The sequence below is a fragment of the Pseudomonas sp. IT-P44 genome (assembly GCF_949768225.1).
GTDB classification, from domain to species: domain Bacteria; phylum Pseudomonadota; class Gammaproteobacteria; order Pseudomonadales; family Pseudomonadaceae; genus Aquipseudomonas; species Aquipseudomonas migulae.
The window spans coordinates 395,352-438,723 of sequence record NZ_CATKQM010000013.1; the positions used below are offsets into that span (position 1 = coordinate 395,352).

The window sequence follows — 43,372 nt, forward strand, 5'->3', positions numbered from 1 at the left end:
TCGAGGGCGACCAGTCACCTAAACAGGTGCTGGTCAAAATCGACCGGGTCACGAAGAAGTTCGACGAGACGATTGCCGTGGACGATGTGTCCCTGGAAATCAAGAAAGGCGAGATTTTCGCCCTGCTCGGCGGTTCGGGATCGGGCAAGTCCACGTTGCTGCGCATGCTCGCAGGCTTCGAACGGCCCACGGAGGGGCGCATTTTCCTCGATGGCGTAGACATCACCGACATGCCGCCCTACGAGCGGCCGATCAACATGATGTTCCAGTCGTACGCCCTGTTCCCGCACATGACCGTGGCGCAGAACATCGCCTTCGGCCTCAAGCAGGACAAACTGCCTGCGGCTGAAATCGATGCCCGCGTGGCCGACATGCTCAAGCTGGTTCAGATGACCCAGTACGCCAAGCGCAAACCGCATCAGTTGTCCGGTGGTCAGCGTCAGCGGGTGGCCCTGGCGCGTTCGCTGGCCAAGCGACCGAAGCTGTTGCTGCTCGACGAACCGATGGGGGCGCTGGATAAAAAACTGCGTTCGCAAATGCAGCTTGAGCTGGTCGAGATCATCGAGCGCGTCGGCGTAACCTGCGTCATGGTGACCCACGACCAGGAAGAGGCCATGACCATGGCCGAGCGCATCGCGATCATGCACCTGGGCTGGATCGCCCAGATCGGCAGCCCGATCGACATCTACGAAACCCCGACCAGCCGCCTGGTCTGCGAGTTCATCGGCAACGTCAACATCTTCGACGGTGAAGTGATCGACGACGCCGAAGGCCATGCGACCATCACCTGCAAAGACCTGGATCGCCAGATCTACGTGGGCCACGGCATCAGCACCTCGGTGCAGGACAAATCCGTGACCTACGCGATCCGTCCGGAAAAACTGCTGGTGACGCCGGACATGCCGACCTGCGAATACAACTGGTCCAGCGGCAAGGTGCACGACATCGCCTACCTCGGTGGCCACTCGGTGTTCTACGTCGAGCTGCCGAGCGGCAAGATCGTCCAGTCCTTCGTCGCCAACGCCGAACGCCGTGGTCAGCGCCCAACCTGGGGTGACCAGGTTTACGTGTGGTGGGAAGACGACAGCGGCGTGGTACTTCGCTCATGAACATGCGCAAATTCAAACGCCGCCTCAATCGAATAATTCCCGGTGGCCGTCAGCTGGTCATCGGGGTTCCGTTCCTCTGGCTGTTCATGTTCTTCATGCTGCCGTTCTTCATCGTCCTGAAGATCAGCTTCGCTGAAGCCGACGTGGCCATTCCGCCGTACACCGAAATCTATAACTTCGTAGACCAGAAGCTGCAGGTGCTGCTCAACCTCGGCAACTACGCGATGCTCGGCGACGATGAGTTGTACATCGCCGCTTACCTCGGTTCGTTGAAGATGGCGCTGATCAGCACCATCCTCTGCCTGCTGATCGGTTACCCGATGGCCTACGCCATTGCCAGTGCCCGCAAAGAGCTGCAAACGGTGCTGGTGCTGCTGATCATGATGCCGACCTGGACCGCGATCCTGATCCGCGTTTACGCGTGGATGGGCATTCTCAGCAACAACGGTCTGCTCAACGGTTTCCTGATGAGCATGGGCTGGATCGACGAACCGCTGCAGATCCTCAACACCAACCTGGCGGTGTACATCGGCGTGGTTTATTCGTACCTGCCGTTCATGATCCTGCCGCTCTACGCCAACCTGGTGAAGCACGACAACAGCCTGCTGGAAGCGGCGTCCGACCTCGGTTCGAGTACGTTCAACAGCTTCTGGAAGATCACCATTCCGCTGTCCAAGAACGGTATCGTCGCCGGTTGCATGCTGGTGTTCATTCCAGTGGTGGGCGAGTTCGTGATCCCGGAACTGCTGGGCGGTCCGGAAACCCTGATGATCGGTAAAGTGCTCTGGCAAGAGTTCTTCAACAACCGTGACTGGCCGGTGGCGTCTGCCCTGGCGGTGGTGATGCTGTTGATCCTGATTGTGCCGATCATCCTGTTCAACCGCAGTCAGGCCAAGGAAATGGAGGGTAAAGAATGAAGCGCTTCCGTTTCTCGAGTTTCATGCTGATCGCGGGTTTGCTGTTTATCTACGCGCCGATGCTGATCCTGGTGATCTACTCGTTCAACGCCTCGAAACTGGTGACAGTGTGGGGCGGCTGGTCGATCAAGTGGTACGTCGGCCTGATGGACAACACCCAACTGATGGGCTCGGTGGTGCGTTCGCTGGAAATCGCCTGCTACACGGCGATTGCCGCTGTGGCGCTGGGCACGTTGGCCGCCTTCGTCCTGACCCGCATTACCCGCTTCAAGGGCCGCACGCTGTTCGGTGGCCTGGTCACCGCGCCGCTGGTGATGCCCGAAGTGATCACCGGTCTGTCGCTGTTGCTGCTGTTCGTGGCCATGGCGCAGATGATCGGTTGGCCGCAAGAGCGTGGCATCGTCACCATCTGGATCGCCCACACCACGTTCTGTGCGGCGTATGTGGCGGTGGTGGTGTCGGCGCGCTTGCGTGAGCTGGACCTGTCCATCGAAGAGGCCGCCATGGATCTCGGGGCGAAGCCGTGGAAGGTGTTCTTCCTGATCACCATCCCGATGATCGCGCCATCCCTGGGTGCGGGCGGCATGATGTCGTTCGCGCTGTCGCTGGATGACCTGGTGTTGGCCAGCTTCGTGTCGGGGCCGGGGTCGACGACCTTGCCGATGGAAGTGTTCTCGGCGGTGCGTCTGGGCGTGAAGCCTGAGATCAACGCCGTGGCCAGCCTGATTCTGCTGGCGGTGTCGTTGATGACCTTCCTGGTCTGGTTCTTCAGCCGCCGTGCCGAAGAAAGCCGCAAGCGTGCGATTCAGCAGGCCATCGAAGAAAGCGCTGCCGATTCGTGGAAGCAACCGGACGTGCGTCGCGCGCAGCAGGCGCCGGAAGCGGCTTAAAGCGTTGGCCACAATTACGTGGCCAACCCAAACCCACTGTAGGAGCCGGCTTGCTGGCGATGGTGTGTCAGTCGACATCAATGTTGCTGACCCTCCATCGCCAGCAAGCCGGCTCCTACAGGTTTTATGCAATCCAGGGAGACTTGCGGATGATCTCGACGAAGTTCATCGGCTTGAACCCTGGCTCGCTGTCCACCAGCACATCCGCGTTCACCGTACCGAACGTGGTGTCCGGCTTGTGCTTGAAGCCGTTGGCGAACGCACACAGGATGCACTCCTTGAACCCCTCGCCCCGTGGATGCGCGTGCACCACCGCCTCACGCTGCGCCGTGGGAAATGCCGCGTAGTCGATCCCCAGCACATCCATTTCAACGCCCGCCGTCACCAATGCCACGTTGGGGCGCAGGTGATGCACTACGTTCGGCGTGGTGTGCAGGGCAATCGACAACCACACCTGCTCAATGTCGTCATCGCTCAGGCCATAAGGCTTGAGAAATGCTTTGGCGGCGTTGGCGCTATCGACTTCGAAGCGTTCATCGTCGCTGCGATGACCTTCCACCAGACCCAAGTCATGGAACATCGCGCCGACGTACAACAGCTCCGGGTTGTAGGCCAGTTGCTTGCGTTCACCGCTCAAAGCGCCGAACAGAAACACCCGGCGCGAGTGGTGATAAAGCAGGTCGGATTCGACGTCGCGAATGTATTCCGTGGTGGCCCGGGCCAATGCACTGTCGGGGATTTTGATGCCGGCGATGGTGCTGCTCATGGTGCTGTCCTCGTGGGGTACGCCGTGGCGGCGCTGATGGAACAAGTCTGTTCCCGGCCCCAAAACCGGACAATCGATCCATGGCTGCGATCCTTGCCAATGAGCATGCATATCGCGCCAACCTCGCTTGTTGGGCGCGGATTGGCTACGGTTGAGGTCCTGCGCATGGATTTACGTCATGCGCACACCTTGTAGGAGCCGGCTTGCTGGCGATGGTATGTCAGCAACATTGATGTCGACTGACCCTCCATCGCCAGCAAGCCGGCTCCTACAAAGTCTGCGTGCATTGAGGGTGTTCCTTGTTATGAGTAAAACCGTTGCCATCGTGGTGTTCGCCGGCGTTCAGTCCCTGGACGTCACCGGCCCCATGGATGTGTTTTCCGAGGCCAATCGTTTCCTCGCGCCGCAGGATCACTATCAACTGGAGGTGATTGGCGTCGAGCGCGGTGTGATGCCGTGCTCCAACGGTTTATCCCTTAATGCCCATCGGCATTTCAGCGAGGCGCTGGGGGCGTACGACTTGTTGCTGGTGGCCGGTGGGCCGCAGTTGCCGTTCATGGATTTCGGCGCGGCCTTCGATGCCTGGCTGCGCGATGCCAGCGCGCTGGCGCAACGGTTCGGCTCGATCTGCAACGGTGCATTCATGCTCGCCCGGGCAGGCTTGCTCGAAGGGCGGACGGTGACGACTCATTGGGGCGATGCCGCTGCACTTGCAGCGTTGTGCCCTTCGACGCAGGTCGAGGCTGATCGCTTGTACGTGCAGGACGGCGAGCTCTATACCTCGGCCGGGGTCACGGCGGGGATCGATCTGTCGTTGTACTTGTTGGCCCGGGATCATGGGCCGGAAGTGGCGCTCAGCGTGGCCAAGCGACTGGTGGTGTTCACGCAGCGCTCGGGCGGGCAATCGCAGTTCAGTCCATTCCTCACGCCCCACGCCGAGCCGACGTCGGCGGTGGCGATGGTTCAGCATTATGTGCTGGCCAACCTGACCGGCGATCTGACCATTGCTGACCTGGCCAACGCCGCCAACATGAGCGCCCGCAACTTTTCCAGGGTGTTTGCCAAAGAGGCGAAGGTCACCCCGGCGGAATTCGTCGAACGGGCGAGGGTGGATGCGGCGCGGGTGATGCTCGAAAGCACCGTCGCGCCGTTGAAGACGGTGGCGTATCAGTGCGGGTTTCGCGATGCCCAGCATATGCGCAGCGTGTTCAATCGCCGGTTGGGTGTGACGCCGCAGCAGTTCAGGTTGAATTTTGCGGCGATGGTTTGAGCTGACATTTGTGTGGTCAGTCAGGGCCTCTTCGCGGGCAAGCCTCGCTCCTACAAGTGACCTATTCCTGTAGGAGCGAGGCTTGCCCGCGAAGGCGTCAGCCCGGCCAACAAAAATCTAAGGCACAGCCCGCGCCGGCAACAGCTTCAACGTACTCCGCGTATTCGCCGTCACCTCTTCATCATTGAGATGCGCCTGGAAGTACACCCCTTCGACATACGCCTCAGCCTGATCATCAAAATGCCGGTCAAACGGCACGCCACTCTGGCCCACCGGGTTGACGGTCAGGCTGTGCGCCGGGTCGGCGAAGTCGATCAGGCGACGGGTCGACGGCCCATAAGTCACCGGCCACGGCGCCGGGCCGATCTTGGCCGAAAGGTTGTTCGGCACCTCGTGAGTGCCCGGTGCCGCGAACGGCCCGACATTGAAAATCCGGTCCAGCGGCTTCTGTTGCCCCAGCGGATGACCATGGGTCAGCGTGTGCGCCTTGCCCCACTGCCATTGCGTGAAATCCGCACCCAGCGTGCTCTTGAGGTGCGCGAGGCTCGCTTGCCACGCCACCTTGACCGTGTCGGCGCGGGTTTCCTTGCCGAGGGTGTTGCGGTTGTCCCACCACGGCGAGTCGGCGTTCGCGGCCAGGCGCGGCAGCGCAGCGTCGATCACCCGGGTCGAGAGCAGCGTCTCGAAGAAGTCGTTGCCCAGCTCATCGTGCATCGTCGCGTCAGCGAGGTTGAACAGAAACTGGTTGAACAGCGTGGCACTGGTGGAATCCAGCGGGTAGTCGCCTGTCCACTGGGCCAGTTGTTCCACCAATTTCAGTTCGGCGGGATCGCTCACCACCTCGCGCAGCACTGGTAACAACGGCGCGAGCAAACGCGGGCCGTAGGCGGTGGTGGTGCCCAGTTGCAGCTTCTGGCTGGCATCCAGATCCCACTTCACGGACTTGTCACCGAGCTGGCGATTGAGCTGCTGCCCGCGATCGGCGAGGTTGTAGTAACCGGGAATCTCCATGCCGGTCGGCGAAACGGGCTGGAAGTTGGCCGAGACAATGTAGCCCCGCGCCGGGTTCTCTTCCTGCGGGTTGGCGCTGAACGGGTAGAAGCCGTCCTTGTCCGCTTCGGCGCTGCTGCCGTCGAGGATGAACCACGGCCGCACACCCGCCGGACGCTTCGGCAGTTGCGCCGCTGCCCACCAGCCGATGTCGCCCTTGGCGTTGGCCCAGACGATGTTCAGGCCCGGCGCCTGGACCTTGGCGGCGGCACTGCGCGCCTTGGCCAGGGTGTCGGCACGGTTGAGCTGGTAGAAACCTTCGAGGATCGGGTTCTGGCTTTCGAGAAAACCCCACCACATGGCGATGGGCGTTTTGCCGACGCTGTTGCCCAGCGCATCGTTGACGATCGGCCCGTGTGGCGACTGGCGCAGCAGCAACTTCACCGGCGGCTGCCCCTTGACCGCGATTTGCTGTTCGCTGGTGACCATGTCCACCCACTTGCCGCGATACCAGACCTGGTTGGCGTTGTCCGGGTTGACCTTCTCGGCGATCAGATCGAGGTCGTCGTTCTGGAACATGGTGATGCTCCAGCCGAAGTCGCGGTTCATCCCCAGCGAGGCGAACGGCATCAACGCCTGATAATGACCGTAGAGCTCGAAGCCCGGCGCCGAGAGCTGCGCTTCGTACCACACCGACGGCGCGGAGAAGCGGATATGCGGATCACCCGCCAGCAGCGGCTTGCCGCTTTTGGTCCGATTGCCCGCGACGACCCAGGCGTTGCTGCCCTCGAACTGCGGCAAACCGTTGTCGGCCAGCGCCTGCTCGCTCAGGCGGGCGAGGGCGTTGAGGCCTTTCCAGTCGGCGCTGGCGAGAGGCGGCGGGGTGCTGCTGTGGTTGTTCGCCAGCACGCCTTTGGACTGCCAGTCGAGATCGAAGACGTTCAGGTACTCGGCGCCCAGTTGATCACGCACATAGGTCAGCAAGGGTTCGGTGCGAAACGCCGCGGCAAAACTGTAGGCCATGTAACCGGCGATGCTGATGGTGTCCTGCGCGGTGAACGGGCGTTTTGGAATGCCCAGTACATCGAACTCCGCAGGTTTTGCATGGCTGTCCTGATACTGGTTGATGCCGTCCAGATAGGCTTGCATGGCGATGAAGGCCGGCGACTGCTGATCCATGTTCGCCAGGTAGGTTTCGGCACGTTCGCGAATGCGCAGGCTGCGCATCAGCTTGTCGGTGTCGAGCAGTTTCGGGCCCAGCACTTCGGCCAGTTCACCACGGGCGAGGCGGCGCAGGACTTCCATCTGAAACAGCCGGTCCTGGGCGTGCACATAGCCGAGGGCGCGGTACAGGTCGGTTTCGTTTTCGGCGCGGATGTGCGGGATGCCGCGTTCGTCGTAACGGACGGTGACGGAGCCTTGCAAGTGTTGCAGCTCGACCATGCCCTGGCGCGTCGGTTGCTTGCTGTAGATGTACCCGCCGGCACCTGCGGCGAGCGCGACTATCAGCAGTGCGAGAACGGTCAGGCTACGTTTCATGGTGACTCCTTGTTGTTATTAGTGGCAGCAGTTCCCTGGCGCCACTGTTTAACACGGCTTGCCGAATCGGCCCATCGCCCTTAGGAGGGATTCGCGTCTGCGCGGTCTTACTGCTTTGTGTCGGCGGGCCACGGGCAGTAACACCCGACGGCCAGCGTGTGCGTGGCATTGACGGTGCGGCCCGCGTTTAACGCTTGTAGGATCGGCTCAATGAAGCTGTTGCTCGAATTACAGGTCAGGCCTTCGCTGTAAGGGCCGAAGTAGGCCAGTTTGCCGCTGCGGTCCCAGATCGCCACGGCCGGGCTGGCCGGGATCTGTTCGGAACCAGGGAGGACGGTGATGGTTTTCAGGCTGCTCAGCGTGCTCGGCAACTGGCCGTGGCTGCCGGGTTTTTGTACCGCATAAAACTCGACGCCTTGCGGCACATACTGCTCGACCAGTTCGCTCAGGTGTTGTTGATTGCCGACGTTGCACGGGCAGGCCGGGTCCCAGAAGTGCACCAAGCGAATGGCGCCGGGGCCGGCGAGGTTGTCGGGCAGGTGCAACGGGTCACCGGAAAACACCGCCGTGTGTTCGCTGAACGCCCGCAGGTAGCGTCCTTGAAACCAGTCGTACGCCGCCCATAAAACACCGGCGCACACGAGGGCGAGCAGGCAGGCAAGCAGTGGGGTGCGGTAGGGCGAACGCATGAGTGTCGATCCTCGAAGGTCGCCCAGCTTGCCATGCTTGCCGCGACAGATGAATATCGCAGGCTTATAAAGTCCGCTTCGTGCTCTGGAATCGCCCATGTCCGCCACTTTCGCCCCCGATCATTTGCGTGCCAGCCTGCGGCCCCTGGCCGAGTGGCAGCCGCTGTCCGAAGAGGCGCAGGCATACCAGCGGTTCTACGGGCTGGATTTTCCGGGGCGTCAGTTGCGCAGGGGCCTTGGGCGTTTTGAAGTGGACGCTTATGACGTGGTCGGCCAGGTGTGGTGGCCGGAGCGGGCGAAGGCGACGCTGTTTGTGTTCCACGGTTTCTATGATCACACCGGGCTCTACCGGCATGTGATCGAGTGGGCGCTGAATCAGGATTTCGCGGTGATTGCCTGCGACTTGCCGGGGCATGGCCTGTCCAGCGGCGAGCGTGCGAGCATCAACGATTTCGCCGAGTATCAGGACACGCTGCAAGGGCTGTTCGCCGAGGCGAAATCCCTCGATCTGCCGCAGCCGTGGCACCTGTGCGGTCAAAGCACCGGTGGCGCCATCGTGATCGACCATGTGCTCAACGAAGGGGCGGGCAGCCCGGCCCAGGGCCAGGTGATCCTGTTGTCGCCGCTGGTGAGGCCGCGCGCCTGGGGCTGGTCGCAGCTCAGTTATTACCTGCTCAAGCCGTTCGTCAAAGCCATCGCCCGACGCTTCAGCGAGAACTCCAACGACCCGGATTTCCTGCCGTTCCTGCAAGCCGACCCGCTGCAACCGCTGCGCTTGCCGACGGCCTGGGTTGGGGCGCTGGCGCGCTGGATCAAACGCATCGAAGCTGCGCCGGACAGCACTCGACGGCCGCTGATCGTGCAGGGGCAGGCGGACATGACGGTGGATTGGCAGCACAATCTTGAGGTGTTGAAAGCCAAGTTCGATCGGCCTCAGGTGTTGATGCTGCCTGAGGCGCGGCATCATTTGGCGAATGAGACGGTGGCGTTGCGCGGGGAGTATTTCGGGTTTTTGACGAAGCGGATCAAGGGCCGGAATTTGTAGTGCCTGTCAGGGCCTCTTCGCGAGCAAGCCCGCTCCCACAGTTGACCGAGTTGTTTGGGAAAACACGGTCAACTGTGGGAGCGGGCTTGCTCGCGAAGAGGCCCTTGCAGGCGCCGAGATTACTGACTGAGGTTCGAAGGGGTTTGCCCCACCGCCAACCCTGCCCGAATCGCCGCCAACGCCGCCTGGTAATACGCCTTGCCTTCCGCCGACTCGGCAAACGTGGCGAACTCTTCCAGCTCGTCATCCGACAGATCGCGATAGACATACAACAGCGTGTTGTTGAGGTCGCTGCCGATCTGGTCCATCAAGCGCTGACGCTGACCGTTCAACAGCCCCTGCGCCTGACCGCCACCGAGCAGGCCGGGGATCATCGAACTCAGGCTGTCGGCCGCGACGCCGGCAATCGCCAGGCTGACTTCCGCACCGGCCTCCCGCGCGGGCAAGGCCTGGGCGAGGTGACCGATGATCAGCGTGCGGCTGTCGCTGGCCTGAATCTTCGGCAGGCCTTTGGCGTTCTTCGCCAGTTGATCGCGACGGGTCGCCAGCAACTCGGCGGCGACGATCTTCTTGCCCAGCGGCGACTGGAAAAAAGCCAGTGCAGGTTTAGGATCGGCCAGGGTTTTGCGCAATTGCGCTTCGGCGCGCTGGTCCACGGCCTGCGGGGCAAAGCGCTGATTGCTGTTGTTCACCAGCGCCTGAAACACGGCGGGCGGCAGGCTGTTCTGGTAACGCTGCTGAGCGGCTGAAAGGGCATCACTGAAATGCGCGCGTTGTTCTGGCCAGCCGGCGACCTTGTACAACTGGTCGTGGCCGTCTGCCCAAGCGGGCAAAACGCAGAACATCATCAGTGAGAAAAGCAAACGGCGCATAGGGACTCCTGTCAGCAGGCGACTATTCTCCGTGTGGCATAGGGACTTGTCGAGAATTCGTATCAAGCCGCCGCGCGGCTCTGTCGGATTTTCCGGCACAGGAATACTATGCGCGCCATGCGAATACCCTCTGATCACCCGCTGCTGTTACGTATCGTCGACGACCTGGCCGAGCGCGGCTGGTCGCAGCAGAACATTTTCCTGCCTTTGGGTCTGACCCAAGAACTGGCGGCTGAGTGCCGTAAACGTGCCGCCGAGGGTGAATTGGCCCCGGCCGCCGTGGGCCGCGGGCCGACATCGGAGATTCGCGAGGGAATTCGCGGCGACCGAATCCAGTGGATCGAGCCGGGTCAGGCGCTGGCTTGCGACAGTTACCTGCAATTGATGGACAGCCTGCGCGAGGCATTGAATCGCGGGTTGTATCTGGGCCTCGAAGACTTTGAAAGCCATTTCGCGATGTACCCGCCCGGCGCTTTCTACCTCAAGCATGTCGACCGCTTCCGCGACGATGATCGGCGCATGGTCTCGGCGGTGGTCTACCTCAACGACGCCTGGCTGCCGGAGCACGGCGGTCAGTTGCGCATGTACCTCAAGGAAGGCGTCGAATACGATGTGGTGCCCACCGGCGGATGCCTGGTGGTGTTCCTGTCGGGCGAAGTGCCCCACGAAGTCCTGCCCGCGACCCGCGATCGCCTGTCGTTGACCGGCTGGTTCCGGCGTCGTGGCAACGAGCTGTTCTGATCATGCAGAAAATTCTGGTAAGTCGCTGTCTGCTCGGCCACCGCGTGCGTTACGACAGCGGTGCCAGCGGGCCGTTCGATCAGCTTCAACAGTGGGTCGACGAAGGTCGCGTCGTGCCGTTGTGTCCGGAAGTTGCCGGTGGCTTGCCGACGCCACGGGCGGCGGCGGAGATTCCGGGCGGGCAGGGCAGTGAAGTGCTGGAGGGGCAGGCGGCGGTGATGACCACCGAGGGCGAGGATGTCAGCGCGCAGTTTCTGAGCGGTGCCTACCAGGCGCTGGAGCTGGTACAGAAACACAACATCCGCATCGCTGTGCTCAAGGCCAACAGCCCATCCTGCGGCAACCTGTTGACCTATGACGGCACGTTCAGCGGCGTGAAAGTCAGCGGCGAAGGCGTGACGGCGGCGTTGCTCAAGCGCCATGGCGTGCAGGTCTTCAGCGAGCTGGAACTGGCTGAAGCCGCCGCCGCGCTGCAAATCTGATTCCGTACACGCATCCTGTAGGAGCCGGCTTGCTGGCGATAGCGGTGTATCAGTCAGCACATTTGTCGAATGTTAAACCGCTATCGCCAGCAAGCCGGCTCCTACAAGGGATTGCGGTGATTGTCCGTGGCCTTAGGGTTTCGGTATCTCGGCGGCATCCGCCCCAAACCATTTTTTCTCCAGTGCCTCCAGTCGCCCATCTGCCTTTATCCGCTGCAACGCGTTCTCCAGGCTGGCATGAAACGCCGGGTTCCCTTTCTGAAACGGAATGGCCAGGTTCTCGGCCGGGGCGGCTTTCGGCTTTTCTTGCGTCAGCGACTGCACCAACAGGATTGAACGCGGCTCTTCTTTCTGCGCGATCAGATGCGCATCGGTGTGAATGTAAGGTTCGCTGAAGTCGAAACGATCCTTGAGCGCCGGAGTCTCTGTTATGTGATTGATGGCGATGTCGTACTTGCCGCTTTCAACGCCGGTCAACAGATCGCTGGAGTCGGTGACGACGAAATCGGCCCTTACATCCAGTTCATTGGCCAGCAGTTGGCCCAGTTCGACTTCGAAGCCCGAGAGTTGGCCATCGTCCTTGAAATTGAAAGGTGGTGTATTAGCCTCAAGGGCAATTCGCAATTCACCGCGGTCGTTTACATCGTCAATCAGTTCGGCATGAGCCAAAGGGCTCAAAAGGGGTAGCAGGCAGATCAGGCCAGGCAAAAAGCGCATGGTCACTCCTTTGAATACATTTATCGCGATGCGCTGGTTCAGGCTCGCTTTGCTATGGTTGTCGAGTGCCTTCGACAACGAATGGCCATGAAGTTGTCATGGTCACATGGATTTTACGAAAAAACTGGAGAAGAGAATGAAAACCTTTATGTCACGTGCTGCGCTGGCTGGCCTGCTGATGGGTGTTTCGGTGCTGGCCAGTGCGGCTACGCCGGCACCCAAGGGTGCTGAAGTGTCCATCGTTTCTCCTGAAGACGGTGCGACGGTCCCGCAGACTGTCGTCGTCAAATTCGCTGTCGAGAACATTGCGCTGGCCCCGGCGGGTGATCCCACCAAGAACACCGGTCATCACCACTTGTTGATCGATGTCGATGAGTTGCCAGCCGCCGGTGCGCCGATCCCCAAAGATGCCAACCACCAGCATTTCGGCAACGCGCAGACTCAGGCTGAAGTAACGCTGACGCCCGGCAAGCACACCTTGCAACTCGAGCTTGGCGATAGCAACCACATGCCGTTCGATCCGCCGATCCTCTCCGAGAAAATCACCGTCAACGTTAAGTAACGTTAGTCGCGCCCAAGAAAAAGGAGACCCGAAGGTCTCCTTTTTTGTCGCTCAAGTCGCTATCAGAACAACACGCGGCTACGGATGGTGCCGTTGACGTGTTGCAGCTTCTGTTGCGCCAGGTCCGAGTACTCGGCGTCTACGTCGATCACCACGTAGCCGACTTTCTCGTTGGTCTGCAGGAACTGACCGGAGATGTTGATGCCGTTTTCGGCGAAGACCTTGTTGATCTCGCTCATCACACCCGGAATGTTCTCGTGGATGTGCAGCAGACGGTGCTTGCCAGGGTGAGCCGGCAGGGCCACTTCCGGGAAGTTCACGGACGATACCGACGTACCGTTGTCGCTGTACTTGACCAGTTTCTCGGCCACTTCCAGACCGATGTTGGCTTGCGCTTCAGCGGTGGAACCACCGATGTGCGGGGTCAGGATCACGTTGTCCAGGCCGCGCAGCGGGCTTTCGAACTCTTCGTCGTTGGAGCGTGGCTCCACCGGGAATACGTCGATGGCCGCGCCGATCAGGTGCTTGTCCTTGATCGCGTCCGCCAGGGCTTGCAGTTCGACCACGGTGCCGCGAGCGGCGTTGATCAGGATGCCGCCCTTCTTGATGGCGCGGATTTCCTGCTCGCCGATCATCCACTGGGTCGCAGCGGTTTCCGGAACGTGCAGGGTCACGATGTCGGACATGCCCAGCAGCTCGTGCAGGTTGCCGACCTGGGTCGCGTTACCCAGAGGCAGCTTGGTCACGGTGTCGTAGAAGTAAACCTGCATGCCCAGGCCTTCAGCCAGGACCGACAGTTGCGTACCGATCGAGCCATAACCGACGATGCCGAGCTTCTTGCCACGGATTTCGAAGGAGTTGGCCGCGCTCTTGATCCAGCCGCCACGGTGGCAGGAAGCGTTCTTCTCAGGGATGCCGCGCAGCAACAGGATCGCTTCGGCCAGCACCAGCTCGGCAACGGAGCGAGTGTTGGAGTACGGAGCGTTGAACACTGCGATGCCGCGCTCGCGGGCAGCGTTCAGGTCAACCTGGTTGGTGCCGATGCAGAAACAACCTACAGCGACGAGCTTCTTCGCGTGATCGAAGATCTCTTCGGTCAGTTGAGTGCGGGAGCGAATGCCGATGAAGTGAGCATCAGCGATCTTTTCCTTCAGCTGGGCTTCCGGCAGAGAACCCGTGAGGTACTCGATGCTGGTGTAGCCCGCCGACTTGAGAACGTCGACAGCCGATTGGTGGACGCCTTCGAGAAGAAGGAACTTGATCTTGCTCTTATCGAGAGAAGTCTTGCTCATCTGCGTAAACCTGTATCCCGGAGAAAAATGGCAGGAAATGGTCAACAGACGCTGACCCCGACGGCACGACAGCCGTCGCCGCAGAACAGCCGTTGGGCACTATCCTGCGGGGTCGGTATGCTAGCATAAGCGCCCCGCAAACACTCATTCCTGCGACGTGAAGCGTTCTCAGGATGACCATGAATTGTTCGAGAGTTCTGTCGATGACCAATCCTGCCCTGATTGATGAACTGAAGACCCTGGTCGAGCCTGGCAAGGTACTGACCGATGCCGACTCCCTGAACGCTTACGGCAAGGATTGGACCAAGCATTTCGCCCCGGCCCCGACCGCCATCGTGTTCCCGAAGACCACCGAGCAGGTCCAGGCCATCGTCTTGTGGGCCAATAAACACAAGGTGGCGCTGGTGCCGTCCGGCGGGCGCACCGGGCTTTCTGCCGCTGCGGTGGCCGCCAATGGCGAAGTGGTCGTGTCCTTCGACTATATGAACCAGATCCTCGACGTGAACCTCACCGACCGCACCGCCGTGTGCCAGCCGGGCGTCGTGACCGAGCATTTGCAGAACGTCGCCGAAGAAAAAGGCCTGTACTACCCGGTGGACTTCGCTTCCGCAGGATCGAGCCAGATTGGCGGCAATATCGGCACCAATGCCGGCGGGATCAAGGTGATTCGCTACGGCATGACCCGTAACTGGGTCGCCGGCATGAAAGTCGTCACCGGCAAGGGTGACGTGCTGGAACTGAACCGCGACCTGATCAAGAACGCCACCGGCTACGACATGCGTCAGCTGTTCATCGGCGCTGAAGGCACCCTCGGTTTTGTGGTCGAAGCGACCATGCGCCTGGACCGGGCGCCGAAAAACCTCACCGCGATGGTGCTTGGCACTGCCGATTTCGACTCGATCATGCCGGTATTGCACGCGTTCCAGAGCAAACTTGACCTGACCGCGTTCGAATTCTTCTCTGACAAAGCCCTGGCCAAGGTCATGGGGCGCGGTGACGTGCCGGCGCCATTTGAAACCGACTGCCCGTTCTACGCGCTGCTGGAATTCGAAGCGACCACTGAAGAAGTGGCCAACCACGCGCTGGAAACCTTCGAGCATTGCGTGGAGCAGGGCTGGGTGCTGGATGGCGTGATGAGCCAGAGCGAAACCCAGCTGCAAAACCTCTGGAAACTGCGCGAATACATTTCCGAAACCATCTCCCACTGGACGCCGTACAAGAACGACATTTCGGTCACTGTGTCGAAAGTCCCGGCGTTCCTTAAGGAAATCGATGCGATCGTCGGCGAACACTATCCGGACTTCGAAATCGTCTGGTTCGGCCACATCGGCGACGGCAACCTGCACTTGAACATCCTCAAGCCGGATGACCTGAGCAAGGACGAGTTTTTCGCCAAGTGCGCGACCGTGAACAAGTGGGTGTTCGAAACCGTCGAGAAGTACAACGGCTCGATTTCCGCCGAACACGGCGTGGGCATGACCAAGCGTGACTACTTGACCTACAGCCGCTCCCCGGTTGAGATCGAGTACATGAAAGCGGTCAAGGCGGTGTTCGATCCGAACGGCATCATGAACCCGGGCAAGATTTTCGCTGTTTGATTTTCGAACTTAAGCGCTACGAACCAGGAGTCGGTCAATGAGCTATCAGCACCAGTATGTCGACGGTACACGCATCCACTTCCCATTGGGCAAAGTGGTTTGCATCGGCCGCAACTATGCCGAACACGCCAAGGAACTGGACAACCCGGTGCCAACGGAGCCCCTGCTGTTTATCAAGCCAGGCAGCTGTGTCGTGCCGCTGGAAGGCGGTTTCAGCATTCCGACCGAGCGCGGTTCAGTGCACTACGAGGCCGAAATCGCGGTGTTGATCGGCAAGCCTTTGTCGACCAAACCAAGCCGTGAAGAAGTCCTTGATGCTATTTCCGGTTTTGCTCCAGCGCTGGACCTGACCCTGCGTGACAAGCAGGCAGAGCTGAAGTCCAAAGGCCTGCCGTGGGAAATCGCCAAGTCCTTCGACGGTGCGGCAGTGATTGCCCCGTTCGTATCCGGCAGCACATTTGCCGACCTGACCGACATCGGCATCCGCCTGACCATCAACGGCGAAGTGCGCCAGGATGGCAACAGCAGCGCGATGCTCAACCCGATCGTGCCAATGATCCAGCACATGGCCGGCTGCTTTTCGCTGCAGGCTGGCGACGTGATCCTGACTGGCACGCCGGTCGGTGTCGGCCCGCTGAATGTGGGTGACGAAATCGTTCTGGAACTGCCAGGCGCAAGCAGCTTCACCAGCAGCGTCCGCTGACACACCGCAAAACCTTGTAGGAGCCGGCTTGCTGGCGATAGCGGTGTAACATCGATAGAGATGTTGAATGTTAGGCCGCCATCGCCAGCAAGCCGGCTCCTACAGGGGATTGTGTTCCGATCTGAAGAAAGCGGCGCTCATGCAGGGCAATCCCGCCATTTCCCGTTTTTTTCACATCTTGTCTGGATAATTCCCGGGCTTCTGGCGTCTGAGCCGGTCCCAATTGTGCTATTACCCTTAGCCTGAATTTCTGGAACGCATCCCCTGATGGCCATCCAATCGCTGCCCACGCTTAAAACTGCCCGTCGCCCGCGCTTTTTCATGCGTTGGTATGCCTGGCTTTTGCTGGTCGCGGCCGCCGCGTATGGCCTCGCCTTTGCCATGCATTGGGATGACCGCGGTGTGCTCTGGGTGCTGGAGCGTTTCGAAAGCCCGGCTGAACGCCAGGAAAGTATCTGGCTCCCGGATTACCGGGCGGTGATCGATGCCAAGTCACTGCCGGGGATGGAAAAGGACGAAGCGTCCGACCTGGCCTACAACCCGCAAACCAAAACCCTGTTCTCGGTGATGGGCAAAAACCCGTTCCTGGTCGAGCTGGACCTGCAGGGTGAAGTGCTGCGCAAAATGCCACTGGTGGGCTGGAGCAACCCGGAAGGTGTGACGGTCATGGGCAACGGTCTGCTGGCCATTGTCGATGAGCGTGAGCATTTGCTGAGCATCGTCAAGGTCGACGCCGATACCCGCGAGCTGAACATCGCCAACTTCCCCAAGTACGACCTCGGTCCGTCGAAAGACCAGAACAAAGCGTTCGAAGCGGTCGTCTGGGATGCGCACAATCAACACATGCTGCTGGGTGAGGAGCGTCCACCAGCGCTGTTCACCTGGAAAAGCGCCGACGGCCTGACACTCACCGGCGACAAGCAGAAGCTGGCCAGTGACGCGCTGGACATCCGCAACCTGTCGGCCTTGGCCATCGACCCGCGTACTGGCCATACGCTGGTGTTGTCCGCCGATTCCCACTTGCTGCTGGAGCTGGACGAGAAGGGCGAGCAGGTCAGTTTCATGACCTTGCTGGGTGGTTTCAATGGCCTGAAGAAGACCATTCCCCGCGCCGAAGGCGTGACCATGGACGAGGCGGGCACGCTGTATATGGTGAGCGAGCCGAACCTGTTCTACCGATTCGAAAAGCAGCGCTGATTCGCGACCTTGATCTGCGAATGTGTAGGAAACACGACGCTCAGTTGTAGGGCCAACCCAACGGCCTTTAAGCTTCAATTCAGACTGCCGTGGTATTTCATCCGCCCGTCCTGATTCCGAGCTTGCCTGAATGCGCCGACTTGCCCGCCCCAAACCCCTGATCCTGATTCTCTCGGTGATCGCGCTGACCGTGCTGGTTGCGTTCGGCCAACACCTGCGTCTGTTTGAGCGGGCCTGGTTCAATCTGCATACGCTTTGGCAGGCAGAAAGCGCCCAGTCGATCGGACTGGATCACTATCAGGTTGTCATTGAGGGCCGGGTCATCGAAGGCCTGGACGACGATGTGTCAGCGCTGACCTTCGATCCGGTCCGCAAAAGCCTGTTCACCGTCACCAATAAAAACTCCGAGCTGATCGAGCTGTCGCTGGAAGGCCAGATCCTTCAGCGCATCGCGCTGGTCGGCTTCGGTGATCCGGAAGCGGTGGAATTCATCAGCGCCGACACTTACGTCATCACCGACGAGCGTCAGCAGCGGCTGATCAAGATTCATCTGGAGAAGGACACGACGTTCCTCGACGCGGCGGATGCCGAGCAGATAACCCTCGGCGTGCACATGAGCAGCAACAAGGGTTTTGAAGGCCTGGCCTACGATTCGGTGGGTAAGCGGCTGTTTGTCGCCAAGGAGCGCGACCCGATGCTGATCTATGAAGTGCAGGGCTTTCCGCATTACAACCCGGAAAAATCCTATGCGGTGCACGTGGTCAACAACCCCAAGCGCGATGCCGGGATGTTTGTGCGAGACCTGTCGAGCCTGCAATACGACGAGCGCAGCGGTCACCTGTTGGCGCTGTCCGACGAGTCGCGACTGATTCTGGAACTGGATGTGGACGGGCGTCCGCTGAGCACCATGTCACTGAACAAGGGGCGTCAGGGGTTGCAGAAGACGGTGCCGCAAGCGGAAGGGATCGCCATGGATGACGACGGCACGATGTACCTGGTGAGCGAGCCGAACCTGTTCTACGTCTTCAAGAAACCAGTGCAACCCTAACTAACACCCCGGAACCAATGTGGGAGCGAGCCTGCTCGCGATGAGGTCGTGTCAGTCGATAGAGATGTTGACTGAAAGACCGCTATCGCGAGCAGGCTCGCTCCCACAGGTTTATCGGCGTGTCTGATTATTGAGCGCGCAGGGTCTTCACGCCTTCGCTGGTGCCCAGCAACAGCAGATCCGCAGGACGCGCCGCGAACAAACCGTTGGTCACCACGCCGACGATCGCATTGATCTGCGTCTCCAGCTCGACCGGGTTGGTGATCTGCATGTTGAACACATCCAGAATGATGTTGCCGTTGTCAGTCAGCACGCCTTCACGGTAAACCGGGTCGCCGCCGAGCTTCACCAGCTCGCGGGCCACGTGGCTGCGGGCCATCGGGATCACTTCGACCGGCAGCGGGAACGCGCCGAGCACCGGCACCAGTTTGCTGCCATCGGCGATGCAGATGAAGGTCTTGGCCACGGCCGCAACGATCTTCTCGCGGGTCAGGGCTGCGCCGCCGCCCTTGATCAGGTTCAGGTGTTCGTCGCTTTCGTCGGCGCCGTCGACGTAGAACTCCAGGTCACTGACGGTATTCAGCTCATACACCGGAATACCGTGGCCCTTGAGGCGTGCGGCGGTGGCTTCGGAACTGGCGACTGCGCCGTCGAAGGCACCTTTGTGTTGCGCCAGTGCGTCGATGAAGCAGTTGGCGGTGGAGCCGGTGCCGACCCCGACGATGCTCTTGTCGTCGAGTTTCGGGAGGATGAAGTCGACGGCGGCCTGGGCTACTGCCTGTTTGAGTTGATCCTGGGTCATGCGGGCTCCGAAGTGCCGAAGAGGGGGAACGAAAGCCCGGCATTATAGGCCCCGGGACGGGGAAGGTCATTGCCCGATTGGCAGACCGCCACCGATCCCTGTAGGAGCGAGGCTTGCCCGCGAAAGCGTTCTTACTGCCAACATTTATTCTGGATGTGCCGGCCTCTTCGCGGGCAAGCCTCGCTCCTACAGGTTCATGATCCCTTCCGGGGAGGGTAAAACCACCTGTTTAGTGTGGTCGCACGCCCGAAAGCCGGGTTAGACTCCTTGGCCCTGCCCAACCCGCTCAGTGATGCTTTCCGATGCTCGAACAGTACGTCAAAAAGATCCTCACCTCGCGCGTTTATGACGTTGCCGTAGAAACCCCATTGCAGACTGCCCGCCAGCTCTCCGAGCGGCTGGGCAACAGTATTTTGCTCAAGCGTGAAGACTTGCAGCCGGTGTTCTCGTTCAAGATTCGCGGGGCCTACAACAAGCTCACGCAGTTGAGCGATGAAGAGCGCGCGCGCGGCGTCGTGACGGCTTCGGCCGGTAATCACGCGCAGGGCCTGGCCCTGGCGGCGAAAGTGCTCGGCGTGAAAGCCACCATCGTCATGCCCAAGACCACCCCGGAAATCAAAGTCGAAGGCGTGCGTTCCCGTGGTGGCAAAGTGGTGCTGCACGGGGATTCGTTCCCGGAAGCCCTGGCTTACTCGCTGAAACTGGTCGACGAAAAAGGCTACGTCTACATTCACCCGTACGACGATCCCCACACCATTGCCGGGCAGGGCACGGTGGCCATGGAGATTCTGCGCCAGCACCCTGGGCGTCTGGATGCGATCTTCGTTCCGGTCGGCGGCGGCGGGCTGATTGCCGGTATCGCGGCGTACGTGAAATACCTGCGCCCGGAAATCAAGATCATCGGCGTCGAGCCGGACGACTCCAATTGCCTGCAAGCTGCCATGGCCGCCGGCGAGCGCGTGGTGCTGCCGACCGTGGGCCTCTTCGCCGACGGCGTCGCGGTCGCTCAGATTGGTCAGTACACGTTCGACATCTGCAAAGACTATGTCGATGAAGTGATCACGGTCAGCACCGACGAGATCTGCGCGGCGATCAAGGATATCTACGACGATACCCGCTCGATCACTGAACCTGCCGGCGCCCTGGGCGTGGCCGGGATCAAGAAATACGTCGAGCAGCACGCTGTCACCGGGCACACCTTTGTGGCCATCGATTCCGGCGCCAACGTCAACTTCGACCGCTTGCGCCATGTGGCTGAACGCGCCGAGCTGGGCGAGGGCCGCGAAGCCATCATCGCCGTGACCATCCCCGAGAAGCCGGGCAGCTTCAAGGCGTTCTGCGAAGCCATCGGCAAGCGCCAGATCACCGAATTCAACTACCGCTACAACACCGGCAGCGAAGCGCACATCTTCGTTGGCGTGCAGACGCACCCGGAAAACGATCCACGCAGCGCGCTGCTTGCCAGCCTGACCGAGCAAGGTTTCCCGGTGCTGGACCTGACCGACAATGAACTGGCCAAGTTGCACATCCGGCACATGGTCGGTGGCCGCGCGGCCCAGGTGGTGGATGAAGTGGTGCTGCGCTTCGAATTTCCGGAGCGACCGGGCGCGCTGTTCAACTTCCTCAGCAAGCTCGGCGGGCGCTGGAACATCTCGATGTTCCACTACCGCAACCACGGCGCAGCGGACGGTCGTGTGGTCGCAGGGCTGCAAGTGCCTCACGAAGAGCGTCATCTGGTGCCGGCGGCGCTGGAAGAAATCGGCTACCCGTACTGGGACGAAAGCGACAATCCGGCCTATCAGCTGTTTCTTGGCTGAGCGGCTACGCTGATGGGCAGGTCATAAGGAAGTCGAACAATGGAAACGTTAACCGCCCTGAAAGTGGCGCACATGGTGGCGACGGTTGTGCTGCTGGTCTGTGCGCTGGGCCTGGGGATCTGGGTCTGGCGAACTCGGCGTAATGGCGACGCGACGGCGGGCAGCCGAACCTTGCAAAGGCCTCGGGTATTCATCTGGCTGTTGATGGGGCTGGCATTGCTGAGCATGCCGTTCACCGGCTGGTGGATGGTGCATCTGGTGGGCTGGCCGTTGGGGCAGACGTGGTTGCTGGCGTCGAGTGTGCTTTACACCGTTGCGGCGTTGGCGTGGTTCTGGTTGTTGGTGCGGCTTAACAAGTTGCGCAAGGCGCCGGCGGGGAACGGCAAGTTTACCTTCGCCCTGGCGTTGTTCAGCTTCGTCTGCTTTATCGCCATTGCCGGGTTGATGGGTGCCAAGCCTGTTTAACGCTTGAAACCGAGTTGACCCCTTCGCGGGCGAGCCTCGCTCCTACGGGATTTGCGTCATTTTCATAATTGACGCATGACCTGTAGGAGCGAGGCTTGCCCGCGAAGGCGATTTCAGTCACGCAACGAAATCACCGGCCAGCCACGCTTCTCGGCCTCGGCGCGCAAATTCGGGTCCGGATCAACCGCTACCGGATTCGCCACCTGTTCCAGCAACGGAAAATCATTCATCGAGTCGCTGTAGAAGTAACTGTCTTCCAGCGAATGCCCGCTTTCTTCCAGCCAACGATTAAGCCGCGTCACCTTGCCTTCGCGGAAGCACGGCACGTCGGTGCTGCGCCCGGTGTAGCGGCCATCGACCATCTCGCACTCGGTGGCGATCAGGGTTTCAACGCCCAGGCGCTCGGCGATGGGACCTGTGACGAAGCGGTTGGTCGCGGTGATGATCACCAGTTTGTCGCCGGCATCGCGGTGCTTCTTCAGCAGCTCAAGTCCCTTGGGCAGCACGATCGGTTCGATGCAGTCGCGCATGTAATCGCTGTGCCACTGATCCAGCGTGGCCATTTCGGTGCGGCCGAGTACTTCCAGGCAAAAGTTCAGGTAGGCGGCGTTATCCAGCTTGCCGGCCAGGTAATCCTGATAGAACTCGTCGTTGCGTGTCTTGTAGGCGACGGCGTCGAGGAAGCCGCGTTCGCACAGGTAATCACCCCAGGCGTGGTCACTGTCGCCGCCCAAAAGGGTGTTGTCCAAGTCGAATAAAGCCAGGCGCATTGCAGTTACTCGCTGAAAAGTCTGTAGAAAGGCGCCCAGAATACGGACTTTTCACAAGAGTGCACATAAGGTTGGCCGGCTCGTTGCTGCCTTCACAACCTTTGTGGAACAATGCGGCGACATGCGTTTGCGAGGTTGTTGCCGTGATCGACCCCGATGGTTTCCGCCCCAATGTCGGGATCATTCTCACGAATGATGCCGGACAGGTGCTATGGGCTCGCCGTATCAATCAAGATGCCTGGCAGTTTCCACAGGGTGGTATCAACCCCCAGGAGACGCCGGAAGACGCCTTGTACCGCGAGTTGAACGAAGAAGTGGGTCTGGAGCGTGAAGATGTTGAAATTCTCGCCTGCACCCGGGGCTGGTTGCGCTATCGTTTGCCGCAACGTCTGGTCCGTACCCACAGCCAACCGCTGTGCATCGGCCAGAAACAGAAATGGTTTCTCCTGCGCCTGATCTCCAACGAGCAGCGGGTGCGGATGGATTTGACCGGTAAACCGGAATTCGATGGCTGGCGCTGGGTCAGTTATTGGTATCCGTTGGGCCAGGTGGTGACATTCAAGCGCGAGGTGTATCGACGCGCTCTCAAAGAGCTTGCCCCGCGCCTTTTAGCGCGCGACTGACGACGGAGTTCGACCCCGAGCCATGCTCAATACGCTGCGCAAGATCGTCCAGGAAGTTAACTCCGCCAAGGATCTCAAGGCGGCGTTGGGGATTATTGTGTTGCGCGTCAAAGAGGCCATGGGCAGCCAGGTCTGCTCGGTCTACCTGCTTGACCCCGAGACCAACCGCTTCGTGCTGATGGCGACCGAGGGCTTGAACAAGCGCTCGATCGGCAAAGTCAGCATGGCACCCAACGAAGGTCTGGTCGGCCTGGTCGGCACGCGTGAAGAACCCCTGAATCTCGAAAACGCCGCGGATCACCCGCGCTACCGCTACTTCGCCGAGACCGGTGAAGAGCGCTACGCCTCATTCCTCGGGGCACCGATCATCCACCACCGCCGCGTTGTCGGCGTGTTGGTCATTCAGCAGAAAGAACGCCGCCAGTTCGATGAAGGTGAAGAAGCCTTCCTCGTGACCATGAGCGCGCAACTCGCCGGGGTTATCGCCCACGCCGAGGCCACCGGTTCGATCCGAGGCCTGGGCCGTCAGGGCAAAGGCATCCAGGAAGCCAAGTTCATCGGCGTGCCGGGTTCGCCGGGTGCGGCGGTCGGTACGGCGGTGGTCATGCTGCCACCGGCTGATCTGGACGTGGTGCCGGACAAGACCATCAGCGACATCGACGCCGAACTGGCGTTGTTCAAGACCGCCATCGAAGGCGTGCGCGCCGACATGCGTGCGTTGTCGGCCAAACTGGCCTCGCAGTTGCGCCCCGAAGAGCGCGCCCTGTTCGACGTCTACCTGATGATGCTCGCCGACGAGGCGCTCGGCAGCGAAGTGACCACGGTGATCAAGACCGGTCAGTGGGCCCAGGGCGCGCTGCGCCAGGTGGTCACTGAGCACGTCAACCGTTTCGAATTGATGGACGATGCCTACCTGCGTGAGCGCGCATCGGACGTCAAGGACCTTGGTCGCCGTCTGCTCGCCTACTTGCAGGAAGAGCGTCAGCAGAACCTGGTCTACCCGGAAAAAACCATTCTGGTCAGCGAAGAACTGACGCCGGCGATGCTCGGCGAGGTGCCGGAAGGCACGCTGGTCGGTCTGGTTTCGGTCCTCGGTTCAGGTAACTCCCACGTCGCGATCCTCGCCCGGGCGATGGGCATCCCGACGGTGATGGGTCTGGTCGACCTGCCTTATGCCAAGGTCGACGGCATCGAATTGATCGTCGACGGCAACCGCGGCGAGGTCTACACCAACCCCAGCGATGTGCTGCGCAAGCAGTTCGCCGAGGTGGTGGAAGAAGAGAAACAACTGGCGCTCGGTCTCGATTCCCTGCGCGACCTGCCGTGCGTGACCCTCGACGGTCACCGCATGCCGCTGTGGGTCAACACCGGCCTGCTGGCGGACGTGGCGCGGGCGCAAAAGCGCGGCGCCGAAGGTGTCGGTCTGTACCGAACCGAAGTGCCGTTCATGATCAACCAGCGCTTCCCGAGCGAAAAAGAGCAGCTGGCGATCTATCGCGAGCAACTCGCCGCGTTCCACCCGCAACCGGTGACCATGCGCAGCCTGGACATCGGCGGCGACAAGTCGCTGTCGTACTTCCCGATCAAGGAAGACAACCCGTTCCTCGGCTGGCGCGGCATTCGCGTCACCCTCGACCACCCGGAAATCTTCCTGGTGCAGACCCGCGCCATGCTCAAGGCCAGCGAAGGCTTGAACAACCTGCGGATTCTGCTGCCGATGATCTCCGGCACCCATGAACTGGAAGAAGCCTTGCACCTGATTCACCGGGCGTGGGGCGAAGTCCGCGACGAAGGCACCGACGTGCCGATGCCGCCGATTGGCGTGATGATCGAGATTCCGGCGGCGGTGTATCAGACCAAGGAACTGGCGCGGCAAGTGGACTTCCTGTCGGTCGGTTCCAACGACCTGACCCAGTACCTGCTGGCCGTTGACCGCAACAACCCGCGAGTGGCCGACCTCTACGACTACTTGCACCCGGCGGTGCTACAGGCGTTGCAGACCGTGGTGCGTGACGCCCATGCCGAAGGCAAGCCTGTGAGCATCTGCGGCGAGATGGCGGGGGATCCGGCGGCGGCGGTGCTGCTGATGGCGATGGGCTTCGACAGTTTGTCGATGAACGCCACCAACCTGCCGAAGGTGAAGTGGATGCTGCGTCAGATCAACCTGAGCAAGGCCAAGGAATTGCTCGCGGAGCTGATGACCATCGACAACCCGCAAGTTATCCACAGCTCGCTGCAACTGGCGCTGAAGAATCTTGGGTTGGCGAAGATGGTCAGCCCAGCAGCGGTCAAAGCTCTCTAAAGGCTGCTGGCCTCTTCGCGGGCAAGCCTCGCTCCTACATGGAACGCGTAAATCCTGTAGGAGCGAGGCTTGCCCGCGAAGGCGTCCCCTAGTACGCCGAAAATCTAAACTCTGACCTCAACTTCCCCCAAATGCCCGCCATACGGCCCGAAACTCCGTTCGACCATCAGCCGCGTCCCATCCGCCTGCACAATCAACGCCGTACTCGCCCGCGTCCCATAACTCTGGCTGGCAATAAACACACTCGACAACAACGACTCGGTCGCCAGACCCACCCCGGTATCCGGCAGCTCTGCAAAAGGCGCTGTCTGCGAATCACTGAGCAACGCCAATAACGCCTCAGGCTGCGGATCCTCCAGAACAGCCTCCAGCGCCGCTCGCGCCTTGAGCAACTTCGGCCACGGCGTATCCAGGCCAGCATTCGATAACCCATACACCCCGGCCGGCAGCAGCACCGCTTCAAGCTCCCGGGCATTGAAGTGCCACAGTTCATTGGCATTGCCGATCAGCAGGTTAAAACCGGCATATTCGAGTGAACGTCCGACAACGTCGTCCAAATAATCATCTATCGGCATGTCGCCGCTGAGAAATCGTGCAACCAGTTCGCCTCGGGATTTTCGAGCGGCCGGTTGATGGGGATCGCGAATATTGGTCAGCGCCGCAAAGCGCCCGTTGGCGCCGACACCGAGCCAGGTGCCGCCGGCTTCCAGATCGCGACCGGCGTAGACGTGCGGTGTTTCGGGCCATTGCGCCAAGGGCAGACTGGGCCGGGCATAGAATTCGTCGCGGTTGGCGGCGACGATCAGCGGCTGGGCGTGGCCCGGGCGCCAGGCAAAGACAATCAGGCACATAAGGTGGTCCTTGTGTGTTTTTGCCCACTCTACGCAGTCATTGTGCGGGTATCCATCGCCATCCAGTGGAGCCGAAGGCCATGCATCCGTTACCATGCCGCTCTTCTTTGGGGGTCGTACATGGAATTTCTGCTCTATCTGGCGCTCGGCGCCTGTGCAGGCGTGCTGGCCGGCCTGTTCGGCGTCGGCGGCGGAATTATCATCGTGCCGGTGCTGGTGTTCAGTTTCACCTTGCAGGGTTTCGACGCCTCGATCCTGACGCATCTGGCGGTCGGCACATCCCTGGCTACGATCATCTTTACCTCGGTCAATGCTGTGCGCGAGCATCATCGCCGCGGCGCCGTGCGTTGGCCGATTTTTGCCTGGATGACCGTCGGCATCCTGCTCGGCGCCGGGTTCGGCGCGCTGACAGCCGAAGCGATCTCCGGGCCAAACCTGCAGAAAATCATCGGCGTATTTGCCCTGGTCATCGCCGTGCAGTTGATGCTGGACGTCAAGCCCAAGGCCAGCCGAACGGTGCCGGGTAAAGTCGGTCTGACCGTGGCCGGCAGTGTGATTGGCTGGGCGTCGGCGATTTTCGGGATTGGCGGTGGTTCGCTGACCGTGCCGTTCCTGACCTGGCGCAGCGTGCCGATGCAGCAAGCCGTGGCCACGTCCTCGGCGTGCGGTCTGCCCATCGCGCTGGCCAGTGCATTAAGTTTCATGATTCTGGGCTGGCACGATCCGTTGCTGCCGGCTCATAGTCTCGGTTTTATTTATTTGCCGGCGCTGCTGGGGATCGCCCTGACCAGCATGGTCTTCGCCCGCCTCGGTGCGCGACTGGCCCACAGCCTGTCGCCGAAGTTGCTGAAAAGACTGTTCGCCGCTTTGCTGTTCTGCGTGGGTTTGAATTTTCTGATCTGACGCACCGCACAATCCTGGCTTAATCCTGAGGTGGCAGCGTCGCCCGGGAATTTTGAAGCTTTCAACTCTAACGAGGAGTCGCAATGCTGCCTTACCCGCAGATCGACCCGGTGGCCCTGGCCATCGGTCCGCTGAAAATCCACTGGTACGGCTTGATGTACCTGATCGGCATCGGCGGTGCGTGGCTGCTGGCGTCGCGCCGGCTCAACCGTTTCGACCCGACCTGGACCAAGGAGAAACTCTCCGACATGGTCTTCTGGATGTCGATGGGCGTTATCGTCGGCGGTCGCCTGGGCTACGTGCTGTTCTACGATCTGAGTGCTTACCTGGCCAACCCGACGCTGATTTTCGAAGTGTGGAAGGGTGGCATGTCGTTCCACGGCGGCTTCATCGGCGTGATGCTGGCGGCGTTGTGGTTTGGTAAAAAGAACAACAAGTCGTTCTTCCAGCTGATGGACTTCGTCGCGCCGATGGTGCCGATCGGCCTGGGCGCCGGGCGTATCGGCAACTTCATCAACGCCGAATTGTGGGGCAAGGCGACCGACGTGCCGTGGGCGATGATCTTCCCGCCGTTCAGCGATCCGGCGCAGTTGCCGCGTCACCCGTCGCAGCTGTATCAGTTCGCGCTGGAAGGCGTAGCGCTGTTCCTGATCCTGTGGCTGTTCTCGCGCAAGCCACGGCCGACCATGGCGGTGTCCGGGATGTTCGCGCTGTTCTATGGCATCTTCCGTTTCATCGTCGAATTCGTCCGCGTACCGGACGCGCAACTGGGCTATCTGGCCTGGAACTGGCTGACCATGGGCCAGGTGCTCTGCGTGCCGATGATCGTCGGCGGACTGTTCCTGATCTGGCTGGCGTATCACCGCGCCCCGGCGACTCCAGCGGCAGCCGTATAAATTCGAACCCCGGGGCTTTGGTCCCGGGTTCAAGGACACAGGTAACTCATGAAGCAATATCTCGAACTGGTCGCCCACGTCATCAAGAACGGCACCAAACAGGCCAACCGCACCGGCGTGAACACCATCAGCTTTCCGGGCGCGATGCTGCGTTACGACCTGCAAGAAGGTTTCCCGGCGATCACCACGCGCAAGATGGCCTTCAAATCGGCCATCGGCGAGATGTGCGGTTTTCTGCGTGGGGTGAACAACGCCGCCGAATTCCGTGCGCTGGGCTGCAAGGTCTGGGACCAGAACGCCAACGAAAACGCGCAATGGCTGGCCAACCCGTTCCGCCAGGGCGAAGACGACCTCGGCGAGATCTACGGTGTGCAATGGCGCAAATGGCCTGCGTACAAACAGATCCCGGTCAGCAATCAGGCCGCCATCGAGCAGACCCTGAAGCAAGGCTACCGCCAGATCGCTGAAGGCGAAGAAGACGGCCAGGCCTACGTGGTGTTGTACAAGGCGATCGACCAGATCCGCCAGTGCGTCGACACCATCATCAAGGACCCGGGCAGCCGCCGCATCCTGTTCCACGGCTGGAACGTTGCTCAGCTTGATGAAATGGCCCTGCCGCCGTGCCACCTGCTGTACCAGTTTCACCCGAATGTCGAGACCAAGGAAATTTCCCTGACCCTCTACATCCGCTCCAACGACCTGGGCCTGGGCACGCCGTTCAACCTCACCGAAGGCGCCGCGCTGCTGAGCCTGATCGGTCGACTGACCGGTTACACGCCGCGCTGGTTCACCTATTTCATCGGTGACGCGCACGTTTACGAAAACCATCTGGACATGCTGAACGAACAGCTCAAGCGCGAGCCGTTCCCGATGCCGAAACTGGTGATCAGTGATCGTGTTCCGGAATTTGCCAAGACGGGCGTGTATCAGCCGGAGTGGCTGGAGTTGATCGAGCCGGGTGATTTTTCGCTTGAGGGTTATCAGCACCATGCGCCGATGACGGCGCCGATGGCTGTCTGAGACGGGCACCGCTTCGCGGTGTTCGCGGGCAAGCCTCGCTCCTACAGGTCAGTGTAAATCTGTAGGAGTGAGGCTTGCCCGCGAAGAGGCCCTCAATGCCCATGACTGCGGCCCACATGCGAATGCTCAACCTCCGTCGCCACAACCCCGCCACTCACTTCCAACCGCTGCAAAATCCCGCATTGATCGATATCCGGCCCTTCGCCACAGCGTTGGCGCAGGTCGAGCAGTTGTGCCTGTAACGCCAGCAAGCCGTCGATCCGCGCCTTCACGTGATGAATGTGCTCGTCGATCAGCGCATTCACGCTTTCACACTGATCCTGCGGACTGTCGCGCAAGGCCAGCAGGCTGCGGATTTCCTCGAGCGTCATGTCGAGGGTGCGGCAGTTGCGGATGAAGGTCAGGCGCTCGGCATGGGCCTGGGTGTAGACGCGGTAGTTGCCGTCGCTGCGGGCCGGTTCCGGCAGCAGGTTTTCGCGTTCGTAGTAGCGAATGGTTTCCACGGCGCAGTCCGTGAGCCTGGCCAGTTCTCCGATCTTCATGACGGCAATCTCCAAAAGGGTGCTTGACCCTATAGTGGCTACAGGGTCTTTACTTGGCAACAGGCACCTTATGGACGCGACCCGATGAGCGATTCCCGACACGATCACACACACGAGGCTGGTCACAGCCACAAACTGCAGCCTGTACAGAAACATGACCATGGCGGTCAGGGGGATTCCTGCTGTTCTTCCAAAGCAGCGGCGTCGTCGCTGATCAAGCTCAGCGAAACGTCCACCGCCAACGCGCGGCTGAGCAGTTTCCGCATCGACGCGATGGACTGCCCGACCGAGCAGACGCTGATCCAGAACAAACTGGGCAAGCTCGCCGGTGTGCAGCAGCTGGAGTTCAACCTGATCAACCGCGTGTTGGGCGTCACTCATGACTTGCCGAGCACCGCGCCGATCATCGACGCGATCAAGTCGCTGGGCATGGTTGCCGAGCCGTTGGAGCAGGGCGTCGAAGCACCCGCCCCGGCACCTGAGAAAAAACCGTGGTGGCCACTGGCGCTGTCCGGCGTGACCGCGCTCGCCGCCGAAGTGATCCACTTCACCGACGCAGCGCCCAACTGGGTCGTGGCGGTTATCGCGCTGGTCTCGATCCTCAGCGGCGGCCTCGGCACCTACAAGAAGGGCTGGATCGCCCTGAAAAACCTCAACCTCAACATCAACGCGCTGATGAGCATCGCGGTGACCGGCGCGATCCTGATCGGGCAGTGGCCGGAAGCGGCGATGGTGATGTTCCTGTTCACCGTGGCCGAGTTGATCGAGGCCAAGTCCCTGGACCGCGCGCGCAATGCCATCAGCGGTTTGATGCAGATGACCCCGGAGCAGGCCACGGTATTGCAGGCCGATGGCAGTTGGGTTTTGCAGGACGTCAAAACCATCGAGCTGGGCGCGCGGGTGCGGGTGCGCCCCGGCGAGCGGATTGGCCTGGACGGTGAAGTGGTGGTGGGCAGTTCAACCATCGATCAGGCACCGATCACGGGTGAAAGCCTGCCGGTCGAGAAGACGCTTGGCGACAAAGTGTTTGCTGGCACGATCAATCAGGCCGGTTCTCTGGAGTATTCCGTCATCGCCGCCGCCAACAATTCGACCCTGGCGCGGATCATCCACGCCGTCGAACAGGCGCAAGGCGCACGGGCACCGACTCAGCGTTTCGTTGATCAGTTTTCAAAAATCTACACTCCGGCCGTATTCGCCTTAGCCCTGGCCGTCGCAGTGATTCCGCCGCTGTTCATGGGCGCGGTCTGGTTCGACTGGATCTATCGCGCGTTGGTATTGCTGGTGGTCGCGTGCCCGTGTGCGCTGGTGATCTCGACGCCGGTGACCATCGTCAGCGGCCTCGCGGCGGCGGCGCGCAAAGGGATTCTGGTCAAGGGCGGCGTTTATCTGGAGGGCGGTTACAAGCTCGATTATCTGGCGCTGGATAAAACCGGCACGATCACCCACGGCAAACCGGTGCAGACCGATTACCTGTCGCTTGACCCAACCGCTGATGCCTCGGCCCCGGGAATTGCGGCGGCATTGGCCGGGCGCTCGGACCACCCGGTGTCGCTGGCCATCGCCAACGCAGCTGTGGATAAAACCTTTGCACCGCTCGTTGTGGATAACTTCGAAGCCCTGGCCGGTCGCGGGGTGCGCGGTGAAATCAACGGTCAGGTCTACCACTTGGGCAACCACCGTTTGGTCGAAGAGCTGAACCTGTGTTCACCCGCCCTGGAAGAAAAGCTTTTTGCACTGGAAAAACAGGGCAAGTCGGTGGTGCTGCTGCTCGACAAATCCGGCCCGCTGGCGCTGTTCGCCGTGGCCGATACGGTCAAGGAATCCAGCCGCGAAGCGATCCAGCAACTGCACGATTTGGGCATCAAAACCCTGATGCTCACTGGCGACAACGTCCACACCGCCCAGGCGATTGCCGCACAGGTCGGCATCGACGAAGCCAAGGGCGATCTGCTGCCGACCGATAAACTGCAAGCCATCGAAGCCCTTTATGCACAGGGCCATAGCGTCGGCATGGTCGGTGATGGCATCAACGATGCCCCGGCATTGGCCCGGGCAGAAATCGGTTTTGCGATGGCCGCCGCCGGCACCGATACCGCCATTGAAACCGCCGATGTCGCCCTGATGGACGACGATCTGCGCAAAATCCCCACGTTCATCCGCCTGTCGCGGCAGACGTCGAGCATCCTCAAACAGAACATCGCCCTCGCTTTGGTCATCAAGGCTATCTTTCTTGGGGTAACCTTCGCCGGGATCGCCACCATGTGGATGGCGGTGTTCGCCGACATGGGCGTGAGCCTGTTGGTGGTGTTCAACGGTTTGCGCCTGTTGCGCAAGTAAGTGATGAGGAGCGGGTGTGCTGAGTGCCGAGCTGAAGGCGTTTTACATGGTGGCCCGTCTGGGCAGCATTACCCTGGCGGCGAAAAAGCTCGGCCTGAGCCAGCCCACCGTGACCACGCAAATCCGCAATCTGGAAAGCCAGTACTCGGTTGAACTGTTCTACCGTGGCGGTCGCCGCCTCAGCGTCAGTGATGAAGGTGCGCGGCTGCTGCCGATGGTCAAGACGCTGTTGCAGCAGGAAGCCGACATCGAGTTTTTCCTGCGTAACAGCGGCCAGGTCCAGGGCACTTTGCGCATCGCCGCCACGGCGCCGTATTACATCCTCGATCTGGTGAAGACCTTCCGCGAGCGCTTGCCGCAGGTGGAAGTGTCGGTGGAGATCGGCAACTCGCAGCAGGTGCTGGAAGCGTTGGAGGATTACCGAGTGGATGTCGCCGCGTCCTCGCAACTGCTCGACGATGCGCGACTGATTCGGCGGGTGCTCGGCAGCGATCCGCTGGTGTTGGCGGTGCATCGCAATCATCCGCTGGCGGTGCACGATCATGTGCCGCTCAGCGCGTTGGCCGGTCATACCTTGTTGATGCGCGAGTCAGGCTCGACCACTCGGCGCCTGACCGAAGAATTGCTGGCCAGCGCCGGGGTGAGTTTCGGGCCGTTGCTGGAGATCGGCAGCCGTGAATCGATCCGCGAGGCGGTGCTGCGCAACATCGGGATCAGCATCATTGCCCGGCAGGAAGTGCCGCACGATCCGCAATTGCGCGTGCTGACCATCGAGAATGCGCCACAGATTCCCGAGTATTTGTACTGCCTCAAGGAACGCAAAGGCGCGCGGTTGCCGGCGGCGTTCCTGGGGTTGGCGCAGGAAATGGCTGGTTGTTGAGAACAACCTTGTTGCTAACTTACGGTGCGACGTTTCGATCAACTACGGTTAGCTGAAAATCACCGGCTTCATAGTCGCCATTGTTGTCGGTAAAAGCAGCAGGCGCGCCGGGAATACCGTAGTTGCGGATGGAGCGCCTTCCGCCGGCAAGTATAATAATATCCAGTTGGTCGGTAATTAAATCATCTAATGTGATGTTGTCTCGGCCCCTTCCAAAAAGAGTAACAGCATAGCCTGTCGCATCAGTGCCGGAATAGGCCGACCAGGTTCGATGAGGGCCTTCCATGCTCAGTAAATGGTTTGTGTAACGGCCAGGGCTGCGTGTGTGGATCAGATAACGATCACCATCCTTTTGGAAGTAAAGCAGTTCGGCTTCTACATTGTCAGCAGTTGTTATGTGTTCAGGAATTCGTTCCAGCTGTTTTCTGTATTCTTCACGTTTCGTTGGGGTTGTTTCTTTATTCAGAATTAATTGAGTCAATCTGTTGTAGTTGGTAGTGATGGGTTTGCCGTCGAAGGTTAATGTTCCGGTAAATGAATGAAGTTGCTCGTTTGGACTCATGATGTATCTCGATAAATAGTGTGGTTGGTTGAGGTTGGTTTGAAGTGTATTTGTAGTAATTGAAATTTTGTAGTGATGAAATGCTCGGTATCGTTAGTTTTTATTTCGGTTGAAAGTTGATTGGCTAACGGCTCGCAGAGTGCTGATTGTTTTTATAGTAAGTTTTGTTCGAGTTGAAAAAGCCGTTCTGGCCTTATTTCAGAGGGCAGCTCCAAAATTTACGAATACCACTATCAGCCGTTTTGGCCTCACTGCCACATGACGGACGCATTACATCCCTAGGATGGCCTTCATCTGCTTGATGAGGCCCGTCCATGAACCACTCGATCGCAACTGCCCTGACCAACCCCGGCGCCCCGATGAAGGTGCGCGGCGTGCAGAAACGCTTCGGCGCTTTCACTGCGCTGGATAACGTTTCCCTCGACGTGGCGGCCGGTGAACTGGTGTGCCTGCTGGGGCCGTCGGGCTGTGGCAAGACTACCTTGCTGCGTTGCATCGCCGGTCTGGAGAAACAGGACAGCGGCGAGTTGTACCTCGGTGATCGCGACGTTTCGCACCTGGCACCTCAGGCGCGGGACTACGGCATTCTGTTTCAGTCCTACGCGTTGTTCCCCAATCTCACCGTCGAAGCGAACATTGCCTACGGCCTCGCCGGTAGCGGTCGTGATGAAGTGCGCAAGCGTGTGGGTCAGATGCTGGAACTGGTCGGCCTGACCGGCAGTGAGAAAAAGTACCCCGGCCAATTGTCCGGCGGTCAGCAGCAACGTGTCGCACTGGCCCGCGCCCTGGCGCCGGCGCCTTCGTTGTTGTTGCTGGACGAGCCGATGTCCGCCCTCGATGCCCGGGTCCGCGAGCACCTGTGCACCGAGCTGCGCCAACTGCAGCGCAGCCTCGGCATCACCACGCTGATGGTCACCCACAATCAGGACGAGGCCATGCTGATGGCCGACCGCATCGCCGTGATGAACAACGGCAAGGTCGAGCAATACGCCACGCCGCAGGAAATCTACGACCGCCCGGCCACGCCGTTCGTGGCGGAGTTTGTCGGCCAGGGCAACTGGCTGCCCTTCCAGCGCAGCAGCGACAGTCATGCCCAGGTCGGCGGGATGAACATGCGCCTGGCGGATGGCAGCGCGAAAACCGCGTCGGGTCGTTTGTTCTGCCGGCCCGAGGCGATCAACGTCAACCCGCTGGTGCATGAAGAAAACCTGTTCCCGGCCAAGGTTCGCGAAATCACCTTCCTCGGCAACCGCTGCCGCATGAGCTTCGAACTCGATCAATTGCCAGGCCACGCGTTGCTGGCAGAACTGGCGCCGGAAGCCATGCCGCGCCTCGGTGCGCAGCAGATCATGGTCGCCTTGCCGCCGCGCAGCCTGCAGGTGTTTGCCTGATGAGCGCGAACATCGCGCTGCCGATACCGCACAAGCAGGTTCGACAGACCTCCCGTGCCGAGATCGGCGACCGGGTGTTTGTGGTCGGCGGCAAAGTTCTTTTGCTGGTGTTGCTCGGCGTCGCGGTGCTGATGCCGTTGCTGGCGATCTTCTGGCGTGGCTTCAGTTCGGAGGCCGGGCAGGGCGGTGGTCTGGTGGCTGCGCGTGAACTGGTCACCAGTGCGAATTTCCACTGGTTGCTCGGCAATAGCCTGAAAGTGTCCCTCAGCGTCGCGGCGATTGTCGTACCGCTGGCCTACCTGTTTGCCTACGCGCTGCAACGCACCCTGATACCGGGCAAAGCTATCTGGCGCGGCATGTCGCTGTTGCCGTTGATGGCGCCGTCGATGTTGCCGGGCATTGCGCTGGTTTATCTGTTCGGTAACCAAGGCATGTTGCGCGGTTTGCTCTCGGACAATATCTACGGCTTCTGGGGCATTGTTCTGGGCGAGGTCATCTACACCTTCCCTCACGCCTTGATGATTCTGCTGTCGGCGCTGTCCCTGGCGGATGCGCGACTGTTCGATGCCGCCTCCAGCATGGGCGCCAGTCCGGCGAAAGCCTTCCGCAGCATCACCTGGCCGGCGACGCGTCAGGCGGTGTTCGCCGCGTTCTGTCTTGTTTTCACCCTGACCATCACTGACTTCGGCGTGCCCGTGGTGGTCGGCGGCGACTATCAGGTGTTGGCGCTGGAAGCCTACAAAGCCGTGGTTGGTCAGCAACAATTCGGTCGCGGTGCATTGATCGGCATGGTCCTGCTGCTGCCGGCGCTGTTCAGCTTCGGGGTCGATGCGTGGTTGCGTCGGCGTCACGGCGATTCCATGAGCGGTCGGGCGCAGGTCTTTCAACCGGCACCGTCGAAACAGCGCGACGGCTGCTACCTGGCCATCGTGCTGCTGATCTGCGCGGTGTTGCTGCTGGTGTTTGGCATGGCGGTGTTCTCGTCGCTGGTGAAATTCTGGCCGTACAACCTGTCGCTGTCGCTCAACCATTACCAGTTCAACGACACGGCGGGCGGCGGTTGGCTGGCCTACGGCAACAGCGTGAAGATGGCCCTGTGCACGGCGTTGATCGGCAGCGTGCTGATCTTCACCGGCGCCTACCTGATGGAAAAAACCAAGGGCCAGCGCGGACTGAACCTGACATTGCGCATGCTCAGTTTCGTACCGATGGCCGTGCCGGGTCTGGTGCTGGGCCTGGGTTATGTCTTCTTCTTCAACCTCAGCGACAACCCGCTGCATGTGCTCTACGGGACCATGACCCTGCTGGTGGTCTGCACCATTGCTCACTATCTGACCACCGCGCAAATGACCGCGACCACGGCGCTGCGCCAACTCGACGCCGAGTTCGAAGCCGCCGCGCTGTCGCTCAAGGCGCCGCTGTACCGGCATTACCTGCGGGTCACCGTGCCGATCTGCCTGCCGGCGCTGCTGGACATCGTGCGCTACCTGTTCGTCTCGGCCATGACCACCGTTTCGGCGGCGATCTTCCTCTACAGCCCCGACACCATCCTCGCGGCGGTGGCGGTGCTGAACATGGATGACGCTGGCAACGTCGGCGGCGCGGCGGCGATGTCGACCCTGATTCTGTTCACCTCGGCGGGCGTGTCCCTGCTGCTGGCCTGGGCCTCGCGCGGTTTGCTGCGCCGCTCCCAAGCCTGGCGGCAGACCGCGCCCGGTCACTGATTTCCACTCCCGCAACCTCAACTCAAAACAGGAAAAGATCATGTTCAAGCCCCTGGCCCTGGCCGCTGCTGTCCTCACCGCTTTCAGCCTGAACGCCTTCGCGGCGAAAACCGAGTTGACGGTGTACACCGCCCTCGAAGCCGAACAACTGAAGACCTACAAAGAAGCCTTCGAAAAAGCCAACCCGGACGTCGAGATCAAGTGGGTGCGCGATTCCACCGGCATCATCACCGCGAAACTGCTGGCCGAAAAAGCCCGCCCGCAGGCTGATGCCGTCTGGGGCCTGGCGGCGTCGAGCCTGGCGATTCTCGATCAGCAAGGCATGCTGCAAAGCTACGCGCCGAAGGACCTCGGCAAGATCGGCGGCAACTACCGCGACGCCGCCAACCCGCCGGCGTGGGTCGGCATGGACGTCTGGGCCGCGACCATTTGCTTCAACACCGTCGAAGCCGAGAAGCAGGGTTTGACCAAGCCCGTGAGCTGGCAGGACCTGACCAAGCCTGAGTACAAAGGCAAGATCGTGATGCCGAACCCGGCCTCGTCCGGCACCGGTTTCCTCGACGTCAGCGCCTGGCTGCAAACCTTCGGCGAGAAGCAAGGCTGGCAGTACATGGACGACCTGCACCAGAACATCGGCCAGTACGTTCACTCCGGTTCCAAGCCTTGCAAACTGGCGGCGGCGGGTGAGTTCCCGATTGGTATTTCCTTTGAATACCCGGCTGTTCAGTTGAAACGTCAGGGTGCACCGCTGGACATCATCCTGCCGAAAGAAGGCCTGGGTTGGGAGATCGAAGCGACGGCGGTGATCAAGGGCACACCGCATGAAGACGCGGCGAAGAAACTGGCTGACTTCTCGGCCAGCCCTGCAGCGATGGAACTGTACAAAGAGAACTTCGCCGTCCTCGCTCAGCCGGGTATCGCCAAGCCGCAGACCGAATTGCCGGCGGATTACGAGCAGCGCCTGATCAAGAACGACTTCGCCTGGGCGTCGAAGAATCGCGACGAAATCCTGACCGAGTGGCGCAAGCGCTATGACGGCAAGTCCGAGAAAGTGGCTGCCAAGTAAGATTTTCATCGGCTGACGGGCCCCATCGTGGGCAAGCCTCGCTCCTACAGAGAAATGCGTACCCCTGTAGGAGCGAGGCTTGCCCGCGAAGGCGGCTTCGAACTTTGGACAAAACTCCATGACACACCCCAACGACCTGCTGATCGTAGGCGCCGGCATCCTCGGTCTGTCTCACGCCTACGCCGCCGCCAGGCGCGGCCTGAAAGTCACGGTTTTCGAACGCAGCGAAACGCCCTTGGGCGCCTCGGTGCGCAACTTTGGCCAAGCCCTCGTCACCGGCCAACCACCAGGCCCGATGCTCGAACTGGCCAAAGCCAGCCGCGAAATCTGGGGCCAGTGGGCGCAACTGGCTGGCCTGCAACTCAAGCGCAACGGCTCATACCTGTTTGCCCGCACCGAAGCCGAAGAACACCTGCTGGAAGTATTTTGCGCCGGCCGCGCCGTGGAACACGGTTACCGCGTCGACCTGCTGCGCGGCGCCGCATTGCGCGACCTGTACGGCGGCAAGTTCCGCCATCACCGCGCTGCGCTGCACGGCATGGACGATCAGCAACTGTATTCCCGCGAAGCGATCCCGGCGTTGATCGATTACCTGCGCCGCGAAATGAACGTCGAGTTTCACTTCTCCACCCTCGTGCGCGACATCGAACCGGGCCGTCTGCACAGCACTGCCGGCACCTTCAGCGCCGAGCACATCATCGTCTGCTCCGGTCACGATTATCAGACCTTGCTGGCCGAGCCGATTGCCGCGCTCAACCCGCAAATCTGCCGCCTGCAAATGCTCCGCGCCCGCCCGCAGATCAACCTCAACCTGCAACACGCGCTGCTCACCGGTTTGAGTTGCGTGCATTACGGCGCTTTCGCCGATCTGCCGGAAGCGGCGGCAGTGCAGGCGCAAATCCTGCACGAGCAACCGCACTTGCATGAAAACGGCATTCACCTGCTGATCAGCCCGACACCTCACGGCGAGCTGATCATCGGCGATTCCCACCACTACGGCAGTGATCCTTCACCCTTCAACGCCGAGCAGGTGGATAACTGGATGATCGAACTGGCCGAGCAGACGCTGGGCTGCAAAGTGCAAGTGGTCGAGCGCTGGCAGGGGGTCTATGGTTCCCGAGGGCCAGGACCGTTTTCGTTCCTGCGGCCGATGCCGGGTGTGAGCGTTGCACTGATGCACACAGGCGTCGGCATGAGTGTCGGGCCGGCAATGGCAGAACGTAATGTCGCGACGTTATTGGGAGAGCGTTGATGGACCGCAAGGCGCAAGTGATCGACGAGGTGTTTGGGCTGTATGAGCGCTTTGGCGACAGCGATTACATCGGCGAGCCGGTGTCGCAGATCGAGCACATGTCCCAAGCCGCACAACTGGCCATGGCGGAAGGCTTCGATGATGAAGTGGTGCTGGCGGCATTCTTCCACGACATCGGGCACATCTGTGCTGACAGCGCCGAAAACATGGGCGGCTTCGGCGTGGTCAGCCACGAGCGGCTGGGCGCCGATTACCTGCGTCGCGCAGGTTTCAGTGAACGCATGGCGCGGCTGGTGGAATATCACGTTCAGGCCAAGCGCTACCTGACACTCAAGGAGCCCGGGTATTACGAACGATTGAGCGAGGCCAGCCGTCGGACCCTGGAGTATCAGGGCGGAGTGATGACCCCGGCCGAGGCTGAAGCCTTCGAGCAGGACCCGTTGTGCGCGGTGAGTTTGCGCATGCGCCAGTGGGATGAGTTGGCGAAGGAGATGAACGTGCCGCTGCTGGATCTCGGCGTTCTGAAGCGCAAGGCTTTGGGCCTTCTGCCCAAGTCGGCTTGAACCACAACTACTGGTGAGACCTCCTACAGGATGAAGAGAGTATTCGCGCAGAGCGTTTTACCAGCATGGGATAGCTTGATCGACCCTAAATTGATTTGAGCTATCCACATGCGTTATTTGAAAGTTACAGCCCAGGACCGAAGTGCGTACGGCAGGGCTGACAACCTGATCCTGCATTTTTTCGAAGAGATTGACGGTGCCGAAGATCGGCTCGTTCACGAAGCCTATGCACTGGATACCACTGCCGATGGCAAAGCTGATTTTCAGTATGGCGACGTGAACAACGACGGTAAGGAAAACATTAAGGACGAGGAGCTACTCAACTTGTTTGCAGAAGCGTTCCTGCAGCTTAGCTGGTTCAATAATGGAGATACTTGGGATCGCTATGTCAAGATATATGTAGAGGATATTGCGCACAACGGTAGTCGAGACCCCGTGCATCTGCACTTTCATGATCGTTCCTACAGACCAGGCCGAAGCCTCGTTTCCACCGCCGCTGTTTTAGACTCCCCTGAGGGCTACATGGTTGACATGGTGTTCGGTCACGATCTGGATGGTGATGGCGATTTGGATAAAGTGGACAAACAGCTTGCCTGGGCATTGAGATCCACTTATCTGAGGTTCAACTGGCGCTGATCAACCGTATCAAAGCTGCTGCGCCAACACCTCGATCTGCTCCTGCCGCTCCGCCTGATTCAACTTCGCGTGCGGATTCAGCGACGACCACTGCGGATGTGCCCGAGCCTTGTTCAAGGCTTCGGGCAGTTTGCCTTCGCGCCAGCTCTTGTCCTGTGGCGTGGCGACCTGGATGCTGTCCATCGCCGCATGTCCACGCGCATTCAGCGCCTGAAGCAACTGCCGCTGCCGCAATGCCAACAACCGCAACACGCTGTCATCGACCGTCAATTCACGCTGACCTTTGATCTTGCCCAGCAACCGGCTGCCGTAGCTACGCGCGGTTTGCAGGGCGCCGCCGGCAATCGCGCCGGCCAGCGCCGCTGCGCCGAGGGTCAAGCCGCCGACCAGCAAATCCACCCCGGCCCCGGCGGCCGCACCCGCCGCGATGCCGCCGCCGACGCGCACGCCCAGTTGCTTGAGGGTTTCCGGGTTGAACAGGTCATCGCCCCAACGGCCATCGAGCAGCGGCAGATCACTGGCCGCCGCGTCCTGCGGGCGGAAGGCATAGAGCGTGAGCAGCGCTTCGACACAACGCTGTTCCCGTTGGCGAACGGCTTTGCGCAGTTCGCTGATCGCCTGTTGTTCCTGCTCGGCGTCGCTGACCACGCTGCGCCGACACGCCGCACAATCGATCAACAATTCGGCAATCAACCGCGCCGCGCTTTGTTGCCGGGCCAGACGCTGGGCCTGCTGATCGGCGATCAAACGTTCCAGTTGCTCGCGAGAATTTTCCAGCAGCAGCGCGAGGCTTTCATACAGGCGCCGCTCGCCATCTTCCGGCGGCGCCACGCTGTCGAAACGCACCAGGGCATGCAAACCCAGACGCGCCAACGCTTCACGCCAATCCGGTTCGCGGTGGTTGGCGCTACTGACGAAATTCAGCACCGGCAGCAGCGGTTTGCCGCAGCTGGCCAGCACTTCCAGTTCGTCGCGGTACTTGGAAAGCACCGGTTCGCGGGCGTCGATCACATAGAGGCCGGCGTCGCAGGTGAGCAGTTGCCGCAGCACCTTGGCTTCCTGTTCGAACCGCTGCCGCGCCTCGCTGCCTTCAAGAAAGCGCGCCAGTCGCGCCGGACCGTCGAGGCGTTCACCTGGACGCTCCAGGCGTTCGAGGTAGTCGAGCAGGGCGATGGCGTCTTCCAGGCCCGGCGTGTCGAACAGGTCGAGCAAGGGCTCGCCGTCCACCGACAACCGCGCGCCTTCGACGTGCCGCGTGGTGCTGGGGCGATGGGAGACTTCGCCGAAACCGACATCACGGGTCAACGTGCGCAGCAACGAGGTTTTGCCGACGTTGGTGTGGCCGACCACGGCAAGCTTCAACGGCGCTTTCCACGGATTAGTCATGACCGGTCTCCAGCCAGTTCAGCGGCGCGCAATCGGCGAAGGGCAGCTCCAACTGTTGCAGCGCCACGTGCCAGTCGCCGAGACGCTCGGCATCCAGCGCTTCGCCCGGCGGCGCTTGCAGCAACCAGACGCGGGTGGCGCTGGCGTTGCGGGCCAGTTCGGCGATCAGCGCGAGGCTGCCGCGGTCCGGCGAACGCCGTGGATCGCAGGCGATGAGCAGGCGGGCCGGGGGGAAACGGCTGAGCTGTTCCAAGAGTTTGTGGCGCGATTCGCGACTGTCGAGGACGCCCGCGTCGTTCACGGTTTTCGGCAGCGGTGGCGGCCATGGCCGTTGATCGTCCAGCTCGATGGCCACCAGCAACGCGCCGTCGCTTTGCAGTTCGCTGACGCCGCTTTCCACGTGATGAAGTTGCGCAGGTGCCGCATCGCTGATGCCCAGGCGTTCGCTGGTGGGCATCAGGCGTTCGCGCAGTTGCGCGTAACCGGGCAGGTTCAGGTCCAGACGTAATCTTGCGCGACCCCTTTTCCAGCGCCACAGGCACAACAGCGCCAACAACAACCTCGGCAAAACCCCGTAGACCAGCAACACGCCCACCAGCCACGCGGCCCAGGCCTGACGAGCGCTTTCAATGTTCAGTGCGGCATCGCCACTGGCGCGGATCATTTCCACGGTGGGCACGCTGAAACCCAGCAGAGCCGGCAGGGCGCCCAGAGCCTGGGTCATGACCACGAACGTATCGCCGCCAAGGATGGTGGTTTCCCAGACGAAGCCGTAGCGCCGGGTCGCCATCAGCATCAGCACAATCACCAACGCGCTGAGCATCGCCAGCAACCACAAGCCATTGACCAGCACACCGAGCGCCCAGCGATTGAGCTTCTGTCGTTGCAGCAGCAACAGCAGGGCGGGCGCCAGTTGCGCGGCTTTGGCGTCGCGGGCGAGTTTTTCGCTGAGCCACAACCACAAGCGTCCCAGCGTCGCGCCGTGCTCACCGGCAAACACCAGGCCCAGCGCCCAGCTCAACAGCAGAATCAGGTTCAGCCCGAGCAAGCTGCCCAAGGCCCAGAACACATTGACCGGCGTTTGTCCGTCGCCCAGCGCGGCAAACGCCAGGCCGGCGCCGCTGACCACGGCCAGCACGGCCAACACCAACAGCGCCAGTCGTGCACCTTGCAGCCAATGCCTGAGGGCTTCGGTCAGTCCATCGCGTTGGGCCAGCCATAAGGCGCGGCGCGAAATCCGTGTCGGCAGATCGCCGCCCGCCGTGCGAGCCACTCGGTTGGCTTCCAGATCATCCAGAGGGCCGGCGTGTTCTTCGCGCAGGCGAATGGTTTCCGTCAGCCAGAGGGTATTCAGTTCAGTCACGCGGCATCCCGTCGCTCAATTGAGTTGTGAGCATAACCGCTGTCGCGCTTGTCGGGGGGCTACGTTGCGAGAAGCCGAGCCTCTGGTATCCTCGCCGGCATGACTAAATCACTCCCCCTCAGCCTGATCGCAGCCCTCGGTGAAAACCGTGTGATCGGCGTCGACAACAGCATGCCCTGGCACTTGCCGGGGGACTTCAAATACTTCAAGGCCACCACCTTGGGCAAGCCGATCATCATGGGTCGCAAGACCTGGGATTCCCTCGGTCGCCCGCTGCCGGGCCGGTTGAACATCGTGGTCAGCCGTCAGGTGGATCTGGTGCTGGAAGGCGCGGAGGTTTATCCGTCGCTGGAGGCTGCCGTGATTCGCGCAGAGGAATGGGCGAAAGAGCAGGGCGTCGATGAGTTGATGCTGATTGGCGGGGCGCAGTTGTATGCGCAGGGGTTGGCGCAGGCTGATCGGTTGTATTTGACGCGCGTGGCGCTGAGCCCGGAAGGGGATGCGTGGTTTCCGGAGTTTGATTTGAAGCAGTGGAAGCTGGTGTCGAATGTGCCGAATCCGGCAGAGGGTGACAAGCCAGCGTACAGCTTCGAGGTGTGGGAAAAAGTCTAAAAGCTTCGCGGGCAAGCCTCGCTCCTACAGGTTATGCGTAAATCCTGTAGGAGCGAGGCTTGCCCGCGAAGAACGATGACGCGGTCTCAACCCGGGCGAATGACGTTCCCGGTCGCCAGATCGCGAATCACGCTCGGATTCTTGCGCCCACCGAGGGTGCCGCCAAGAATCAAATCAAG

General features: G+C 60.8%; 41 protein-coding genes and 1 pseudogene (1 of these 42 running past the window's edge). 28 read left to right on the forward strand and 14 right to left on the reverse strand.

All coding sequences use genetic code 11. The features are described from left to right. The 3 genes in view from ACM6IO_RS08830 to ACM6IO_RS08840 are tightly spaced (at most 35 nt apart) and all read left to right on the forward strand, a layout consistent with a single transcriptional unit that may run on beyond the window. On the forward strand, positions 1-1,109 hold the 3' portion of the coding sequence (locus tag ACM6IO_RS08830) for an ABC transporter ATP-binding protein (RefSeq protein ID WP_008026038.1). The gene continues 34 nt to the left of window position 1, outside the view; the window shows 1,109 of its 1,143 coding nt (coding positions 35-1,143); its start codon lies beyond the left edge, outside the window; it ends in the stop codon at positions 1,107-1,109. A 35-nt stretch (positions 1,110-1,144) separates the two neighbouring features. After that, on the forward strand, positions 1,145-2,026 hold the full coding sequence (locus tag ACM6IO_RS08835; protein WP_177318183.1) for an ABC transporter permease subunit: 882 nt from the start codon (positions 1,145-1,147) through the stop codon (positions 2,024-2,026). Beyond that, the gene (locus ACM6IO_RS08840; protein WP_008026042.1) at positions 2,023-2,916 is read left to right on the forward strand and encodes an ABC transporter permease subunit; all 894 of its coding nucleotides are present in this window, start codon (positions 2,023-2,025) and stop codon (positions 2,914-2,916) included. Before ACM6IO_RS08835 ends, ACM6IO_RS08840 begins: the two co-directional genes overlap by 4 nt. Before the next feature lie 124 nt (positions 2,917-3,040). Here ACM6IO_RS08840 and ACM6IO_RS08845 read toward each other — a convergent pair whose 3' ends face one another. Next, the gene (locus ACM6IO_RS08845; protein WP_192227514.1) at positions 3,041-3,682 is read right to left on the reverse strand and encodes an HD domain-containing protein; all 642 of its coding nucleotides are present in this window, start codon (positions 3,680-3,682) and stop codon (positions 3,041-3,043) included. Between the two features lie 304 nt (positions 3,683-3,986). Between ACM6IO_RS08845 and ACM6IO_RS08850 the strand changes: the two genes are divergently transcribed. Then, on the forward strand, positions 3,987-4,952 hold the full coding sequence (locus ACM6IO_RS08850) for a GlxA family transcriptional regulator (protein WP_008040757.1): 966 nt from the start codon (positions 3,987-3,989) through the stop codon (positions 4,950-4,952). A gap of 117 nt (positions 4,953-5,069) precedes the next feature. On the opposite strand, the gene ACM6IO_RS08855 is transcribed toward ACM6IO_RS08850, so the two are convergent. Further along, the gene (locus tag ACM6IO_RS08855) at positions 5,070-7,481 is read right to left on the reverse strand and encodes a penicillin acylase family protein (protein ID WP_414911293.1); all 2,412 of its coding nucleotides are present in this window, start codon (positions 7,479-7,481) and stop codon (positions 5,070-5,072) included. A 107-nt stretch (positions 7,482-7,588) separates the two neighbouring features. Continuing rightward, entirely contained in the window at positions 7,589-8,170 is a 582-nt protein-coding gene (locus ACM6IO_RS08860; protein ID WP_192227516.1) for a DUF6436 domain-containing protein, read from the reverse strand. Positions 8,171-8,267: 97 nt separating this feature from the next. Between ACM6IO_RS08860 and ACM6IO_RS08865 the strand changes: the two genes are divergently transcribed. Continuing rightward, positions 8,268-9,215, forward strand: coding sequence for an alpha/beta hydrolase (locus ACM6IO_RS08865; RefSeq protein WP_008026053.1), 948 nt, complete (start codon positions 8,268-8,270; stop codon positions 9,213-9,215). Between the two features lie 119 nt (positions 9,216-9,334). On the opposite strand, the gene ACM6IO_RS08870 is transcribed toward ACM6IO_RS08865, so the two are convergent. Further along, the gene (locus ACM6IO_RS08870; RefSeq protein ID WP_192227517.1) at positions 9,335-10,087 is read right to left on the reverse strand and encodes a DUF2059 domain-containing protein; all 753 of its coding nucleotides are present in this window, start codon (positions 10,085-10,087) and stop codon (positions 9,335-9,337) included. A gap of 108 nt (positions 10,088-10,195) precedes the next feature. On the opposite strand from ACM6IO_RS08870, the gene ACM6IO_RS08875 reads away from it, so the two are divergent. Together ACM6IO_RS08875 and ACM6IO_RS08880 are read left to right on the forward strand one after the other, a co-directional pair. After that, positions 10,196-10,828: a 2OG-Fe(II) oxygenase gene (locus tag ACM6IO_RS08875; RefSeq protein ID WP_414911294.1), complete on the forward strand. Its 633-nt coding sequence runs from the start codon at positions 10,196-10,198 to the stop codon at positions 10,826-10,828. A gap of 2 nt (positions 10,829-10,830) precedes the next feature. Further along, complete coding sequence (locus ACM6IO_RS08880) at positions 10,831-11,310, forward strand: DUF523 domain-containing protein (protein ID WP_414911295.1); 480 nt, start codon at positions 10,831-10,833, stop codon at positions 11,308-11,310. Positions 11,311-11,442: 132 nt separating this feature from the next. Here the strand turns inward: ACM6IO_RS08880 and ACM6IO_RS08885 are convergent, their stop codons facing one another. Beyond that, on the reverse strand, positions 11,443-12,027 hold the full coding sequence (locus ACM6IO_RS08885; RefSeq protein WP_008040763.1) for a transporter substrate-binding domain-containing protein: 585 nt from the start codon (positions 12,025-12,027) through the stop codon (positions 11,443-11,445). Between the two features lie 136 nt (positions 12,028-12,163). Here ACM6IO_RS08885 and ACM6IO_RS08890 point away from each other — a divergent pair, with 136 nt between their 5' ends. After that, on the forward strand, positions 12,164-12,589 hold the full coding sequence (locus ACM6IO_RS08890; RefSeq protein ID WP_008026064.1) for a DUF4399 domain-containing protein: 426 nt from the start codon (positions 12,164-12,166) through the stop codon (positions 12,587-12,589). Between the two features lie 62 nt (positions 12,590-12,651). Here ACM6IO_RS08890 and serA read toward each other — a convergent pair whose 3' ends face one another. Beyond that, on the reverse strand, positions 12,652-13,881 hold the full coding sequence (gene serA / locus ACM6IO_RS08895; RefSeq protein ID WP_008040764.1) for a phosphoglycerate dehydrogenase: 1,230 nt from the start codon (positions 13,879-13,881) through the stop codon (positions 12,652-12,654). A 203-nt stretch (positions 13,882-14,084) separates the two neighbouring features. Between serA and ACM6IO_RS08900 the strand changes: the two genes are divergently transcribed. The 4 genes from ACM6IO_RS08900 (at position 14,085) to ACM6IO_RS08915 (ending at position 18,427) form a co-directional block, all read left to right on the forward strand. Next, positions 14,085-15,479, forward strand: coding sequence for an FAD-binding oxidoreductase (locus ACM6IO_RS08900; protein WP_032828611.1), 1,395 nt, complete (start codon positions 14,085-14,087; stop codon positions 15,477-15,479). A gap of 37 nt (positions 15,480-15,516) precedes the next feature. Beyond that, positions 15,517-16,182 carry a fumarylacetoacetate hydrolase family protein gene (locus ACM6IO_RS08905; RefSeq protein ID WP_008026071.1) on the forward strand — a complete coding sequence of 222 codons (666 nt, stop codon included), beginning with the start codon at positions 15,517-15,519 and terminating at the stop codon, positions 16,180-16,182. A 267-nt stretch (positions 16,183-16,449) separates the two neighbouring features. Next, entirely contained in the window at positions 16,450-17,379 is a 930-nt protein-coding gene (locus ACM6IO_RS08910) for an SdiA-regulated domain-containing protein (RefSeq protein ID WP_414911296.1), read from the forward strand. A 130-nt stretch (positions 17,380-17,509) separates the two neighbouring features. Continuing rightward, positions 17,510-18,427, forward strand: a complete 918-nt coding sequence (locus ACM6IO_RS08915) for an SdiA-regulated domain-containing protein (RefSeq protein ID WP_192227522.1) — start codon at positions 17,510-17,512, stop codon at positions 18,425-18,427. Between the two features lie 127 nt (positions 18,428-18,554). Here the strand turns inward: ACM6IO_RS08915 and rpiA are convergent, their stop codons facing one another. Further along, the gene (gene rpiA, locus ACM6IO_RS08920) at positions 18,555-19,229 is read right to left on the reverse strand and encodes a ribose-5-phosphate isomerase RpiA (protein ID WP_008026076.1); all 675 of its coding nucleotides are present in this window, start codon (positions 19,227-19,229) and stop codon (positions 18,555-18,557) included. Between the two features lie 302 nt (positions 19,230-19,531). Between rpiA and ilvA the strand changes: the two genes are divergently transcribed. Together ilvA and ACM6IO_RS08930 are read left to right on the forward strand one after the other, a co-directional pair. Then, positions 19,532-21,046 carry a threonine ammonia-lyase, biosynthetic gene (ilvA, locus tag ACM6IO_RS08925; RefSeq protein WP_008026079.1) on the forward strand — a complete coding sequence of 505 codons (1,515 nt, stop codon included), beginning with the start codon at positions 19,532-19,534 and terminating at the stop codon, positions 21,044-21,046. 39 nt (positions 21,047-21,085) lie between these two features. Continuing rightward, entirely contained in the window at positions 21,086-21,511 is a 426-nt protein-coding gene (locus ACM6IO_RS08930; protein WP_008026082.1) for a DUF2269 domain-containing protein, read from the forward strand. A gap of 113 nt (positions 21,512-21,624) precedes the next feature. Here the strand turns inward: ACM6IO_RS08930 and ACM6IO_RS08935 are convergent, their stop codons facing one another. Then, the gene (locus ACM6IO_RS08935) at positions 21,625-22,281 is read right to left on the reverse strand and encodes an HAD family hydrolase (RefSeq protein WP_008026084.1); all 657 of its coding nucleotides are present in this window, start codon (positions 22,279-22,281) and stop codon (positions 21,625-21,627) included. A gap of 143 nt (positions 22,282-22,424) precedes the next feature. Between ACM6IO_RS08935 and ACM6IO_RS08940 the strand changes: the two genes are divergently transcribed. Both ACM6IO_RS08940 and ptsP read left to right on the forward strand, forming a co-directional pair. After that, positions 22,425-22,904: an RNA pyrophosphohydrolase gene (locus ACM6IO_RS08940; protein WP_007897732.1), complete on the forward strand. Its 480-nt coding sequence runs from the start codon at positions 22,425-22,427 to the stop codon at positions 22,902-22,904. A gap of 22 nt (positions 22,905-22,926) precedes the next feature. Next, positions 22,927-25,206: a phosphoenolpyruvate--protein phosphotransferase gene (gene ptsP / locus ACM6IO_RS08945; RefSeq protein ID WP_008026086.1), complete on the forward strand. Its 2,280-nt coding sequence runs from the start codon at positions 22,927-22,929 to the stop codon at positions 25,204-25,206. Between the two features lie 104 nt (positions 25,207-25,310). Here ptsP and ACM6IO_RS08950 read toward each other — a convergent pair whose 3' ends face one another. After that, entirely contained in the window at positions 25,311-26,057 is a 747-nt protein-coding gene (locus tag ACM6IO_RS08950) for an NRDE family protein (RefSeq protein ID WP_414911297.1), read from the reverse strand. Between the two features lie 120 nt (positions 26,058-26,177). Between ACM6IO_RS08950 and ACM6IO_RS08955 the strand changes: the two genes are divergently transcribed. From ACM6IO_RS08955 to ACM6IO_RS08965, 3 genes are all read left to right on the forward strand, one after another. Further along, positions 26,178-26,960, forward strand: a complete 783-nt coding sequence (locus tag ACM6IO_RS08955; RefSeq protein ID WP_008026089.1) for a sulfite exporter TauE/SafE family protein — start codon at positions 26,178-26,180, stop codon at positions 26,958-26,960. A gap of 83 nt (positions 26,961-27,043) precedes the next feature. Further along, positions 27,044-27,856: a prolipoprotein diacylglyceryl transferase gene (gene lgt, locus ACM6IO_RS08960; protein WP_017341323.1), complete on the forward strand. Its 813-nt coding sequence runs from the start codon at positions 27,044-27,046 to the stop codon at positions 27,854-27,856. A 48-nt stretch (positions 27,857-27,904) separates the two neighbouring features. Continuing rightward, entirely contained in the window at positions 27,905-28,876 is a 972-nt protein-coding gene (locus ACM6IO_RS08965) for a thymidylate synthase (RefSeq protein WP_008026091.1), read from the forward strand. Positions 28,877-28,968: 92 nt separating this feature from the next. Here the strand turns inward: ACM6IO_RS08965 and cadR are convergent, their stop codons facing one another. Then, positions 28,969-29,418, reverse strand: coding sequence for a Cd(II)/Pb(II)-responsive transcriptional regulator (gene cadR, locus ACM6IO_RS08970; RefSeq protein WP_008040770.1), 450 nt, complete (start codon positions 29,416-29,418; stop codon positions 28,969-28,971). Positions 29,419-29,502: 84 nt separating this feature from the next. On the opposite strand from cadR, the gene ACM6IO_RS08975 reads away from it, so the two are divergent. Both ACM6IO_RS08975 and ACM6IO_RS08980 read left to right on the forward strand, forming a co-directional pair. Next, positions 29,503-31,758: a heavy metal translocating P-type ATPase gene (locus ACM6IO_RS08975; RefSeq protein ID WP_414911298.1), complete on the forward strand. Its 2,256-nt coding sequence runs from the start codon at positions 29,503-29,505 to the stop codon at positions 31,756-31,758. Positions 31,759-31,774: 16 nt separating this feature from the next. After that, the gene (locus tag ACM6IO_RS08980; RefSeq protein ID WP_192227526.1) at positions 31,775-32,638 is read left to right on the forward strand and encodes a LysR family transcriptional regulator; all 864 of its coding nucleotides are present in this window, start codon (positions 31,775-31,777) and stop codon (positions 32,636-32,638) included. Between the two features lie 19 nt (positions 32,639-32,657). On the opposite strand, the gene ACM6IO_RS08985 is transcribed toward ACM6IO_RS08980, so the two are convergent. Beyond that, positions 32,658-33,200, reverse strand: coding sequence for a hypothetical protein (locus tag ACM6IO_RS08985; RefSeq protein ID WP_414911299.1), 543 nt, complete (start codon positions 33,198-33,200; stop codon positions 32,658-32,660). Between the two features lie 314 nt (positions 33,201-33,514). Between ACM6IO_RS08985 and ACM6IO_RS08990 the strand changes: the two genes are divergently transcribed. The 6 genes from ACM6IO_RS08990 (at position 33,515) to ACM6IO_RS09015 (ending at position 39,832) form a co-directional block, all read left to right on the forward strand. After that, complete coding sequence (locus ACM6IO_RS08990; protein WP_008026095.1) at positions 33,515-34,591, forward strand: putative 2-aminoethylphosphonate ABC transporter ATP-binding protein; 1,077 nt, start codon at positions 33,515-33,517, stop codon at positions 34,589-34,591. After that, complete coding sequence (locus ACM6IO_RS08995) at positions 34,591-36,315, forward strand: putative 2-aminoethylphosphonate ABC transporter permease subunit (RefSeq protein ID WP_414911300.1); 1,725 nt, start codon at positions 34,591-34,593, stop codon at positions 36,313-36,315. Before ACM6IO_RS08990 ends, ACM6IO_RS08995 begins: the two co-directional genes overlap by 1 nt. A 40-nt stretch (positions 36,316-36,355) precedes the next feature. Then, a complete protein-coding gene (locus ACM6IO_RS09000; RefSeq protein ID WP_008040773.1) occupies positions 36,356-37,381 on the forward strand; it encodes a putative 2-aminoethylphosphonate ABC transporter substrate-binding protein in 1,026 nt (341 codons plus the stop codon). Positions 37,382-37,499: 118 nt separating this feature from the next. Beyond that, a complete protein-coding gene (locus ACM6IO_RS09005) occupies positions 37,500-38,633 on the forward strand; it encodes a TIGR03364 family FAD-dependent oxidoreductase (RefSeq protein ID WP_414911301.1) in 1,134 nt (377 codons plus the stop codon). Then, positions 38,633-39,196: a phosphonate degradation HD-domain oxygenase gene (locus tag ACM6IO_RS09010; RefSeq protein WP_414911302.1), complete on the forward strand. Its 564-nt coding sequence runs from the start codon at positions 38,633-38,635 to the stop codon at positions 39,194-39,196. Before ACM6IO_RS09005 ends, ACM6IO_RS09010 begins: the two co-directional genes overlap by 1 nt. 108 nt (positions 39,197-39,304) lie before the next feature. Continuing rightward, positions 39,305-39,832, forward strand: a complete 528-nt coding sequence (locus tag ACM6IO_RS09015) for a hypothetical protein (RefSeq protein WP_414911303.1) — start codon at positions 39,305-39,307, stop codon at positions 39,830-39,832. Positions 39,833-39,841: 9 nt separating this feature from the next. Here the strand turns inward: ACM6IO_RS09015 and ACM6IO_RS09020 are convergent, their stop codons facing one another. Further along, positions 39,842-41,218: a GTPase/DUF3482 domain-containing protein gene (locus tag ACM6IO_RS09020; protein ID WP_192227532.1), complete on the reverse strand. Its 1,377-nt coding sequence runs from the start codon at positions 41,216-41,218 to the stop codon at positions 39,842-39,844. Continuing rightward, positions 41,211-42,581: a DUF2868 domain-containing protein gene (locus ACM6IO_RS09025; protein ID WP_414911304.1), complete on the reverse strand. Its 1,371-nt coding sequence runs from the start codon at positions 42,579-42,581 to the stop codon at positions 41,211-41,213. Before ACM6IO_RS09025 ends, ACM6IO_RS09020 begins: the two co-directional genes overlap by 8 nt. 99 nt (positions 42,582-42,680) lie before the next feature. On the opposite strand from ACM6IO_RS09025, the gene ACM6IO_RS09030 reads away from it, so the two are divergent. Then, the gene (locus tag ACM6IO_RS09030; RefSeq protein WP_414911305.1) at positions 42,681-43,193 is read left to right on the forward strand and encodes a dihydrofolate reductase; all 513 of its coding nucleotides are present in this window, start codon (positions 42,681-42,683) and stop codon (positions 43,191-43,193) included. A gap of 86 nt (positions 43,194-43,279) precedes the next feature. On the opposite strand, the pseudogene ACM6IO_RS09035 reads toward ACM6IO_RS09030, so the two are convergent. Next, positions 43,280-43,372 (reverse strand): annotated as a pseudogene (locus ACM6IO_RS09035) (tRNA threonylcarbamoyladenosine biosynthesis protein RimN); the annotation flags it as partial.

Excerpts from the sequence above, each read along its gene's own strand:
- ACM6IO_RS08880 (WP_414911295.1), top strand. The coding sequence starts at position 10,831 with ATGCAGAAAATTCTGGTAAGTCGCTGTCTGCTCGGCCACCGCGTGCGT.
- ilvA (WP_008026079.1), top strand. The coding sequence starts at position 19,532 with ATGCTCGAACAGTACGTCAAAAAGATCCTCACCTCGCGCGTTTATGAC.
- ACM6IO_RS08915 (WP_192227522.1), top strand. The coding sequence starts at position 17,510 with ATGCGCCGACTTGCCCGCCCCAAACCCCTGATCCTGATTCTCTCGGTG.
- ACM6IO_RS08950 (WP_414911297.1), bottom strand. The coding sequence starts at position 26,057 with ATGTGCCTGATTGTCTTTGCCTGGCGCCCGGGCCACGCCCAGCCGCTG.
- ACM6IO_RS08890 (WP_008026064.1), top strand. The coding sequence starts at position 12,164 with ATGAAAACCTTTATGTCACGTGCTGCGCTGGCTGGCCTGCTGATGGGT.
- cadR (WP_008040770.1), bottom strand. The coding sequence starts at position 29,418 with ATGAAGATCGGAGAACTGGCCAGGCTCACGGACTGCGCCGTGGAAACC.
- ACM6IO_RS08905 (WP_008026071.1), top strand. The coding sequence starts at position 15,517 with ATGAGCTATCAGCACCAGTATGTCGACGGTACACGCATCCACTTCCCA.
- ACM6IO_RS09015 (WP_414911303.1), top strand. The coding sequence starts at position 39,305 with ATGCGTTATTTGAAAGTTACAGCCCAGGACCGAAGTGCGTACGGCAGG.
- serA (WP_008040764.1), bottom strand. The coding sequence starts at position 13,881 with ATGAGCAAGACTTCTCTCGATAAGAGCAAGATCAAGTTCCTTCTTCTC.
- ACM6IO_RS08995 (WP_414911300.1), top strand. The coding sequence starts at position 34,591 with ATGAGCGCGAACATCGCGCTGCCGATACCGCACAAGCAGGTTCGACAG.
- ACM6IO_RS08985 (WP_414911299.1), bottom strand. The coding sequence starts at position 33,200 with ATGAGTCCAAACGAGCAACTTCATTCATTTACCGGAACATTAACCTTC.
- ACM6IO_RS08875 (WP_414911294.1), top strand. The coding sequence starts at position 10,196 with ATGCGCGCCATGCGAATACCCTCTGATCACCCGCTGCTGTTACGTATC.
- ACM6IO_RS08930 (WP_008026082.1), top strand. The coding sequence starts at position 21,086 with ATGGAAACGTTAACCGCCCTGAAAGTGGCGCACATGGTGGCGACGGTT.
- ACM6IO_RS08840 (WP_008026042.1), top strand. The coding sequence starts at position 2,023 with ATGAAGCGCTTCCGTTTCTCGAGTTTCATGCTGATCGCGGGTTTGCTG.
- ACM6IO_RS08900 (WP_032828611.1), top strand. The coding sequence starts at position 14,085 with ATGACCAATCCTGCCCTGATTGATGAACTGAAGACCCTGGTCGAGCCT.
- ACM6IO_RS09030 (WP_414911305.1), top strand. The coding sequence starts at position 42,681 with ATGACTAAATCACTCCCCCTCAGCCTGATCGCAGCCCTCGGTGAAAAC.
- ACM6IO_RS08955 (WP_008026089.1), top strand. The coding sequence starts at position 26,178 with ATGGAATTTCTGCTCTATCTGGCGCTCGGCGCCTGTGCAGGCGTGCTG.
- ACM6IO_RS08885 (WP_008040763.1), bottom strand. The coding sequence starts at position 12,027 with ATGCGCTTTTTGCCTGGCCTGATCTGCCTGCTACCCCTTTTGAGCCCT.
- ACM6IO_RS08975 (WP_414911298.1), top strand. The coding sequence starts at position 29,503 with ATGAGCGATTCCCGACACGATCACACACACGAGGCTGGTCACAGCCAC.
- ACM6IO_RS08845 (WP_192227514.1), bottom strand. The coding sequence starts at position 3,682 with ATGAGCAGCACCATCGCCGGCATCAAAATCCCCGACAGTGCATTGGCC.
- ACM6IO_RS09005 (WP_414911301.1), top strand. The coding sequence starts at position 37,500 with ATGACACACCCCAACGACCTGCTGATCGTAGGCGCCGGCATCCTCGGT.
- ACM6IO_RS08860 (WP_192227516.1), bottom strand. The coding sequence starts at position 8,170 with ATGCGTTCGCCCTACCGCACCCCACTGCTTGCCTGCCTGCTCGCCCTC.
- ACM6IO_RS08935 (WP_008026084.1), bottom strand. The coding sequence starts at position 22,281 with ATGCGCCTGGCTTTATTCGACTTGGACAACACCCTTTTGGGCGGCGAC.
- ACM6IO_RS09010 (WP_414911302.1), top strand. The coding sequence starts at position 38,633 with ATGGACCGCAAGGCGCAAGTGATCGACGAGGTGTTTGGGCTGTATGAG.
- ACM6IO_RS08855 (WP_414911293.1), bottom strand. The coding sequence starts at position 7,481 with ATGAAACGTAGCCTGACCGTTCTCGCACTGCTGATAGTCGCGCTCGCC.
- ACM6IO_RS08870 (WP_192227517.1), bottom strand. The coding sequence starts at position 10,087 with ATGCGCCGTTTGCTTTTCTCACTGATGATGTTCTGCGTTTTGCCCGCT.
- ptsP (WP_008026086.1), top strand. The coding sequence starts at position 22,927 with ATGCTCAATACGCTGCGCAAGATCGTCCAGGAAGTTAACTCCGCCAAG.
- ACM6IO_RS08990 (WP_008026095.1), top strand. The coding sequence starts at position 33,515 with ATGAACCACTCGATCGCAACTGCCCTGACCAACCCCGGCGCCCCGATG.
- rpiA (WP_008026076.1), bottom strand. The coding sequence starts at position 19,229 with ATGACCCAGGATCAACTCAAACAGGCAGTAGCCCAGGCCGCCGTCGAC.
- ACM6IO_RS09000 (WP_008040773.1), top strand. The coding sequence starts at position 36,356 with ATGTTCAAGCCCCTGGCCCTGGCCGCTGCTGTCCTCACCGCTTTCAGC.
- ACM6IO_RS08850 (WP_008040757.1), top strand. The coding sequence starts at position 3,987 with ATGAGTAAAACCGTTGCCATCGTGGTGTTCGCCGGCGTTCAGTCCCTG.
- ACM6IO_RS08865 (WP_008026053.1), top strand. The coding sequence starts at position 8,268 with ATGTCCGCCACTTTCGCCCCCGATCATTTGCGTGCCAGCCTGCGGCCC.
- lgt (WP_017341323.1), top strand. The coding sequence starts at position 27,044 with ATGCTGCCTTACCCGCAGATCGACCCGGTGGCCCTGGCCATCGGTCCG.
- ACM6IO_RS09020 (WP_192227532.1), bottom strand. The coding sequence starts at position 41,218 with ATGACTAATCCGTGGAAAGCGCCGTTGAAGCTTGCCGTGGTCGGCCAC.
- ACM6IO_RS08910 (WP_414911296.1), top strand. The coding sequence starts at position 16,450 with ATGGCCATCCAATCGCTGCCCACGCTTAAAACTGCCCGTCGCCCGCGC.
- ACM6IO_RS08965 (WP_008026091.1), top strand. The coding sequence starts at position 27,905 with ATGAAGCAATATCTCGAACTGGTCGCCCACGTCATCAAGAACGGCACC.